The organism is Luteimonas sp. MJ250 (assembly GCF_039548455.1).
Taxonomy (GTDB): domain Bacteria; phylum Pseudomonadota; class Gammaproteobacteria; order Xanthomonadales; family Xanthomonadaceae; genus Luteimonas.
The window spans coordinates 449,941-505,643 of record NZ_JBCLVB010000011.1 but is presented as its reverse complement, the minus strand read 5'-3'; the positions used below and the strand labels follow the sequence as shown (position 1 = coordinate 505,643).

Genomic DNA, 55,703 nt, shown 5'->3' with positions numbered 1-55,703 from the left:
TATTCCATGCCCCGCCCGCGAAGTGCCGAAGGCGCCTGGGCGCGCAGGCCCGCAGCCCCGCGACGCGCTGCGCCCCGCGCCTGGGCCAGGCCGCGCAGGGCGATCAGCTCGGGAAGGGTTGGAGCGATGCCATCACCCTCGCGTATTGAGTGCCCTACTGGTGCTGGAGTCTCCGGCGGCGTTCCGGCGCGGGTCCGCAATCGCCCGCGCACGGCGTCGACCACGGCGCCGCCAATCACGGCAGCGGCACCTGCGCCAGCAGGGCCTGCACCAGGCGTTCTCCGTCCCAGCCCTCGGCGGTGGCCTCGTAGCTGGGCAGGATGCGGTGGCGGAGGACATCGGGCGCGACCGCACGCACGTCGTCCGGGGTTACGAAGTCACGCCCCGCAAGCCAGGCGTGGGCGCGCGCACAGCGCTCCAGCGCGATCGAGCCGCGGGGACTGGCCCCCCATGCAATGCGCTGCGCGAGCGCCTGGTCATAGCGCGCGGCGTCGCGCGAGGCGAGCACGATTTCGATGAGGTAGCGCTCGACTGCGGGCGCCATGTGCAGCGCCAGCACGGTGGAGCGCGCGGCCAACACGTCGGCCTGCGAGATGCGGTCGGCGGGAACCGACGGCGCCTCCAGCATCGCGATCGCGCGATCGCGCGCCAGGCGCAGGATCGCGGCCTCGGCCTCCGCTTCCGGATAGCCGACGCGGACGTGCATCAGGAAACGGTCGAGCTGGGCTTCAGGCAGCGGAAACGTGCCCTCCTGCTCGATCGGGTTCTGGGTCGCCATGACCAGGAACAGCGCCGGCAGCGCATAGGTCTGCCGACCCACGGTCACCTGCCGCTCGCCCATCGCCTCGAGCAGCGCCGACTGCACCTTCGCCGGAGCGCGGTTGACCTCGTCGGCCAGCAGCAGCGAGTGGAAGACGGGGCCGGGAAGGAACTCGAAGCGGCCGTCCTGCGGGCGCCAGACCTCGGTCCCGGTCAGGTCCCCGGGCAGCAGGTCGGGGGTGAACTGGACGCGGGCGAAGTCGGCTTCGATCCGCGCGGCCAGCGCACGGATGGCGCTGGTCTTGGCCAGCCCGGGCGCACCCTCCACCAGCAGGTGGCCGTCGGCCAGCAGCGCCACCAGCAGGCGCTCCACAAGCGCCGCCTGGCCGATGATTTCTTCCGCGAGCGCGTCGCGGAGGCTGGTGAACAGGCCGTGGAGCCGGGCACCCTCGTCGCTGGTCGTTTCCATTGCAAGCCGATCTGCGGCGCGGGCTGCGCCGGGACCAGTTTGACCCCAAGCGGGCCCGATGGTTCAAGCACCGCTGGTCACTGGAACGACGACGGGGCCACAAGGGCCCCGTCGCGGGTCATGCCTGGCCTTGCGGAATCAGTAGCCGCGCGGCGCCACGCGCAGCACGCGCGGGGTGACGAAGATCAGCAGTTCGGCCTTGGCCTTGCTGCGGCCCTTGGTCTTGAACAGGTTGCCCAGGATCGGCAGGTCGCCGAGGAATGGCACCTTGGACACCGAGTTGCGGTCGCTGAACTCGTAGACGCCGCCGATGACCACGGTCTGCCCGTCCTCGATCAGCACCGCGGTGGTGACCTCGCGCTTGGCCAGGTTGGGAACCGAACCGAAGCCGGTGATCTCGGTGAAGTCCTCGATCTCGTCCTTCTTGACCGCGAGAGTCAGGAACACGCGTCCATCCGCGGTGATGGTCGGGGTGACCTTCAGCTCGAGCAAGGCCTCCTTGAACTGGACCGTCGGCACGTTGTTGCTCTGACCGCCAGTCACCGTCAGGTAGCCGACCTCGCGACCCTGGCGGATGATCGCCTCGCGCTGGTTGCTGGTCACGACCCGCGGATTGGAAACGATCTCGCCTCGCTGCTCCTGCTGCAGCGCCTGGAGCTCCAGGTCCCAGTCAATGGTGTTGCCCAGGATCGTGAAGGCGATCGAACCCGGATTGAGGTTGCGGATGCTGAAGTCGTTGTTGAGCACGCCCTCACTGCCCCAGCTCAGCAGATCGCCGGGCTCGGCATCCGCCGCGGACTCGATCAGCTTGTGGTTCGCGTCCAGCGACCCCGAGCCGATCACGCGATCCTTGACCCCGCGGACACCGAAGCGCGCGCCCAGGTCACGTGCAAACGATTCGTTCGCGATCACAATCCGCGACTCGATCACCACCTGGTCAACCGGCTTGTCCAGCTCGTCGACGAGGTTCTGGATTTCCTGCACGCGATCCGGGATGTCGATCACCAGCAGCGTATTGGTCCGGCGATCGAAGCTCAGGCTGCCGCGCGGGGACAGGAAGCCCCGGCTGGAGTTGGCTTGCCCACCGCCACCACCCTGGCTGCTCTTGCTCTCGTCGGTCAGCAGCTTGGCGATGTCCTCGGCGCTGCCGTAGGAGATCGGGATGTACTTGGTAATCATTTCCGCGCTGTTCTCCAGCGCGATGCGGGCATTGGCGATGTCCTGCTCGAACTTCGCGATCTCCGACTGCGGTGCCACCCAGACCACGTTGCCGTTGCGGCGCTTGTCCAGCGACTTGGCCTGCAGCACGATGTCCAGCGCCTGGTCCCACGGCACGTTGATCAGGCGCAGGGTGACGTTGCCGGTGACGTTGTCGCTGGCGACGATGTTGAGGTCGGACAGCTCGGCGATCAGCTGCAGCACGGTGCGCACCGGAACGTCCTGGAAGTTGAACGTGACCGGACGGCCGCGATACGCGCGGGTCTCGCCCTGCGCGGCCTGGCCAGCGACGACCTGGCCGGTGGCCGCCACGGTATTGGCGGCGGCTGAGCCCACGGCGCGGTTCGGCGCTTCGGCGCGCGGCACGATCTCGACGATGTAGTCGCGGCCGGTCTGGTAGGCCAGCGGCTCGAACGCCCCCTGCGTGCTGAGCACGATCTGGGTGCCCTTGGCGCCCTGGTTGGCATCGATCCGCTGCACCGGAGTCGCGAAGTCGGTGACGTTCAGCGGCCGCTGCAGCGAGGCCGGCAGCGACGCGTTGCCGACGTTGATGATCACGGCACCGCCTTCGGTACGCAGGTCCGGCGCCGCACCTTCGCCGTCGAAGCGGAGCACGAGCCGCCCCGCGCCGCCGTCGCCCCGCTTGAAGTCGATGTCGGCCACGGCCACTTCGGCCGGGACCTGCTTCGCCGGATCCGTCGCCACCACAGACGACTGGGCGAAGCTGGCCACGGGCACGCCCGGGTTCGGAGCGGCGCTGACCGTTCCGAAAGCGCCAAGCAGGCCGGCGAGGAGTCCGCAGGCGCCTGCCCGGAGCGGAAGTGCCCGCTGGGTGGGCGAACGGCGTTGCGCGTTGGTGAACGTCATCTGGCTTCCCCTAATCAATTGTCTTCGAGCGCAATCGAGGCCGGCCGTTCCAGCCAGCCACCCGAGCCATCAGGCACGAGTTCCACGAGTTCGATGCGGTCATCGGTAACGCTGGTGACGCGGCCGTCGTTCTGGCCCATGTACACACCCGGGCCCACCTGGTAGGTGACCTTGTCCGGCGCCATCACGAGCGCCTTCAAACTGTTGCCCGCGCCAAGCGACCCGACCATGTCCAGGCTGTCGAGCGGGAACTGCTCGAGCGTCTGCTTGCGGCGATTGGAGTCGGGCCGCGGCCCGCTGCCACCACCTTCGTTGCTGAAGGCGGCGCTGAACGGATCGCGCATGCCCTGTGCCGCGTATTCGAAGGTCTCGAACTGCTGCATCACCGGCAACGGGTCAAGCGGTGGCGCAGGACGGGCGCGGACGTTGGCGGCCCACTCCTCCAGGTTCGGCGCGCCGCCGGGCTCGCTGGTGATGCCGCGGCCGCAGCCGGCCACTGCCGCGATGGCCGCGACCAGGGCCAGCCCGCGGATGGCGTTTGATGTCATGCGCATGTCAGCGGCTCCCCCCGGCTGCAGCGGCCGCGGCTTCCTGGGCAGCGGCTTCTTCCTCGTCCAGGTAGCGATAGGTCTTCACCGTGCCGGCCAGTTCGAGCGGCGAGTTGGCGCGGATGCCGGCACGCGGATCCTTGTCGGCACCGCGCGGACGCAGCTGGATGTCGTGCATGGTCATGATCACCACGCGCGGCAGCGAGGCCACGCCGCTGACAAAGGCGCCGAACTGGTGGTAGCTGCCGACCATGCGCAGCGCGATCGGCTTCTCGGCGTAGAACTCCTTGGGGGTTTCCGGACCGGGCTGGAAAAGCTCGTTCTGGATGCCGGTGGCCAGCGCGGTCTGCGAGATGTCGACGATGAGGTCGGGCATCTCGGTGCGGCTGGGCAGCTGGCGCAGCATCTGCTGCAGCTGCTGTTCCATCTGCGCCAGCTGGAGCTTGAGCGGCTCCAGGTTGGCGGCGCGGCCCTGCTTGGTCTCGAATTCGGCGCGCAGGTCGGACTCGGTGCGCTCCAGGCCTTCGAGCTGGTCGCCCTTTTCACGGGTGAACACCCACCACGCCAGGCCGAAGATCAGCAGGCCGACGATCGTGCAGAAACCGATCTTGTACTCGCGCGGCCAGGAACCGATGTTGTTGAAATCAAGTTCCTTGAGCGACATCTTGCGCTTGCTCACGATGCGGCTCCTTCTTCAGCGGCCGGCACGGCTTCTTCGGCGTCCACGGGGGCCTCGACGGCGGGTTCGGCGTTGGCGGCAGGCGCGGCATCGGCAGCTCCAGCGGCCTCCGGCGACGCATCGGGGGCGATGCCGGCAGGCGTTGCGGCGTCCGCGGAATCAACCGGCGGAACCGCGTCCGGAATGCCGTCGCCGTCCTCGTCCTTTGGCGCGTTGGGGTTGGCAAGCTCGACGGCCAGGGTGAAGGCGTAGGGCAGGCCTGCCACGCCGTCGCGGGCTTCGATGATCGAGAGGTCCGGCTTGGTCATCCAGCCCGAGCCCTCGAGGTTGCGCATGTAGGTGCTGACGCGCGCATTGGACTGCGAGCGGCCCTCGAGCGTCAGCTTCTCGCCGACCTGTTTGATATTGGTGAGCACCACGCCATCGGGAATGGTCCGCACCAGCGAGTCGAACAGATGGACCATCTGCGAGCGGTTGGCCTGCAGCTGCTCGATCACTTCCTTGCGCGCCAGCAGGCGCGCCTTCTGGCGGTCGAGTTCGTCGATCTCGGTGATGCGCGCCTCGACCTGCTGGATCTGGTCCTTGAGATAGGTGTTGCGCGTGTTCTGGCCGTCGATCTGCGCGTTGTAGTAGCCGTTGACCAGGAACCAGAGCAGCACGCCGGCCAGCGCGGCGAAGGCCAGCATGACGCCGAATTCCTTCTGTCGCTGCTTGCGGCGTTCGGCGCGCCACGGCAGGAGGTTGATGCGGGCCATCAGTCGAAGCTCCTCAGGGCCAGTCCGCAGGCAATCATCAGGGCGGGCGCATCCTGAGCCAGCGCATGGGCCTGCACGCGCGGACCCAGGGTCATCTGCGCAAGCGGATTGGCGACCACGGTCTGCACGCCAAGCTGCTCCTCGACCATCTCCGAGATGCCCGCGATGGAGGCGCAGCCCCCGGCCAGCACCACCTGGTCGACGCGATTGAACTCGCTGCCAGCGTAGAAGAACTGCAGCAGGCGACTGATCTGCTGGACCAGCGCCTCCTTGAACGGCTCCAGCACCTCGACCTCGTAGCTTTCCGGCAGTCCGCCCTGGCGCTTGGCCAGCCCGGCTTCCTCGTAGGACAGCCCGTAGCGGCGCATGACTTCGTCGGTGAGCTGCTTGCCGCCGAAGACCTGCTCGCGGGTGTACAGGCTGCGGTCGTTGCGCAGGATGCTGAGCGTGGTCATGGTCGCGCCGACGTCAACCAGGGCCACGATGCCGTCGCGCGGCACGCTGAGCGTGTTCGCCAGCAGCGAGAACGCGTTTTCGATCGCGAAGGCCTCGACGTCCATGACCCTGGCGGCAAGGCCGCCGAGTTCGAGGGCGGAGGCGCGCATCTCGACGCTTTCAGAGCGCGACGCGGCCAGCATCACCTGCACCATCTCGGTGTTGCCCGGCATCGGACCGAGCACCTCGAAATCAAGGTTCACTTCTTCGATCGGGTACGGAATGTAGTTGACCGCCTCGAGCTCGACCTGGGACTCCATTTCCTCTTCGTCGAGGTCGGCCGGCATCGGGATCAGCTTGATGATGACCGCGGAGCCCGCAACGGCCGCGGCCGCATGCTTGGCCTTGCTGCCCGAACGCGCCATCGCGCGGCGGATCGCCTCGCCGACGGCCTCTACCTCGACGATGCCCTTTTCGACCACCGCATTGGGTGGCAGCGGCTCGACGGCGTAGTGCTCGACCCGATAGCGGTCACCCGACCGCGACAGCTGCAACAGCTTGACCGCTGTCGAGCTGATATCGACCCCGACCAGCGGTGCCTGGCTTTTTGTGATGAGCCCCACGCTTTTCTCCCCATGTCACGGGCGCTTACGTGCGCTTCGTGCCCCGGTGCATTAAATAACGGAGTTTTTACCGAATGGCAACAAGCGGCACGCCAAAGCGTGTCGCATTGCGCGTTTGGTCACGTCTTGACGTAGAACGTCACCCCTCTGGACCGAGCGCCCCGCGGCCGCCCGGCCGATCCCTATATATACTGCGCGACTCTCCACGGCGCGCCAAGCCCCGAAACGGCCAGGATCAATCCGATGTCACGCTTTCGTCGTCTGTTTCGCTGGCTGCTGCTGCTGGCCGCACTTGCCACCGTCCTCGGCCTGCTTGCTGCGGGCACACTCTACTACGTCGTGTCCTCGCGCCTGCCGGAGGTCGAGAGCCTGCGCACCATCGAACTGCAGGAACCGATGTACGTCTACGCCAACGACGGCCGGCTGATGGCGCTGTTCGGCGAAATGCGACGCTACCCGGTGGACATCGCCGAGGTTCCTGACGCGGTCAAGCAGGCCTTCGTCGCGATCGAGGACAACCGCTTCTACGAGCACGGGGGCGTCGACTACAAGGGCGTGGCGCGCGCGATCTGGCTGCTGGCCACGACCAGCGACGAGCGCGTTCCAGGCGGTTCCACGATCACCCAGCAGGTGGCGCGGCAGTTCTACCTGAGCTCGGAATACAGCTTCAGCCGCAAGTTCGAGGAAATGCTGCTGGCGATGAAGATGGAGCGCGAGCTGAGCAAGGACGAGATCTTCGAGCTTTACCTCAACAAGAGTTTTTTCGGCAACCGCGCCTACGGCATCGCCGCCGCCGCCGAGTTCTACTACGGCAAGAAGCTGGCCGAGCTCGACCTCGACGAGGTCGCCGCGTTGGCGGCGATCCCCAAGTTCCCATCGAGCGGCAACCCGATCTCCAATCCCGAGCGCGCGCAGATCCGTCGCGACTACGTGCTCGAGCGCATGGCCGACCTGGGCTTCATCACCCGCGAGCGGGCGACCGCGGCGCAGGCGGTGGAAATGCACGCGCGTCCGCACGAGCGTCCGGTCGAGGTCTACGCGCCCTACGTTGCCGAGATGGTCCGCCAGGAAATGATCGCGCGCTACGGCGGCGACGTGCTGACACGTGGTTACCACGTCACCACGACCATCGACCCGGTGATGCAGGCCGCCGCCGACCAGTCGGTGCGCAGCGGGCTTTCGACCTACGACCATCGCCATGGCTGGTCCAAGGTCGAGCAGAGCTTCGAACTGGCCGACGATGAGGATGCCGCGACTGCCGCCGCACGCCTGCGCGGGATCTTCGCGCAGGGCGGGCTCCTGCCGGCGGTGGTGCTGCGCGCCGACGGCGGCACCGCCGACGTGGTGCTGGCCGACGCCACCGTGATCACGCTGGACGCCGCTTCGAGCCGTTGGACCGGGCGCAACCCGGCCGCGCTCCTCAAGCGCGGCGACCTCACGCGCGTGCGCCGCATCGAGCCCAAGGGCAAGGACGGCGAGCCACCAGCGGCAGACGCCAGGCCGACGTGGCAGCTGGACCAGCTGCCGCGCGCGCAGGCGACGCTGGTCTCGCTGGAGCCCGACAACGGCGCGCTGCGGGCGCTGGTCGGCGGCTTCAGCTTCGCCGGGCAGAAGTTCAACCGCGCGACGCAGGCGCGCCGCCAGCCGGGCTCGAGCTTCAAGCCCTTCATCTACGCCGCCGCCTTCGAACGCGGCTTCAATCCGGCATCCATCGTGCCCGACGCCCCGGTGGTGTTCCGCATGCGCCGCGGCCAGGACTGGAGGCCGCAGAACGACGACGGCAGGTTCGTCGGCCCGATGCGCCTGCGCGAAGCACTGGTGCGATCGCGCAATCTGGTTTCGGTGCGGCTGCTCGATGCCATCGGCGTGGATTACGCGCGCCGCTACATCAGCCACATGGGCTTCGACGAATCCGAGCTGCCACCGAACCTGTCGATCTCGCTGGGCACGCCGTCACTCGCACCGCTGGATATCGCACGCGGCTACAGCGTATTCGCCAACGGCGGCTTCCTGGTCACGCCCTGGTACATCGACGAAGTCCGCGACCGCGACGGCCAGGTGATCTTCAAGGAGAATCCGGCTGTGGCGTGCCGCAGCTGTGGCGCCGGCGGCAAGCCGGGCGTGCCGTCCACCGTCGTCGACGGCTTCAACCTCGGCCCGTCGCTGCCCGCACCGGAAGTGATTGCGGACACCAGCGCCGAAGAGCCCGCGCAGCAACCCGGTCCGGATGCCGTGATCGCGCCGCGCGCGATCGACCCGCGCGTTGCCTACCAGCTGGTGTCGATGATGCGCGACGTGGTCCAGCGCGGCACCGGCACCCAGGCCAAGGTATTGGGACGTGAGGACGTTGGCGGCAAGACCGGCTCCACCAACGACCATCGCGACGCCTGGTTCTCCGGCTTCGGCGGCAACCTGGTCACCGTGGTCTGGGTGGGCCGCGACGACAACCGCTCGCTTGGCAGGCGCGAGTACGGCGGCCGGTCGGCGCTGCCGATCTGGATCGACTACATGCGCTCGGCGCTGGACGGCGTGCCGATCGCGGCCAACGAGCCTCCGGAGGGCATGGTCAAGGTTTCGGTCAGCGCCAGTGGCCGCCTGCTGCCGGCCGGCGAGGGCGGGATCACCGAATGGGTGAAGGCCGAGGACCTCGAGCGAATGGAGGCCACGTTTGACGACTTCGACGACGAGATGCCGGCCGAAGAGGCCTTCGACATTTTCTGACGCGCGCATCGGCTAGGCTTGCGGGGTCAGCATGGAGACCCTGCATGCGCCGCGCCCGACAGCACGCCGAGCGAAACACCCGTGAACGCCGCCATCGGCTCGCACAGGAAGCCGCCAGGCTGATGGCCGAAGGCGGCATCGGCGACTACCACCAGGCCAAGCTCAAGGCCGCCGACCGCCTGGGCATCCGCGACGACGCATCGCTGCCGCGCAACCGCGAAGTCGAGGATGCGCTGCGAGAATACCAGCGCCTGTTCGTGGGCGACGCGCAGGCCGACACCCTGCGCATGCGCCGCGAAGCGGCGCTGCAGGCACTCGCCTTCTTCGAGCCTTTCCAGCCACGCCTGGTCGGCCGCGTGCTCGACGGCACCGCAGACGGACACACCGCAGTGTCGCTGCACCTGCACGCCGACGACGCCGACGAGGTCACGCGCGTCCTGGCCGACGCCGGCATTCCGGCCGAGGCAAGCTCGCGTCGCATGCGCCTGGACCGGACGCGAGACTACGACGCGCCGGTCTGGACCTTCAGCGCCGACGGCCTGGCCTTCGACCTGACCGTGTTGCCGCTGGACACACTGCGCCAGGCGCCGCTGTCGGGCACTGATGAACGGCCGATGCGGCGCGCCTCACATGCCCAGCTGCAGGAACTGCTCGCCGCGGACGGAGTCGCCGGCTTCGGATCCAGCGCCCCGCAGCGATAAGGCAAGGGGCTATTCGGCGAGCAGCGTGACCGAGTCTCCCGTACCGACCACCTTCACCCGACTGCCAACCCGGATGCGGGCGAGCTGCTCGCCGCGTCGCGTGAATGCCGACTCCGAAGCGTCATCGAAGCGCACCGTGAGCAGGTAGTTGCCGCGCCCTGCCGCCCCCGCATCGCTGGACGCGATGTCGGCGCCGAGGCTCCCCGCCGCCAGGGTCAGCTCATAGGCCTGCCCACCGCGTCCACCGACCGCCTGGCCGAGTGCACGGCCCAGCATTCCGCCAAGTTGCCGCTTGGTCGACGTGCTGACGACCGGTGCCTGCACGTCGGTGGGCTGCATCGCCGTGACGACGCCTTTGCGCACCTCCAGTTCCTGCGCCGGGACGGCAAATGCCGCGGACGCCAGCAGTGCCGCCGCCATGACGGCTGTGAATTGCGTTTTGATGCGCATGGTGTGCTCCTTCCCTGGAGAGTGATCCGCGTTGGCGGGGTGCCGGGTGCGCGGCTGCAGCTCATCTTCAGCGCCGGCGCAACGACGCACCATCCGTGCAGGACCGGCGTCCATGTCGGAATTTCCTGCACGGGAACGCAAAACGCCCCGCGGATGCGGGGCGTTTTGCGTGCAGCGCGTCGAGGACAGGTGTCAGCGCTTGTCAGTGGCCACGTAGTCGCGCGAAGCCGCACCGGTGTAGATCTGCCGCGGGCGGCCGATCTTGAACTCGGGATCGGTCTGCTGTTCCAGCCAGTGCGAGACCCAGCCGGCGGTGCGCGCGATCGCGAACATCACCGTGAACATCTCGGTCGGGATCTTCAGCGCCTTGTAGATGATGCCGCTGTAGAAATCGACGTTCGGGTACAGCTTGCGCTGCACGAAGTAGTCGTCTTTCAGCGCGGCCTCTTCCAGGCGCATCGCGACCTCGAGCATCGGGTCGTCGACGCCGAGCTCGCCCAGCACCTTGTGGGTCATCTCGCGGATGATCTTCGCGCGCGGGTCGAAGTTCTTGTAGACACGGTGGCCGAAGCCCATCAGGCGGAAGCCCGACTCCTTGTCCTTGGCGCGATCGACCGCGGACTGCACGTTCTTCACGTCGCCGATGTCGCCCAGCATCTTGAGCACGGCTTCGTTGGCGCCGCCGTGTGCCGGACCCCACAGCGCGGCCACGCCCGCGGCGATGCACGCATACGGGTTTGCACCGGTGGAACCGACCAGGCGCACGGTCGAGGTCGACGCGTTCTGCTCGTGGTCGGCGTGCAGGATGAACAGCAGGTCGAGCGCCTTGGCGGCGACCGGCGGCAGCTCAAGCGGGCCGCTGGGCAACTCGAACATCATGTGCAGGAAGCGTTCGACGTAGCCGAGGTCGTTGCGCGGGTAGCTCAGCGGCCAGCCCATCGAGTAGCGGTGGCAGGCGGCGGCTATGGTCGGCAGCTTGGCGATCAGCCGGATCCCGGCCAGGCGGCGCTGCTGCGGGTCGTCGTAGTCGAGGTCGTTGTGGTAGAAGCTCGCCATCGAGCCGAGCATGCCGACCAGCATCGCCATCGGATGGGCGTCGTGGCGGAAGCCGCCGATGAAGCTCTTGAACGCCTCGTGCATCATCGTGTGATGGGTGACGTCGTGGTCGAACGCGGCCATTTCGGCCTGGTTCGGCAGCTCGCCGTTCATCAGCAGATAGGCGACCTCGAGGAAGTTCGAGTGCTCGGCCAGCTGCTCGATCGGGTAGCCGCGGTACAGCAGCACGCCCTCGTCGCCGTCGATATAGGTGATGGCGGACTTGCAGCTGGCAGTCGCGGTGAAGCCGGAATCGTAAGTGAAGCGCCCGGTGGCCTTGGGCAGCTTCGCGATGTCGATGCACTCGTTGCCGAGGGTGGGCTTGATGACCGGCAGCTCGACGGACGTGCCGTCGACCTGGACGGTGGCGATGGACGGCTCGCTGCCGGCCGTGTTCTGGTTGGCGGACACTCTCGCACTCCTTCTTGGCGTCCCGCGCCGGCGCGGTGGGCGCGGGCGGTCGGGGAATCAGGCGGATCGCGGCTTTGCCGCGATGCGGCAATTATCGCATAGCGGCGTGCGCCGGAAACGACGACGGCCACCTTGCGGTGGCCGTCGGGGCGTGCGCTCTTGCCCGCGCTTACTTGGCGTAGCGCTTGCGGAACTTGTCGACGCGACCGCTGGTGTCCATCAGCTTGTTCTGGCCGGTGTAGAACGGATGCGAAGCCGAGGAGACTTCGATCTTGACAAGCGGATATTCATTGCCGTCCTCCCACTTCACGGTCTCTTTGCTGGAGAGCGTGGAACGCGTGAGGATCTTGAAGTCCGAGGTCACGTCCTGGAAGACGACGTCGCGGTATTCGGGATGGATGTCGGCCTTCATGGCGGGCACCAGAGTGATCGAGGGAAGAGCGGCATTATAGCCGGCAGCAGAACGGCCCGCAAGCCTTCAGGCGAGACAATCGCGCACCTGCGCTTCGTAGGCCGCCTGGTCGTAGCGAAGCAGGATCCGCGCCCGGTCCGGACGCCCCAGCTGGCGCTGCCAGTCCACCAGCGTCGCGCCACGGGCGGCTGAATGCCCCAGCACGACTTCGAACGGGCGCTCCTCCGCCTCAAGCACGCCGTCGGGACACAGCGCCATGGCCATGGCCAGTGAATCGGCGGAATGCCAGCGCTCGCCGCGGGCGTCGGCCGACCAGAGCCGCGTATGCCGCGACACAGCCTCGTAGAACGCGGCGACCGGACCCGGCGCCGCCAGCCAGCGCTCGACGTCGGCGTGGAGGAAGCCATGGGCGATGGTCGCCTCCCAGTCGCAGAGATCGAAGCGCTCGAAGGCCTCGAACACGATGTGCGCCGCTTCGGGATCAAAGAACACGTTGAATTCGGCCGATGGCGTGATGTTGCCGCGTCCGGTGACCGCGCCGCCCATCACCACCAGCCGCGCCACGCGCGAGGGCAGCGTCGGGTCCAGGCGCAGCGCGAGCGCGACGTTGGTCAGCGGTCCCAGCGCCACCAGCAGCAGGCGGCCGTCGTACCGGTGCGAGAGTTCGATGATGGCTTCGGCGGCGTGGCGTGGCTCCGCGCCGCGCGTGGCCGGCGCCAGGCCGACGTCTCCGAAACCGTCGCGGCCGTGCACGTTGGCGGCGTCCGGCGCGGGGTGCAGCAGCGGGCGGTCGCAGCCGGCGAACACCGGGACGTCGTCGCGACCCAGCACCTCGCACAGTTTCAGGGCATTGGCGACGGTGTGCTGCAAGCCGACGTTGCCGGCGGCGATGGTCAGTCCCACGACCTCGTGCCGCGGATCGGCGAAGGCCATCAGCAGGGCCAGTGCGTCATCGACGCCCGGGTCGGTATCGATCAACAGCGGAATGCGTTCGTCCATCGCCCGATTATCCCCGATCAGGCCGAAGCGTACCGGGCCGCCCCGCCGACCCAGCGCGCGACCAGGCCTGCGGCCACCGCCGGATGATCCTGCAACAGCCCTTCGCCGAGCTCGTGCACCAGCGGCAGCATTCCCGCGTCGCGCGCAAGGTCGGCCACGCGGAACGCGGCCAGGCCGGTCTGGCGCGTGCCCAGCAGTTCGCCTGGACCACGCAGCTCGAGGTCCTTTTCGGCGATGACGAAGCCGTCGCCGGTTTCGCGCATCGTCGCCAGGCGCTCGCGCGCGGTGCGCGACAATGGTGCCTGGTAGAGCAGCACGCAGCTGGAGGCCTCGCTGCCCCGCCCCACCCGCCCGCGCAGCTGGTGCAGCTGCGCAAGCCCCAGCCGTTCGGCGTTCTCGATCACCATCAGCGAGGCATTGGGCACGTCGACACCGACCTCGATCACGGTGGTCGCCACCAGCAGGCCGGAGTCGCCGTCCTTGAATGCGCGCATCGCGGCCTGCTTCTCCGCGGCCTTCATGCGTCCGTGCACGAGGCCCACGCGCAGCCCGGGAAGCGCGGCCGACAAGCCTTCGAACGTCGCCTGCGCGGCCTGCGCGACCACTTCGTCGGACTCGTCGATGATCGTGCAGACCCAGTACGCCTGGCGGCCTTCGGCGCAGGCGGCACGGATGCGTTCGATCAGCTCCGGGCGGCGGCCCTCGGCCATGACCACGGTCTGTACCGGCGTGCGCCCGGGCGGAAGTTCGTCGATGGCGGACACGTCGAGATCGGCATAAGCGGCCATGGCAAGCGTCCGCGGGATCGGCGTCGCGGTCATCACCAGCTGGTGCGGCACGCGGCCGCCCTCGCCGCCCTTGTCGCGCAGGGCCAGGCGCTGGTGGACGCCGAAGCGGTGCTGCTCGTCGACGATCGCAAGCGCAAGGTCGTGGAAGGCCACCGCCTGCTGCATCAGGGCATGGGTACCGACCACCACCTGCGCGCGGCCGTCGGCGACCTCGGCCAGCGCGCGGCTGCGTGCGCGGCCGGTGACCTTGCCCGCCAGCCAGGTGACCTCGACGCCCAGCGGCTCGAGCCAGCCGCGCAGGTTGGCCAGATGCTGTTCGGCGAGCAGCTCGGTGGGCGCCATCAGCGCCGCCTGGCGGCCATCGGCCACCGCCATCAGCGCCGCCATCGCCGCGACCACGGTCTTGCCCGAACCAACATCGCCCTGCACCAGGCGCAGCATCGGCACCGGCCGCGCCACGTCCGCGCGCACCTCGGCAAACACCCGCTCCTGCGCCTTGGTGAGCGCGAACGGCAGCCTGGCGCGCAGGCGTTCGGCAAGGCTGGCGTCGGCAAGCGGCGTGGCGTCATGGGCCTGGCGGGCCAGGCGCTGGCTGCGCATGCTGATGTGGTGCGCGAGCAATTCCTCGAACGCCAGCCGTCGCTGCGCCGGATGGGTGCCGGCAAGCAGCGCGTCGACGTCGGTATCGCGCGGCGGCCGGTGCACGGTGAGCAGCGCCTCGCGCAGGCCCGGCAGGCCGTGCGCACGCAGCAGTCCGGGCGGCAGCAGTTCGAGCACCTCGTCTCCCGGGAGCCGGTCAAGCGCCTGTGCGATCAGGCGCTTCATCGCTGCCGGACCGATGCCCTCCACCGCGGGATAAACAGGGTCGAGGCGGTCGCCGAGTCCGGGCTCGTCGGCGTCATCGAGCAGGCTGTAGCTGGGATGCACGATTTCCAGGCCGCGCTGTCCCGGTCGCGGCGTGCCATAGGCGCGCACGCGCACACCGGGCTGGAACTGCGCGGCCTGCACGGCACGGAAGTGGAAGAAGCGCAGTACCAGCGTCGCCTGCGAATCGTCGCCGAGCGCAACGCGCAGCAGCGGCCGGTAGCGGAATCCCCGCTCAACGGCCTCGATCCGGCCTTCGACCTGCGCCGCTACGCCCGGCTGCAGCAAGCGGATCGGCGTCAGCGCGGTGCGGTCCTCGTAGCCACGCGGAAGCTGCAGCCAGAGGTCCTGCAGGGTGTCCAGGCCGCGCGCGGCGAGCTTTTCAGCGATCTTCGGGCCCACGCCGGCAAGCGTGGACAGCGCGGTCGCACCGGCCGGCGCCAGTCCGGGTGCCGGCGTACCCGGCGTGCGCCGCGCGGCCACGCCTCAGTCGAGGACCATCACCGCGTCGACCTCGAACTGCGCGCCCTTGGGCAGCGCCGACACTTCGATGGTCGAACGCGCGGGATACGGTTCGCTGAAGTACTCGGCCATCACGGCGTTGACCACCGCGAACTGCGACAGGTCGGTCAGGTACAGGCCAACGCGGGCAACGTCGTCGAGCGAGCCACCGCCGGCCTGGCAGACCGCGCGCAGGTTGTCGAAGGCGCGACGCGCCTGGGCGGCGAGATCGCCGGGGACCAGCTCGCCGGTGGCTGGATCCAGCGGGATCTGGCCCGAAAGAAAGACGGTATTGCCGGCGCGCGTGGCCTGCGAGTACGGGCCGATCGCGGCGGGTGCATCGCCGGTGCGGACGGGTTGCCTGGGCATGCGCGACATCCTTGCGACTCAAGTGGCCGCCGATTATGACCGCCCGGCGCCCCCGCCGCCATGGAGCGCAGGCCTACTGGCGCTGCACGCCATGGACCACGCCCAGCCTGCGCACCTTGCGGATCACGTCGGCCAGGTGGGTGCGATCGCGCACTTCGATGGCGAACTGGATCACCGAGACGTTGGTATCGCGCTCCAGGTACTCCACCGCATCGATGTTGGAGTCGGCCTTGGCGACTGCCGCCGCCACCTGCGCCAGCACGCCCGGGCGGTTCTCGACCTGGAAGCGCAGCGCAACGTTGTAGTCGCCGCTGACCTCGCGGTCCCAGCCGATGTCGACCCAGCGTTCGGGCGACTTGCGGTACTCGGCCACGTTCGGGCACTCGATCCGATGCACCATCACGCCACGCCCGGCGGTGTGGTAACCCATGATGTCGTCGCCCGGGATCGGCATGCAGCAGTTGGCGAAGGTCAACACGCCACGTTCGGCGCCGGTGATCAGGATGCGGTCCTCGCGGTGCGCGCGCGCGCCTGCGGGATCCTTGCGGCTGAGCGACTGCGCCACGTGCGCCGGCATCCGGTTGCCAAGCGCGACATCGGCCAGCAGGGCCTCCAGCCGCGGGTAGCGGTGCTCGGCCAGGTAGGCCTCGAGCTGGGCCGCGGGCAGGCGCTCGAGCGAGCTGTCGAGGTCCTCCAGGGCGCTGTCGAGCATGCGGTGGCCGAGCTGCACGGCGTCCTCGTGCTCGAGCTGCTTGAGCTGCTGCCGGATCGCCGTGCGCGCCTTGCCGGTGACCACGAACTCCAGCCACTGCGGCCGCGGCAGCGACGACTTCGCGGTCACGACCTCGACCGTCTGCCCGCTGGCCAGACGCGTGCGCAGCGGCACCAGCTTGCGATCCACCCGCGCGGCCACGGCCTGGTTGCCGACATCGGTGTGCACGGCATAGGCGAAGTCCACGGCGGTGGCGTTGCGCGGCAGGGACATGATCTCGCCCTTGGGCGTGAACAGGTAGACCTCGTCGGGGAACAGGTCGACCTTGACGTTTTCAAGGAACTCCAGCGACGAACCGGTGCCGCTTTGCGACTCCAGCAGCCCGGAAATCCACGTATGCGCACGCTGCTGGGCGCTGTTGGGCCCGCTGCCACCATGCTTGTAGGCCCAGTGCGCGGCGATGCCGCGCTCGGCGATCAGATCCATCTCCTCGGTCCGGATCTGGACCTCGATCGGTGAACCGTAGGGTCCGAACAGGACCGTATGCAGCGACTGGTAGCCGTTGGCCTTGGGGATGGCGATGAAGTCGCGGAAGCGGCCGTCGACCGGCTTGTACACCGAGTGCGCCACGCCGAGCGCGTGGTAGCAGTCGGCAACCGTGCCCACGATCAGCCGGAAGCCGAAGACGTCGATCACCTGGGCGAAGGACTTGGCCTCGGCGCGCATCTTGTTGTAGATGCTCCAGGGCGACTTCACCCGGCTCACCAGCCGGTAGTTCAACCCTTCCTTGGTCAGCCGCTGCGCCAGCTGGGCTTCGATCTTGGCCATCGCCTCGCGGCGCAGCTGCGGCTGGGTGCGGATGCGCTTGTCGAGTATCCGGTGCCGCATGGGATACAGCGCGCGGAAGCCCAGGTCCTGCAGCTCGGACTTGATCAGGTTCATGCCCAGGCGCTGGGCGATCGGTGCGTAGACCTCCAGCGTCTCGCGGGCGATGCGTGCCCGCGCCTCGCCCGACTGCGCGCCGAGCGTGCGCATGTTGTGCAGGCGATCGGCGAGCTTGATCAGGATCACCCGCAGGTCCCGCGCCATCGCCAGCATCATCTTGCGGAAGCTTTCGGCGTCGGCCTCGCGGCGGCTGGCGAAATGCAGCTTGTCGAGCTTGGTCACGCCTTCGACCAGCTCCGCCACCGATTCGCCGAACTCGCTGGCAAGCGCGGCCCGCGTCAGCGGCGTGTCTTCGATGGTGTCGTGCAGGATCGCCGCGACCAGGGTCTCGAGATCGACCTTCTGTTCGGCCAGCACGCCGGCGACCGCCACCGGATGGGTGATGTAGGGTTCGCCGGACTTCCGCACCTGGCCGGCGTGCGCCGCGGCGCCCACCGCCCAGGCGCGGCGCAGCAGCCGCATCTGCTCGGCGGGGAGATAGGCGGCGGCGGCCTCGAGCGCGCGCATGTATCCCGGGATCTCTTCATCCCCCGGGATCGGCACGGTGACCAGCGCAAGCTCGGCTGCGTTCATGCAGCGAGCGTACGCGGGCGCCCGCAGGGCGGCAATGGAGCGACCGGGTTGCCGAGCAGGCGACTTCGCTCGCCAGAACGCGAACGGCCCCGCCAGGGCGGGGCCGTCGATGCGACAGCGCGGGTGCTGCGACGGCGCGCCAGCTGGCGCGCGTGCGGGTGGCTCAGGCGTCGTCGCCCTTGCCGAGCTCGTCGTCGGCAACCACCTCGGCGGCAGCCCATTCCAGCGCTTCGCGTTCGCGACGCTCGCGCTCGGACTTCTCGACCGCTTCGACGTAGTCGGCATCGATGCGGCGGGCGGCGATTTCGCGCAGCGCCAGCACGGTCGGCTTGTCGTCGTTCTCGCTGTTGTCGATCTGCGAATCGACGCCATTGGCAAGCTGGCGGGCGCGCTTGGCGGCCATCATGACCAGCTCGAAGCGGTTGTCGATGACCTGGAGGCAATCCTCAACGGTGATGCGGGCCATAAATCTCCGGGCGGCCGGCGGGCCGTCGATGCGGTGTAAGGAACCGGAAATGATACCCCACGCGCCGTCTGGAAACAAGTAACCCGCAATGAAAATCAGTGACTTGCAGGACGGGCCGCGTCATTCCCCCGCCAGCAGGGCGCGGATGAGCGCCTGGTGGCGCCGCGCCTGCGCCTCGCGCCGCAGGCGGCTGGCGCTGAACACCGCGCACATCTCGGCCACCGCGGTATCGAAGTCCTCGTTGACGATGACGAAATCGAACTCGCCGTAGTGCGACATTTCCTCGCGCGCGGCTGCCAGGCGCCGGGCCATGACCTCCTCGCTGTCCTGGCCGCGCTTGCGCATGCGCTGGTCGAGCGCGGCGCGCGAAGGCGGCAGGATGAACACGCCCACCGAGTCCGGAACCGCGGCGCGGACCTGGCGCGCGCCTTGCCAGTCGATCTCGAGCAGCACGTCGCGGCCCGCCGCCAGCTGCGGATCGACCGACTGCCGCGCAGTGCCCTTCCAGTCGCCGTGGACGCGGGCATGCTCGAAGAAATCGCCGGCATCGATCATGCGCTGGAATTCCGCGTCGTCGACGAAGTGGTAATGCTCGCCGTGGCGCTCGCCCGGACGCGGTGCGCGCGAGGTGAACGAGACCGAGAGGCTGATGTTGGGGTCGCGCGCAAGGCAGGCGTTGACGACGCTCGACTTCCCGGCGCCCGACGGCGCCGCGACCATGAACAGGGTCCCGCGCATCGGGGCGTCGCCGCTACTCAATGTTCTGCACCTGCTCGCGGACCTGGTCGATCAGCACCTTCAGCTCCACCGCGATATTGGTGGTGCGGGCGTCGACCGACTTCGAACCCAGGGTGTTGGCCTCGCGGTTGAACTCCTGCAGCAGGAAGTCGAGGCGGCGGCCGGCGGGTTCGGGCTGGCCGAGCACGCGACGGATCTCGGCGACGTGGCTGTCGAGGCGGTCAAGCTCCTCGTCGACGTCCAGTTTCTGCAGCGCCAGCACCAGCTCCTGCTCGACGCGACCCGGATCCGCCGCCTGGGCAAGATCAGCCAGCCGCGCCTCGAGCTTGGTGCGCTGCCCTGCGCGGATCAGCGGCACCAGCGTCCGGACCTCCGCCGCACGCGCTTCGATGCCGTCGACGCGCTCGAGCATGTTTGCCACCAGCTTGCCGCCCTCGCGCTCGCGCGCGGCGATGAACTCGCCAAGCACCTGGTCGAGCAGCGCCAGCAGCTCGGCCTGCAGCGCGTCCGGCTCCGGCGCGGCCGAGCGCAGCACGCCCGGGAACTGGAGGAGGTCGATGAACTGTGTGCGCAGCCCCGGGAAGCGCGCGCCAGCGTCCTGCGCGATCACGGACAGCTGGCCGAGCAACGACTCGTCGACGTGCAGCGATGCCGCGCCCTCGGCAGGGCGCAGGCGCAGCGACAGATCGAGCTTGCCGCGCGAGACCCGGGCCGAGATCCGCTCGCGCAGCTGCGGCTCCAGCGCGCGCAGTTCGTCGGGCGCGCGCATGCCGATCTCGAGGAAGCGGTGGTTGACCGCACGCAGCTCGCAGGCAAGCGTGCCCCACGGGGTCGTGCGCTCGCCAGAAGCGTAGGCGGTCATGCTGCGGATCATGCCGGCATCCAGTGGATCGGGGTGCCGATGGTAAACTCGCGCGCCATTCCAGCGGTAATCGACATGTCCCAGACCCCACGCCCCAGCGGCCGCGCGGCCGGCCAGATGCGCGAAGTGCGCATCCAGCGCGGCTATACCCGCCACGCCGAGGGTTCGGTCCTGGTCGCCTTTGGCGAAACCCGGGTGCTGTGCACGGCCAGCGTCGAGAACCGCGTGCCGGGCTTCCTGCGCGGCAAGGGCGCCGGCTGGGTCACCGCCGAATACGGCATGCTTCCGCGCGCCACCCACACCCGCAACGACCGCGAGGCCTCGCGCGGCAAGCAGGGCGGGCGCACCCTGGAAATCCAGCGCCTGATCGGGCGCAGCCTGCGCGCCTGCGTGAACCGCGACGCCCTGGGCGAGCGCACCATCACCCTGGACTGCGACGTGCTGCAGGCCGATGGCGGCACCCGCACCGCCGCGATCACCGGCGCCTACGTGGCCCTGGTCGACGCGACGCGCTGGCTGCAGGCGCGCGGCGACATCAAGCGCGACCCGGTCCACGGCGCGGTGGCCGCGGTTTCGGTCGGCGTCCACGGCGGCGTGCCGGTGCTCGACCTCGACTACGCCGAGGACAGCGACTGCGACACCGACATGAACGTGGTGATGAACGACGGCGGCGGGTTCATCGAGCTCCAGGGCACGGCCGAAGGCCACGCCTTCCGCCGCGACGAGCTCGACGCGATGCTGGAGCTCGCGGCCAAGGGCTGCAGCGAACTGTTCGCGGCCCAGCAGGCCGCGCTGGCCGCGGGCTGAGCCATGGACCTGGTGCTGGCCAGCGGCAACGCCGGCAAGCTGGTCGAACTGCGCGAGCTGCTCGGCGAGGCGGGCTTCAGGCTGCGCGCGCAGTCGGAGCTCGGCGTCGGGGATATCGACGAGACCGGGCTCAGCTTCGTCGAGAACGCCCTGCTGAAGGCCCGCAACGCGGCGCAGGCCACCGGCCTGCCGGCGCTGGGCGACGATTCGGGCCTGTGCGTGGACGCCCTCGACGGCGCGCCCGGCCTGTATTCCGCACGCTATGCCGGACCCGGCGGCGACGCCGCGCGCAACATCGAGCGCCTGCTGCATGAGCTCGACGGCGTGGCCGACGACGCCCGCGGCGCCAGCTTCCACTGCTGCATCGTGCTGCTGCGCCATGCCACCGATCCGCGGCCGCTGGTGGTCGAGGGCAGCTGGCGCGGCCGCATCCTGCACGCCCCGCGCGGTGACGGCGGCTTCGGCTACGACCCGCTGTTCCTGGATCCCGACAGCGGCCAGACCGCCGCCGAACTGCCGGCCACGCGCAAGAACGCGATCAGCCACCGCGGCCGGGCCCTGGCCCTGTTGCGCGCCCGCCTGCACGAACTGGCCTAGGCCATGCTGGTGCCGCCGCCGTTGTCGCTGTACGTGCACCTGCCCTGGTGCGTGCGCAAATGTCCCTATTGCGACTTCAATTCGCACGAACAGCGCGGCGCCCTGCCCTTCGCCGGCTACGTGCAGGCGCTGATCGCCGACCTCGAGCACGACCTGCCGCTGGCCTGGGGCCGCACCGTGCACAGCGTGTTCTTCGGCGGCGGTACGCCGTCGCTGTTCCCGGCCGATGCCATCGACGACTTCCTGCAGCAGGCCAGCGCGCGGCTGCGCTTCGCGCCCGGCTGCGAGATCACGCTGGAGACCAACCCGGGCACCGCCGAGCACGGGCGCTTCGAGGGCTACCTCGCCGCCGGCGTGAACCGGCTCAGTTTCGGCATCCAGAGCTTCGACGACGGCTGCCTGCGGCGCCTCGGGCGCATCCACGACAGTCGCGAAGCCGAGGCCGCGGTGAAGCTTGCCCAGGACGCCGGCTACGACAACATCAACATCGACCTGATGTACGCGCTGCCGGGCCAGGACCTGGCCGGCGCCGCGCGCGACCTCGAGCGCGCCTTCGCACTGCAGCCCACGCACGTCTCGCACTACCAGCTCACGCTGGAACCCAACACCCTGTTCGCCGCGCGCCCGCCGGAGGCGATTCCTGACGAGGACGCCGCCTGGGACATGCAGGAGCACTGCCAGGCGATGCTGGCTGAAGCCGGTTTCGACCACTACGAGGTCAGCGCCTATGCGCGCCCCGGCCGACAGTGCGCGCACAACCTCAATTACTGGCGCTTCGGCGACTACCTGGGCATTGGCGCCGGCGCGCACGGCAAGATCAGCCTCGGCGCCACGCAGACCGTGCGCCGGCGCTGGAAGCTCAAGCATCCGACGGCGTGGATGTCTGTCGCCGGCACCGCGGCCGCAATGGGCGGCGACGAGGACGTCGAGCGCGGTCGCCTGCCATTCGAATACATGCTCAATGCGCTGCGCCTGCACGAAGGTTTCGCCTTGGCAGACTTCGAGGCCCGCACCGGCCTGCCGCGCACGGCGATCGCCTCCGAGCTTGCCGACGCCGTGGCTCGCGACTGGCTCCGCATCGACGGCGATCACGTGGTTCCGACCCTCCTCGGGCGGCGCTTGGGCAACGATGTGGTCTCGCTCTTCCTGGCCTGAGGCCGGGCTGCATCCGAGTGGCCGTGCGGAGGCGCGATTTCCGTGCTGGCCGTCACGCCACACCCGTGATATGAAACCCACAGGGGAACCAGCGAACACTCATGCCATTGACGACACATTCCAACGATGGCCCGGGTCGGCGCGGCCTTGCGGCCGTCGACCTCCCCAGGCGCGTACGCAAGGCCTTGGACGCGGCCTTGACGCTCGTGTCGATGGAGCTCGATCCGTACCTGGCATTGATGCTGGACGAGTACGAGCAGGAGCTGTTCCGCCTGGCCGAGCGCTCCACGCACCCGGGCAGCGAGTCCGCCTACGTGCAGGCGCTGCGCAGCTTCCGCGTGAACCGCTCCGACCTGGTGCCGCAGTTCATGCTCGAGCTGGAAATCGGCCTGGCCACGCTGCGCGCGGTGCAGGTGGCCGAAGCGAAGCCGCCTCCGGCAGCGCCCGCCGCCGGACGGATCCTGAGCCTGGTCGACGATTCGATGGTCGACGAGGACACGCTGCTGCGCGAGATCGCGATCCGGCAGGAAGGCCGCGCCAGCCTGCCGATGCACCTGCTTGGCCAGCGCTTCGGCGTACTGGCCGGGACCCCGGCGCCTGACGCCGAACGCCTGCCGCTTGGCCCGCAGGCGGTGTGTCGCGCCCTGCGCAGCGCCTGCCACGCCCTCCAGCTCGGAGCCGAGGCGCGCGAACTGCTGTACCGGCTGTTCGACCGCATGGTCATGGCCCACTACGCACCGGTGCTCGAGAAGCTCGACGCCACCCTCGACCAGGCGGGTGTCCTCAAGGGACTGACCTATGTGCCCGCGCGGCTGCGCGCTTCGCCACGCGGCCAGGCCGAGGACGCCGCCGAGAGCGCGGCCCCTGGACGGTCCAGCCACCGCGGTGCCCGCGGCGCGCAGGACGGGCGCAGCGGCTCCGGGCGCGAGGGCGGGGTTGAACAGCGCAGTGCGGACAACGCGTCGCGGAACGCCGGGCAAGGTGATGCGGCAGTGGGCGCGGGGGCGCGCAATGGCGCTGGCGACAATGGCGGCATCGGTGGCGGCACCCAGCGCCGCTCGAAGCCGTCGGCGGCAGGCCCGGGGCCTGCGGGCGCCGGGCGCCCGCACACCGGATGGATGGCGGAAACCACCACCGCATTCGCCGGCAGCGACGAGCAGGCGTCTTACGGTGCCCTGCAGCAGCTGCTGGCCGGACGCCGCGCACTGATCGGCAAGCTGCGTGCCACCAGACCCGCGGGCCCGATGGCAACGCTGGGAACCAGCGAGCTGATGGACGCGCTGGGATCGATACAGCGCCAGCCGGACGCTCCCGGTGGTGCCAAGCCGAGCCTGATGGACGTGCGCCAGATGCTGCTGGCGCAGGCGCGCCAGCGCCACGGCAAGGGCGCCAACCTGTCGCAGCGCGACAACGACACCTTCGAGCTCCTGCACCTGCTGTACGGCCAGCTTGAAGGCGAGATCCGGACCGACGCCCCGGCTGCCGCCCTGATCCGCAGGCTGCAGCTGCCGCTGCTGCGCGTCGCGCTCCAGGACCAGGCCTTCTTCGTCCAGGCGACGCATCCGGCGCGCGAGCTGCTCAACACCGTCGCCGAGACCGCCGCAAGCTGGCTCGACAAGGACGACGTCGATCCACAGCTGCTGCTGCCGCTGCAGCAGGCGGTCAGCCAGGTCGTCGAGAAGTACGACGGCGACAACAAGGTGTTCGAGGCCAGCAACGAGCAGTTGCAGGCACACCTGCAGGCGCAGGTACGCAAGGCCGAAATGCTCGAGCGCCGGCACGTCGAAGCCGCCCGCGGCAAGGAAAAGCTCGAGGTCGCCAAGCTCCGCTCGGCGGCCGTGCTCGAAAAGCTCCTCGGCGACCAGCGGATCCCCAAATTCTCCCGGGCGCTGCTCAACCAGGCCTGGACCGATGTCCTGACCCTCAGCCTGCTTCGCCAGGGCGAGGATTCGCCCGAGTGGCAGGCCCAGCTGGATGCCACCCGGCGCATCATCAGCGCCTGCGCGCGCGGTGAAGAACTCGCCGATCCGGCGCTGACGACCCACGTCGAAGCCGCCCTGTCGCAGGTCGGCTACCACGCCGACGAAGCCGGCATCATCGCCGCGCGCCTGACCAGCAGCCGCAGCGACGAGGACGACCCGGCATCGCGCACCGAGCTGGCGATGAAGCTCAAGGCGCGCACCCGGCTCGGCGAGGATGCCGAACGGGCGCGACGCCCGGACCTGCCGCCGCGCACGCCCGAGGAGCAGGCGCGCTACGAGCAGCTCCGGGTGATGCCCTTCGGCGCCTGGATCGAATTCACCACCAACCAGCAGGGCGACGTCGTCCGCCGCCGAATGTCGTGGTTCAGCCCGGTCACCGACAACGCACTGTTCGTGAACCAGCGCGGACAGCGCATCGGCGAGCATTCGCTGGATTCGCTGGCACGGATGATCGCGGCCGGGCAGGCGCGCATCGTCACCGCGGAGCGCGGCCGCCTGGTCGACCGCGCCTGGCAGGCTGCGCTGCGTACCCTGCGCAGCTTCGCCGGGCGCAGCGACGCCCTGGCCATCGACGCGGATTCGCACGCATGATCAACGAGTTCCGGCGCGCCCGGCGACGCAAGGCCCCCGCGACCATCCTGGTGATCGACGCCATGACCGAACGCGTGGTCGGGCGGATCGGCAACCTCTCCGAAACCGGCATGCTGCTGATGGCCGGGACGCCGCTGGTCGACGACGCCCTGTACCAGTTCCGCTTCAGCCTGCCGACGGAAGGCGGCGATGAGTCCAACGTCGAGATCGGCGCCCACCTGCTGTGGATGGACCAGGCCAGCGCCCCGGGCCAGACCTGGGCCGGTTTCCGGTTCCTCGGCATCACCGAACTGCAGGCGCGGCCGCTGCGCGCATGGATCGACGCGCCCGGAAGCCGCTACGAATAGCGGATCCCGGCGACGCACCGGACGATGCGGCAAAATGGGACCACTCCCGCCTGCGTATCCGCCATGACCACCCAGACCACCGCATCCCTGTACGCCGCCCACATCGAGACGCTGATCGCGCGCACCGCCATCGCGCTGGAGCGCGGCGGCTTCGACCATCTGGTCGTTCCCAGCGGCACCCTGCATTACCAGCTCTTCGACGACCGCGACTATCCGTATGCGGTGAACCCCCAGTTCAAGGCCTGGGTGCCGCTGCTGGCCAACCCGGGCAGCTGGCTGGTGGCCACGCCCGGCGCGCGCCCGAAGCTGGTCTACCTGCAGCCGCGCGATTACTGGCACGTGGTGCCCGAGGCGCCGTCCGGCGATTGGGTCGAACATTTCGACATCACCGTGGTGCGCACGCCCGACGAGGCCCTGCAGCACCTGCCGCGGGACGCCACCCGCTGCGCGATCCTCGGCGAGGCGCAGAGCGCGCTCGGCCGCTACGGTGCATTCGCGCCCAACAATCCGCAGCCGGTGCTCGACTACCTCGACTACCACCGCGCCTACAAGACACCCTACGAACTGGCCATGCTGCGCGAGGCCAACCGGCGTGCGGTCCGCGGCCATCGCGCCGCCGAGCGCGCCTTCCGCGCCGGTGCCAGCGAGTTCGGCATCCACCTGGCCTATTGCCAGGCGGTGGGCCAGGACGCCAACGACCTGCCGTACAGCAGCATCGTCGCCCTCAACGGCCATGGTGCGGTGCTGCACTACACCGAGCGCGACCACCTGCCGCCGAAGCCGGTGCTGAGCTTCCTGCTCGATGCCGGCGCCGGCCACGCCGGCTACGCCGCCGACATCACCCGCACCCACGCGCTGGATCGTGAAAGCGAGTTCCAGGCCTTCGTCGACGCCGTTGATCGCGCCGAGCTGGCCATGTGCGACCAGGTCCGCGCCGGCATCGACTACCGGCAGCTGCACCTCGACGCGCACCTCGCCCTGTCGGGCGTGCTGAAGGAATTCGGCGTGATCACCTGCGGCGCCGAGGAGGCCGTGGCGACGGGCCTCAGCGCGAGCTTCTTCCCCCACGGCATCGGCCACGGCCTGGGCCTGCAGGTGCACGATGTCGCCGGCTTCGCCGCCTCCGACGCCGGCGGCAGCATCGACAAGCCCGAGGGCCATCCCTATCTGCGACTGACGCGCGAGCTGGCGCCGGGCATGGTGGTGACGATCGAGCCCGGCCTGTACTTCGGCGACATGCTGCTCGAGGACCTCAAGGCCAGCGACAACGCCGGCCTGGTGGACTGGGACCGCGTGGATGCCTTCCGTCCTTTCGGCGGCGTGCGCATCGAGGACAACGTGGTGTGCACGGACGGCGAGCCGGTGAACCTGACCCGCGAAGAGTTCGCCGCCCTGGGCTGAGCGCCGCCCGCGCCGAACGAAGCAGCGCCGGCATGGGCGGTCGCCCGTGCCGGCAGTCAGCCCGCCATGAACTCTTCGATCTCGTCGGCGCTGCGCGCCAGCCCGGCGGTCAGCACCTCGTGGCCGTCACGGGTGATGGCCACGTCGTCCTCGGTGCGGATGCCGATGCCGCGCCACTTGGCTGCAACGCCGGTGTCGCCGGGCGGGATGTAGATGCCGGGCTCGATGGTGTAAACCATGCCCGGCTCGAGCAGGCGCGATTCGCCGTCGATGCGGTAGTCGCCCACGTCGTGCACGTCCAGGCCGATCCAGTGGCCGGTCTTGTGCGGGTAGTAGCGCTTGTAGGCCTCGTCCGCCAGCGCCTTGCGCAGCGTTCCCTTCAGCAGGCCCAGTGACAGCATGCCCTCGGTGAGCACCTCCACCGCGGCCAGGTGGCCGGCCTCGTAGGGCACGCCGGGCCGCGCCTGCGCGAGCGCCGCGGCGTAGGCGGCATCGACCAGGTCGTGCAGCGTCCGTTGCTCGCGGCTGAACCGGCCGTCGACCGGGAAGGTGCGGGTGATGTCGGCGGCATAGCCGCGATGCTCGGCCCCGGCGTCGACCAGCACCAGTTCGCCGCGCCGCACCGTGGCGCGGTTGTCGCGGTAGTGGAGGACGCAGGCATTGGCGCCCGCGCCGATGATGCTGGAATAGGCCGGCTCGGCACCGGCGGCGCGGAATACGCGCTCGAGTTCGGCCTGCAGTTCGTATTCGCGCATGCCGGCGCGCGCCGCGCGCATCACCGCTTCGTGCGCCTGCACGCTGATCGCCGCGGCGCGGCGCATCAGCCGCAGCTCGTCGGCGCCCTTGAACAGGCGCATCTCGTCGAGCAGGTGGCCGAGTTCGAGGAACTCGTGCGGCGGCTGCGCACCATGGCGCACCTGGGCGCGGACGCTGTTGACCCAGCCGATCAGCTTGAGGTCGAAGTCGGTGTCGCGGCCGAAGTGGTAGTAGACGCGGCGGCGGCCTTCGATCAGCCCGGGCAGGATGTCGTCGATGTCGTCGATGGCGTAGGCGTCGTCGATGCCAAGTGCGTCCGGGGCGCCTTCGGGGCCGACGCGGCGGCCGTCCCAGGCCTCGCGCGCGGCGTCGCGTTCGCGACAGAACAGCAGGCTTTCGCCGTGCTTGCGGCCGGGCACGAGCACCAGGACCGCTTCGGGCTCGTCGAACCCGCTGAGGTACAGGACGTCGGAGTCCGGCCGGTAGGGATGGAAGGTGTCGCGGCTGCGCACGCGCTCGGGCGCGGCGGGAAGGATGATGATCGCGTCATCACCGGCCATCCGCATGAGCTGGCGGCGGCGACGCTTGCAGCTGCTGGTCGGTACGGCAAAGGCCATGCAGCGGCTCTCAGTTGAGGCTGTTGCGGTGGCGAGCGGCCAGCGCGCAATCTCCGTGCAGGAGCAGTGCGGCGACGCGGACGAACTCTTCGATCTCGGCCAGCGCGGCTTCGTCTTCCTCGTCACCGTCATCCTGGGCCGTGGCGCGCGCAAGGCGTGCGAGGTCGGCAAGGGCTTCCTCGCCCTCCTCGGAAAGCTTCGCCCCGCCACCGGCGGCGAGGCCGAACGCGCCAACGAAACCGCGGCACCAGTCGAACAGGGCGCCGCTGCGCGCGGCCAGGGAGGCGTCGTCGTCGGGGCCGAGCAGGACCAGCCCGAATTCGCGGTCTTCGAACTGGCTTCGCGTTGCCGACTGCAGGCGCGCCAGCACCGAGCCTTCGGCCGGGGCCGGGAGGCTGTCGTCCACCATCACCCGGGCCAGCGAGTTGCCCGCGGCGTCGCCGCCACCGGCCAGCCAGCCGCAAAGGCTTCCGTGCAGTTCGGGCGCGGGCGTGGCGAGGCCGGACTCGCGGCAGGCCTGTTCGACTTCGGACAGGGTAGGCAATGATTTTTCGGACATGGCGCGGAGTCTGCGATGGACCACGGCAGTGTACCGCCGGGCGCGGCTTGTTGCCGGCGCGCGCGCGCGCATACACTGCGATGTCCGCCAGGGGAGGCGGTGGGGAGAGCCGCCTTGCCCGTGGCCGGTGGAGCTGGACCTGTGATCATCGCGGCGATGCTGCTGGCTGTAGCCTGCGGCGTTCTTGCCATGCGTGCGCGAAAGGCGCGCAGCCTGGTGGCATCGCTGCAGGCGCGCGAGCAGAGCTTTCGCATGGCCCTGTGGGCGAGCGGCCAGCGCTATTGGGACTTCCATGTCCCGAGCGCGCGCCTGCAATACCTGGTCGCCCGCCACGAGGGCGATGGCCGCAGGCACGATTTCAGCTCCGAGCAGGCGGAGCCGGCCGCCGTGATCCATCCCGACGACCTGCCGGGCGTTGTCGACGCCATGCATCGTTACGCCGCCGGCGAGACCGCGGAGTTTTCGTCCGAACACCGGGTCCGCGCCGACAGCCCGGCGTCGACCCAGGGCCAGTGGACCTGGATCAGGGCCCGCGGCCGCGCGGTCGAGCGCCAGGCCGACGGCGCCATCCTGCGGGTGGCCGGAACCTCGCTCGACATCAGTACCACCCGCGCGGTGGAGCGCGAGAACCGCATCGCCAGCGAAGTGCTGCGCAGCATGAACGAGGCGGTTGCGGTCCTTGACGACCGCTTCCGGTTCCTTTCGGTGAATCCCGCGTTCACGCGCATCACCGGCCACGGCGCGGCCGACGTCATCGGGCGCGGCGTGGAGGTCCTCGACAGTGTCCGGCACGATCACACCCGCGGACGCAGCATGCGCGAGCACCTCCGGCGCGACGGCCGCTGGTCGGGCGAAATGTGGCAGCGGGAAAGCAACGGCGAGGAACTCCTCTGCGCCGTGGAGGCCGCCACCGTGCGTGATGGCGACGCCGGCGGCGAACGCATGCACGTGCTGATGCTCAGCGACATCACGCTGCAGAAGCGCGCCGAGGAAGAGCTGCGCTACGTGGCCAACTTCGACTCGCTGACCAACCTGCCCAACCGTTCGCTGCTTGCAGAGCGTCTGTCGCGCGCGATCGTCCACGCCCGGCGCGATGGCTCCCGGGTCGCTGTGCTGTTCCTCGACCTCGACCGCTTCAAGGACATCAACGATTCACTTGGCCACGCCGCCGGCGACCGCATCCTGCGCGCGGCGGCGGCCCGCCTGCAGCAGGCCGTCGGCCCGGGGCAGACCGTGGCCCGGCTGGCGGGCGACGAGTTCACGGTGATCCTCGAGGGGTTGGCCGTACCCGAGGACGCCGAGCGCGTGGCGCGGGAGATCATCATGGCGTTCGAGGCGCCACTGGTTCCCGAAGACGGCCAGGAGGTTTCGGTATCGGCCTCGATCGGCGTCAGCCTGTATCCAGACCACGCCCAGGTGCCCACCGAGCTCCTCAAGCGCGCCGATGCCGCCATGTACCAAGCCAAGGCCGCCGGCCGCCGCACCTGGATGCGCTACGACGACAGCATGGAAGCCGCGATCCGCCGGCGCGCGATCCTCGCCGGCGCGCTGCACAAGGCGCTCGACCGCGGTGAGCTGCGGGTGGTCTACCAGCCACGGCAGGCGCTGGCGTCTTCACGCATCACCGGCGCCGAAGCGCTGCTGCGCTGGACCAGTCCCGAGCACGGCGAGATCCCGCCGGCCGACTTCATCCCGCTTGCCGAAGAGAACGGCATGATCCTCGAGATCGGCGAATGGGTCCTGCGCGAGGCCTGCCTGGCGGCCCGCCGCTGGCGCGACCATGGCCTGTCCGATGTCCGGGTATCGGTGAACATGTCGGTGCTGCAGCTGTTGCGCGGTGACTTCGCCGACGTCGTGCGCGGCGTACTGGACGATACCGGCATACCGGCGCAGGCCCTGGAACTGGAGCTCACCGAAAGCATGCTCATGGCCAACGCCGCGCAGACCGCGCACAAGCTGCAGGCCTTCCGCGAGCTGGGCGTTTCGCTGGCGATCGACGATTTCGGCACCGGCTACTCGTCGCTTGCCTACCTCAAGCGACTGCCGATCACCACGATCAAGATCGACAAGACATTCATCGCCGACGTCTGCAACGACCGCGAAGGCGCGTCGATCACGACCACGGTGATCGCGATGGCGCACGGACTCGGCCTGACCGTGGTGGCCGAAGGGGTGGAGACCGCGGACCAGGCGCGGTTCCTGGCCCGCAACGACTGCGACGAGATCCAGGGCTTCTGGGTGTCGCAGCCCCTGGACGCGGTGTCCTGCATGGCCTACTTCCACAACCGTCGGCAATCCGCGGCGCCCGCCACTGCCAGCACCATCGGCACGCCTTGACCACTCCCGCCCGCCTGCTATCGTGCCGCTGATGGACACTCCGGACGTACTTGCCCAGCTGCGGCGGCTTTCAGAACGCTTCGACGAGCTCGCGCTGCGCACGCGGCGGCTGGGCGAGGAAAACCGCAGCCTCCGTCAGCAGCATGAACAGGCCTCGGGGGAACGGTCCCAGCTGCTGACCAGGAACGAACAGGCGCGCAGCCGGGTCGAGGCGATGATCGCGCACCTCAAGTCACTGGAGCAGCACACGTGAGCAGCACCGAGGCGGTCAGCGTACGGGTGCTTGATCGCGAGTACACCGTTGGCGTGGGTGCCGGCGAAGTGGAGGGCCTCATGGCCGCGGCACGCGTGCTGGATGCGCGCATGCGCGAGGTGCGCGGTGCCAACCGCATGGCCGCGATCGATCGCGTCGCGGTGCTTGCCGCACTCAACCTGGCGCACGAACTCGAACAGCTGCGCAGGGATGCCGAGCGTCGCGACCGGGAACTGGCCGATGCGCTGTCGGCGCTGGAGCTGAAGCTCGACGCGCTGCTCGATGCGTGACGGCGAGCGCAGCGACCGAGCGGACAGGCCCAAGGTGAACGTCCACCGACGGATGGCCTTCGGGCCGCAGGACCAGGGGGTATACTGCACCTGCGTCCTCTGCCGTGACCGACGGCGTACACAAACATTCGCCTTGTCCCTTAATCACGACCACGGGGACGCGACGGTAGCCTGGCGTGCATGTCCGCCCCCGAGCGGAAAGCCCGACGGCAGCCAAGCGTCTCCACTTGAACCCCGGGTTCAAGGTCGTTTGGTATGCATCGACATGGTGGAGGACGTATCTCTTTTCCGACTCCCGGCGGCGAGCCTTGCGCCGCGCATGACGTGAGTCCACCGAATCGCGGCCATACGCGCCGCCTCATGCGCGAGCGCCGGCGTGGGGTTCCTCCTGCGGCACGCATCGGTTCGGCCGGCGCGCTTGCCGGACAGCTGCTTTCGCTGCCGCTTGCACCCGGCGCCGCTGTCGCCGGCTACTGGGCCGCCGACGGTGAAATCGCCCTCCATGTCTGGCAGCTGCGGCTTCCCGCCGACTGCATCTATTGCCTGCCGGTGCTGCAGGACGACGGCTGCCTGCGCTTCGGCCCGTGGCGCCCGGGCGAACCCGTTGTACCCAATCGCTACGGCATCCCGGAGCCCGCGCTTGCGCCCGGGGCACTCCTGGAGCCGGCGGCGCTGGACCTTGTGGTCGTGCCCCTGGTCGCGTTCGACACCCGCTGCCACCGGCTTGGCATGGGCGGCGGCTGGTACGATCGCAGCTTCGCCTTCCGGCATCGGCAATCCGCGCCACCGCGGCTGGTCGGCGCTGCGTTTGAATTCCAGCGCGTCGACGAAGACCTTCCCAGCGAAGAGTGGGACGTCCAGCTCGACGCGGTCTGCACCGATCAATCCACCCATTTCCGACCGACATGACCACCCGCACGCGCAAACGATACTGGCTGATGAAGTCCGAGCCCGAGGACTTCTCGATCGACGACCTTGAACGGGTCGGCACCGAGCCATGGACCGGCGTGCGCAACTACCAGGCGCGCAATTTCATGCGCGACGGCATGCAGATCGGTGACGGCGTGTTGTTCTACCACTCCAACTGCAAGGTGCCCGGCATCTACGGAATTGCCGAGGTCGCGAGCGCGCCCTATCCGGATCCGACCCAGTTCGACCGCCAGTCGAAATACTTCGATCCCAAGGCGAGCCCGCAGGAGCCGCGCTGGATGCTGGTCGACGTCGGCTTCGTACGCAGGCTCGCCGCACCCGTCACGCTTGAAGCCATCCGCGGTCGCTCGGAATCGCTGGGCGAGGACTTCGCGCTGATCCGCAAGGGCACCCGCCTGTCGGTGCTGCCGGTAGGCGCCGCGCAGTGGAAGATCCTGCTGGCGATGGAGCCGAAATGAGCGAAGCCAAGCGCCTGGCCGGCGAAAAGGCCCTGGACTACGTCGAAGACGGCATGGTGGTGGGCGTGGGCACCGGATCGACCGTCGCGTTCTTCATCGACGCGCTTGCCGGCATCCGCGACCGCATCGCCGGCGCGGTGTCGAGCTCGGACCAGAGCACGGAACGACTGCGCGGGCATGGCATCGAGGTCCTGGACCTGAATGCCTGCGGCCCGGTCCCGCTTTACGTTGACGGCGCCGACGAATGCGATCCGGGCAAGTGTCTCATCAAGGGTGGCGGCGCTGCGCTCACGCGCGAAAAGATCATCGCCGAAGCGGCGAAAACCTTTGTCTGCATCATCGACCCCTCGAAAGAGGTTGCCGTATTGGGCCGCTTTCCGCTGCCGGTTGAAGTGATCCCGATGGCGCGGAGCCTGGTCGGACGCGAGATCGTGGCGCTGACCGGCGGCCAACCGGTCTGGCGCCAGGGCACGGTGACCGACAACGGCAACTGGGTGATCGACATCCATGGCCTGTCGATCACCGACCCGATGGCGCTGGAGCGAATGCTCAACCAGGTGCCGGGCGTGGTCAGCGTCGGACTGTTCGCGCGTCGCCCTGCCGACGTGGTGATCGTCGGCGGAACGCCGCCGCGGGTACGCTGAGCGCGGAATTACCGCGCGTTACGGTCCGGGCGGGACCCCTCAGCTACCGACGTCTTCGTCGTAGGTCACGCTGAGGTAGTGCAACGCAATCCCTGGGCTGAGCATGCACTGCACGGCCGGCCGGAAGATGTGCTCGGGTGCACCGGCGATCTCGACCGGCTGCCAGGTCAGCGTAACGCCGCGGCTTCCGGCCGCGACACTGGCGGATTTTGTGCGATACACCGCGTCGACCACATTGCCGTGCTGGGTGCCGTCGACGAATGTGCAGGACACGATGCCGTTCCTGCCGACGGGAGCCCCGGTTTCAACCAGGACCTTCATCGCGCCACGGCCACCAGGGCGCGGATCACCGCGCAGCGCGCAGGTCACGAAGGTGTTGCTGGTGCCTTCGTTGACCACGGCCAATGGACGCGAGCGCACGGACTGCCCGTAGGCGGCGGTCGCGGGCTGGCAGATCGCGGCCGCCCCCTGGAAATCATAGCGGGAGACTTCCGCACTGCGTGCGTCGAGCGAAAAGGCCGGCGCAGCGACCACGAGCGCCGCGAACAGTGCGGTTGCCGCCAGCGGCGCGCCCGCGCGCACCTCAGGCGCCGACATTTTCGTTGTACTCGCGGGTGGTGTGCATCATCGCCGCCTGCGGCGGAAGCAGGCAGCTCACCGACGGCCTGTCGATGCCGGAAGGCTTGGAATTCGCGACGTCGCCCGGAAGCCACGCAAGCTCGGCCGAAGCACCCGCGGCAATGGCCACCGTCTTGGGTGTGTAGCTCGCATAGACAAGGGCACCCGTCTGGTGGCCGTTGACCAGGGTGCAGCTCACCTCGACCGGCACGACACCGAAATTGCTGATGGTGACCGCGAGCCGCTTGGCCGCGCGCACGGTCTGGGGGCTGTCGTCGCCCTGCCAGCTGCAGGCGACGCGGGCAATTCCACTGGACTCGTTGGCCAGCGCCAGGGGCCTGTAGCGAATGCCGGCCGCGTCGGCCTGGGTAATCGCCCTGCACATGCCTACCGCACCCTGGACATCCACGCGCCCCAGCTCGGCGGCATCAGAACTTGGCGACAGCGCCAGGAGGCAACTGGCGGCAAACAACAAACTGGCGGCACGACGCATTGGATTCACCGGTCTTGAAAGGTCGCCCACGTTATCGGAGGTGGCCCGTCTAGGCAAGGCCGCACGGATGATGCACAAAGAAAAACCCCGCAGCCGTGGCTGCGGGGTTTTGGGGTAAAACCCTGGCGATGACCTACTCTCGCATGCTAGATGCACACTACCATCGGCGCATGCGCGTTTCACTTCCGAGTTCGGAATGGGATCGGGTGGTTCCACGCAGCTATTGTCACCAGGGAGAGGGTGGAGGGTCGCGGGCCGTTACCGGCTTGACGCGCACACGCTCTCGTTGGTTTGCCTCGGAACAGAGCCTGAAATCAGCTCCGCCGTTGGCGAATAAATAGGGACGTAGCGAACTTTTGGGTCGAACATCGACGCGTCGTCGAGTCCAAGGCCACTTGAGGTTATATGGTCAAGCCACACGGATCATTAGTACTGGTTAGCTCAACACATTGCTGTGCTTACACACCCAGCCTATCAACCACCTAGTCTTGATGGTTCCTTTAGGGGACTTGTGTCCCGGGAGATCTCATCTTGAGGCGCGCTTCCCGCTTAGATGCTTTCAGCGGTTATCGCTTCCGAACGTAGCTACCCGGCAATGCCACTGGCGTGACAACCGGAACACCAGAGGTTCGTCCACTCCGGTCCTCTCGTACTAGGAGCAGCCCCTCTCAAATCTCCAACGCCCATGGCAGATAGGGACCGAACTGTCTCACGACGTTCTGAACCCAGCTCGCGTACCACTTTAAATGGCGAACAGCCATACCCTTGGGACCGGCTACAGCCCCAGGATGTGATGAGCCGACATCGAGGTGCCAAACACCGCCGTCGATATGAACTCTTGGGCGGTATCAGCCTGTTATCCCCGGAGTACCTTTTATCCGTTGAGCGATGGCCCTTCCATACAGAACCACCGGATCACTAAGTCCTACTTTCGTACCTGCTTGATCCGTCGATCTTGCAGTCAAGCACGCTTATGCCTTTGCACACAGTGCGCGATGTCCGACCGCGCTGAGCGTACCTTCGAGCTCCTCCGTTACTCTTTGGGAGGAGACCGCCCCAGTCAAACTACCCACCATACACGGTCCCCGATCCGGATAACGGACCTAGGTTAGAACGTCAAGCACGACAGGGTGGTATTTCAAGGTTGGCTCCACCCCAGCTAGCGCCAGGGTTTCACAGCCTCCCACCTATCCTACACAGACGAACTCAACGTTCAGTGTAAAGCTATAGTAAAGGTTCACGGGGTCTTTCCGTCTTGCCACGGGAACGCTGCATCTTCACAGCGATTTCAATTTCACTGAGTCTCGGGTGGAGACAGTGCCGCCATCGTTACGCCATTCGTGCAGGTCGGAACTTACCCGACAAGGAATTTCGCTACCTTAGGACCGTTATAGTTACGGCCGCCGTTTACCGGGGCTTCGATCAAGAGCTTCGCCTTGCGGCTGACCCCATCAATTAACCTTCCGGCACCGGGCAGGCGTCAGACCCTATACGTCCACTTTCGTGTTTGCAGAGTCCTGTGTTTTTGATAAACAGTCGCAGCGGCCTGGTATCTGCGGCCCTCCTCAGCTCAGCCACGCATGTGGCCACCAAAGAGGGCGTACCTTCTCCCGAAGTTACGGTACCATTTTGCCTAGTTCCTTCACCCGAGTTCTCTCAAGCGCCTGAGAATTCTCATCCTACCCACCTGTGTCGGTTTACGGTACGGTCTGCACAAGCTGAAGCTTAGGAGCTTTTCCTGGAAGCGTGGTATCAGTCACTTCGCTCTAATGAGCTCGTCTCGGTGCTCGGTCTTGAAGGGTCCCGGATTTGCCAAAGACCCAAACCTACCTCCTTTCCCCAGGACAACCAACGCCTGGTAGACCTAACCTTCTCCGTCCCTCCATCGCACTTGTGCGAGGTGCTGGAATATTAACCAGCTTCCCATCGACTACGCATTTCTGCCTCGCCTTAGGGGCCGACTCACCCTGCGTCGATTAACGTTGCGCAAGGAAACCTTGGGCTTTCGGCGTGGGGGCTTTTCACCCCCATTATCGTTACTCATGTCAGCATTCGCACTTCCGATACCTCCAGCAGACTTCTCAATCCACCTTCAACGGCTTACGGAACGCTCCTCTACCGCGCATCACAAAGTGATGCACCCCAAGCTTCGGTTCCATGCTTAGCCCCGTTAAATCTTCCCCGCAGACCGACTCGACCAGTGAGCTATTACGCTTTCTTTAAAGGATGGCTGCTTCTAAGCCAACCTCCTGGCTGTCTGTGCCTTTCCACATGGTTTTCCACTCAGCATGGAATTTGGGACCTTAGCTGTGGGTCTGGGTTGTTTCCCTTTTCACGACGAACGTTAGCACCCGCCGTGTGTCTCCCGCATATTCTGTCTTGGTATTCGGAGTTTGCAATGGTTTGGTAAGTCGCAATGACCCCCTAGCCATAACAGTGCTCTACCCCCAAGAAGATTCGTGCGAGGCGCTACCTAAATAGCTTTCGAGGAGAACCAGCTATCTCCGGGTTCGATTAGCTTTTCACTCCTAATCACACCTCATCCCCTACCTTTGCAACGGGAGTGGGTTCGGGCCTCCAGTACCTGTTACGGTACCTTCACCCTGGGCATGACTAGATCACCCGGTTTCGGGTCTACTGCCCGCGACTATGCGCCCTTATCAGACTCGGTTTCCCTTCGCCTCCCCTATACGGTTAAGCTCGCCACGAACAGTAAGTCGCTGACCCATTATACAAAAGGTACGCAGTCACTCCACGAAGGAGCTCCTACTGCTTGTACGCACACGGTTTCAGGGTCTATTTCACTCCCCTCACCGGGGTTCTTTTCGCCTTTCCCTCACGGTACTGGTTCACTATCGGTCGGTCAGGAGTATTTAGCCTTGGAGGATGGTCCCCCCATGTTCAGACAGGGTTTCTCGTGCCCCGCCCTACTCACTTATCATCATTCCGGCCCTTTCGCATACAGGGCTGTCACCTTCTATGGCCAGTCTTTCCAGACTGTTTTGCTAGAACCGGAACAACTTTTGGGCTGCTCCCCGTTCGCTCGTCGCTACTAGGGGAATCTCGGTTGATTTCTTTTCCTCCGGGTACTTAGATATTTCAGTTCCCCGGGTTCGCCTTGCATGGCTATGTATTCACCATGCAATACTCCTTGCGGAGTGGGTTTCCCCATTCGGACATTGCCGGATCAAAGCTTGTTGCCAGCTCCCCGACACTTTTCGCAGGCTACCACGTCCTTCATCGCCTCTGACCGCCAAGGCATCCACCGTGTGCGCTTATTCACTTGACCATATAACCCCAAGTCGCCTCGGAGCCATATGCAGCCCATGCGTACAAAGCATGGACGTGAATATAACCACTCAATTTATGTAGGGCCTCTAGGGCCCCGCCTTAGCCTCAACGACACGTTTGGATATTCGTCTCAAACGCTCGCTACGTCCCTGATTTTCAAAGAACGCGGATCGGCCACAATGCCGTCCCGCTTCTAAATCTTTAGTGTGTGCGCAGATCATCCAGGAATGGTGGGTCTGGGAGGACTCGAACCACCGGCCTCACCCTTATCAGGGGTGCGCTCTAACCACCTGAGCTACAGACCCAATGTCTTCCCCAGCGTGGTGGAGCCTGTCGGGATCGAACCGACGACCCCCTGCTTGCAAAGCAGGTGCTCTCCCAGCTGAGCTAAGGCCCCAAAAACGGGGTCGGTCCCCCGGCTTTCGCCGTGGAACTCCTGGATGCAGGTCACTTGTGCGGACGCCTGACAGGCAATTAGCTGTCTTTAGTCTCTAAAGGAGGTGATCCAGCCGCACCTTCCGATACGGCTACCTTGTTACGACTTCACCCCAGTCATCGGCCACACCGTGGCAAGCGCCCTCCCGAAGGTTAAGCTACCTGCTTCTGGTGCAACAGACTCCCGTGGTGTGACGGGCGGTGTGTACAAGGCCCGGGAACGTATTCACCGCAGCAATGCTGATCTGCGATTACTAGCGATTCCGACTTCACGGAGTCGAGTTGCAGACTCCGATCCGGACTGAGATCAGGTTTCTGGGATTGGCTTGCCCTCGCGGGTTTGCAGCCCTCTGTCCTGACCATTGTAGTACGTGTGTAGCCCTGGCCGTAAGGGCCATGATGACTTGACGTCATCCCCACCTTCCTCCGGTTTGTCACCGGCGGTCTCCTTAGAGTTCCCACCATTACGTGCTGGCAAATAAGGACAAGGGTTGCGCTCGTTGCGGGACTTAACCCAACATCTCACGACACGAGCTGACGACAGCCATGCAGCACCTGTGTTCGAGTTCCCGAAGGCACCAATCCATCTCTGGAAAGTTCTCGACATGTCAAGGCCAGGTAAGGTTCTTCGCGTTGCATCGAATTAAACCACATACTCCACCGCTTGTGCGGGCCCCCGTCAATTCCTTTGAGTTTCAGTCTTGCGACCGTACTCCCCAGGCGGCGAACTTAACGCGTTAGCTTCGATACTGAAGACTCAATTGTCCCCAACATCCAGTTCGCATCGTTTAGGGCGTGGACTACCAGGGTATCTAATCCTGTTTGCTCCCCACGCTTTCGTGCCTCAGTGTCAGTACTGGTCCAGGTGGCCGCCTTCGCCACGGATGTTCCTCCTGATATCTACGCATTTCACTGCTACACCAGGAATTCCGCCACCCTCTACCGTACTCTAGCCCGCCAGTATCCAATGCAATTCCCAGGTTGAGCCCGGGGCTTTCACATCAGACTTAACGAACCACCTACGCACGCTTTACGCCCAGTAATTCCGAGTAACGCTTGCACCCTTCGTATTACCGCGGCTGCTGGCACGAAGTTAGCCGGTGCTTATTCTTTGGGTACCGTCAGAACAACCGGGTATTAACCGATTGCTTTTCTTCCCCAACAAAAGAGCTTTACAACCCGAAGGCCTTCTTCACTCACGCGGCATGGCTGGATCAGGCTTTCGCCCATTGTCCAATATTCCCCACTGCTGCCTCCCGTAGGAGTCTGGGCCGTGTCTCAGTCCCAGTGTGGCTGATCATCCTCTCAGACCAGCTACGGATCGTCGCCTTGGTGGGCCATTACCCCTCCAACTAGCTAATCCGACATCGGCTCATCTATCTGCGCGAAGCCCGAAGGTCCTCCGCTTTCACCCGTAGGTCGTATGCGGTATTAGTCCCGGTTTCCCGAGGTTATCCCCCACAAATAGGCAGATTCCGATGTATTCCTCACCCGTCCGCCACTCGCCACCCGGAGAGCAAGCTCTCCTGTGCTGCCGTTCGACTTGCATGTGTTAGGCCTGCCGCCAGCGTTCACTCTGAGCCAGGATCAAACTCTTCACTTGAAATTGCATGGACCGAAGTCCAAACGCTTTGAGTGCAGTCGTCGTCCCGAGCTCGAATCACTCGCATGCATTTCTGCATTTGCTTGATTTGTTGCTCTTGTTACGAACGTCTGCAATATGGACAACCATCCACTTGCCAGACGCCCGCACAAGTCACCTGCGCACACTGTCAAAGATCATGGGGATCGGCCTCAGCGCCTTTCCCGTTGCCCCGTCGTTTCCTCCGAGGCGAGCCGCACATTGTAGCGCGGTTTTTGCTTCCGTCAACACCCTGTGGGGCATTTTCTTCAGCGTGCTTCGGAGGCTGCGGTCGGTGACCGTTTGTCCTAAGCGAGCCGCCCATTATAGCGCGACTTTTGCTTCCGTCAACACCCTGAGGGCGCCTCCTTCAGCGTGCTTCGGAGTTGGCGGCCAGTGACCGTTTGTCCGAAGCGAGCCGCCCATCTTAGCGCGACTTTCGCTTTCGTCAACACCCTGTGAGGGGTTGATTCCAGCCTCCCTTGTCGTCGTGGCCCGGAGGCCGTTTCCGTCAGGGGAGCCGCACATCTTAGCGCGGTTTTGAAGAACGTCAACACCCTGTGAAGCGGTTTTCGTTCTTCCCTGCTTCGCGGTTGCCGGCGGTGCCGGCCGCTGCTTGGCGGGGCGCGCATTGTGCAGCGCCCGAACGGATTTGGGAAGGGGCCGGGTGCAATTCATTCCGCTTGACCGCGCCGCGCCTCTCCCGGAGTGTTGGAGCACTCCCTATATATGCCGAGAGACCCCGCCCATGCGCACGTTCTTCTTTGCCTTGATGCTGTGCTGTACCACCATGCTTGCGTCGGCGTGCGCCAGTGACGGGCACTGGGTGGGACTTGCCGGCGAGCGCTATGTGGTCGAAGTGGCCGACGACGACCAGGCCCGGGCGCGTGGCCTGATGTTCCGGGACTCGCTGGCAGAGGGCCACGGCATGTTGTTCATCCATGAGCGCGAAGAGCGCCAGGCCTACTGGATGAAGAACACGCGGATCCCGCTGGACATCCTGTATTTCGACGCGTCGCTGCGCCTGGTGTCACAGCAGCGCGGAGTGCCACCGTGCTCGGCGGGAGACCGCTGCCCGCCATACCCGAGCCGGGCGCCGGCGCTCTACGTGCTTGAGCTCAACGCCGGCGAAGCCCGCCGGCTGGGGCTGGAGGACGGCGCCGCGCTGGAACTCGGCCCGGGCATCGCTCCCGGCCGCTGAATGCGGTCATCCGGGGCGGTTCAGAGCGCCATCATCTCGAAATCGTCCTTGGTCACGCCGCAGTCCGGGCAGGTCCAGGTGTCGGGGACATCCTCCCAGCGCGTTCCGGGGGCGATGCCTTCTTCGGGCAGGCCCAGGGCTTCGTCATAGACGAAGCCGCAGACGACGCACATCCAGGTGCGGTAGGCAGTGGTGTCATTCATCGGATAATGCGGTTCCGGTCGCGCACGGCGCGGGCCGCCATTGTCCCATCACGCCCATTGACAGGAAACCACGCCATGTCCGAGGCAACGCCTCCACGCCTGCAGGCCAGCGCGCGCGGTCTCTATCTGCTGACGCCGGACGAGCCCGACACGTCGCGCCTGCTGGCCCGGGTCTCGGCGGTGCTCTCGAAGGCGGCCCTGCTGCAGTACCGCAACAAGCTTGCCGACGCCACGCTGGCGCGCGCACAGATTGCAGCCCTGCTGCCGCTTTGCCGTGAGCGCGGCGTACCGCTCCTGATCAACGACGACTGGCGGCTTGCGCTTGCCTGCGGCGCCGATGGCGCGCACCTGGGCGAAGGCGACGGCGACATCCGCGCCGCGCGCAAAGCGCTTGGCGAAGGCGCGATCATCGGCGCCTCCTGCTATGACAGCCTGCGGCACGCGGAACGCGCAGCGGCCGCGGGCGCCGACTATCTGGCGTTCGGCGCGTTCTTTCCCTCACCGACCAAGCCGCTGGCCCGCCGTGCAACGCCCGGGCTGCTGCACAGCGCGGCGAAGTTCGGCCTGCCGCGGGTGGCCATTGGCGGGGTCACGCCGGACAATGCCCGTATCGTGGTCGATGCCGGCGCGGACCTGGTCGCGGTGATCAGCGGCGTCTTCGACGCGCCTGATCCGGTGGCCGCGGCGCAGTCCTACCTCCAGGCGTTCGAGGCACCTGTCGCCTAGAGCCGGTTGCACCGGGCGCGTCCCGCGCGGCGCCATGGCGTCCGCGACAATCACCATCACGCCATTCGCGCCTGCCGGCGCTACTACAGGAATCCATCGCGATGAAACACGACACGTCACACGCCCTGTTCTCCCGCGCCGTTGAGCTGATCCCGGGCGGGGTCAATTCGCCGGTACGCGCGTTCAAGTCGGTCGGCGGTGAGCCGTTTTTCGTCGAGCGCGCCGATGGCGCTTGCCTGCATGACGTCGACGGCAACCGCTACATAGACTATGTCGGCTCCTGGGGGCCGATGATCGTCGGCCACAACCACCCGAAGGTGCGCGAAGCTGTGCAGGCGGCGATCGGCAACGGCCTCTCGTTCGGCGCGCCCTGCCGGGCCGAAGTGACCATGGCCGAGACCATCACCCGCCTGGTGCCGTCCTGCGAAATGGTGCGCATGGTCAACTCCGGCACCGAGGCCACGCTGTCGGCGGTGCGCCTGGCGCGCGGCGCCACCGGCCGCCAGCGGATCGTCAAGTTCGAAGGCTGCTACCACGGCCACGGCGACTCCTTCCTGGTGAAGGCCGGCAGCGGCATGCTCACGCTCGGGGTGCCAACGTCGCCGGGCGTGCCGGCCGCGCTGGGCGAGCTGACCTCGACCATCAGCTACAACGATTTCGAGGCCGCGACGAAGCTGTTCGATGACATCGGCAGCGAGGTCGCGGCGGTGATCATCGAGCCGGTAGTCGGCAACGCCAACTGCCTGCCGCCGCGCGACGGCTATTTGCAGCACCTGCGCGAGCTGTGCACGAAGCACGGCGCGCTACTGATCTTCGACGAAGTGATGACCGGCTTCCGCGTGGCCCTCGGCGGCGCGCAGGCGCGCTATGGCGTCACGCCCGACCTGACCACCTTCGGCAAGATCATCGGCGGCGGCATGCCGGTGGGCGCCTACGGCGGACGCCGCGACCTGATGAAACAGATCGCACCCGCCGGGCCGATCTACCAGGCCGGCACGCTCAGCGGCAACCCGGTGGCGATGGCGGCAGGCCTTGCGATGCTCGGGCTGGTGCAGGAGCCCGGTTTCCACGACCGCCTGGAAGCCACGGCGAACATCCTGTGCGACGGCTTCGAGGCCGCCGCGCGCGCAGCCGGCGTGCCGCTGACCACCAACCGCGTCGGCGCGATGTTCGGGCTGTTCTTCACTGACCGGAAGGTCGACACCTACGCCGACGCCACCGCCTGCGACATCGGCGCCTTCAACCGCTTCTTCCACGCGATGCTCGAACGCGGCGTGTTCCTGGCGCCCTCCGCCTACGAGGCCGGCTTCATCTCCAGCGCGCACGACGAGACGGTGGTCGAGGCGACGCTGGCCGCTGCGCGCGAGGCGTTCGAGGTCGTCGCCGATGCCGCGCCCCGCTGAAACCGGGCCCAGCCTGTTCGAGAAGGAGTTCCAGCCGGCCTCCACCGTCGGCGCGCGCCACCTGTGGTACCGGCGCATCTTCCATCACGACGCTCCGGACGAACGCAACTTCGACCTGGTGCTGATCCTGGTGATCCTCGCCAGCGTGGCGGTGGTAATGCTCGACAGCGTTCCCGCGGTCAAGGCCCGCTGGCACGCCTGGCTGTACGCGCTGGAATGGATGTTCACGCTGGCATTCACTTTCGAGTATGCGGTCCGCCTGTGGACGGTCAGGCGACCGCTCCGCTACGCGACCAGTTTCTTCGGGGTGATCGACCTGCTGGCGATCCTGCCCACCTTCCTCTCGCTGCTGTTCCCGGCCAGTGCGTCGTTCGCCGTGATCCGTGCGCTGCGCCTGTTGCGGGTGTTCCGCGTGCTCAAGCTGGTCGAGTACTCGAGCGAGGCCGGGGTGCTGATCCAGGCACTGCTGCGGAGCCGGCGCAAGATCTTCGTGTTCATCGCCACGCTGCTGACCATCGTGGTCATCTTCGGCGCGCTGATGTACGTGGTCGAAGGCCCCGAGCGCGGCTTCACCAGCATCCCCACGGGCATGTACTGGGCGATCGTGACCGTCGGCACCGTGGGTTTCGGCGACGTTGCGCCAACCACCGGCTTCGGCCGCTTCATCACCTCGGTGCTGATCGTGATCGGCTACAGCATCATCGCCGTGCCGACGGGCATCTACACCGCCGAGCTCGCGCGCTCGCTGCAGCCGCGCAGGCGCCAGGTCCGCTGCGACGAATGCGGCCTGCCCGACCATGAAGCGGATGCCTGGCACTGTCGCAAGTGCGGCCGCGCGCTGCCGCCGCAGGAGGTCGACTGACCCCGCCGGGCCGGCTCAGGCAAGTGCGGCCTCGAGCCTCGCCAGACCCTCCGCCACCTCGGCGTCGCTGATGGTCAGCGCGGGCACGAAACGCAGCACGTCAGGCCCTGCCTGCAGCAGCAGCAGGCCGTGGGCGGCTGCACGATCGAGGATGCCGGCAGCCCGACCCGCATGTTCCGGACGCAACACCGCACCGAGCATGAGGCCGCGCCCACGGATCTCGCCGAACACATCGTGCCGGGCATCGATGGCCGCGAGCCCCGCGCGCAGCGCGGCTTCCTGGCGCGCGACGTTGGCCGCCACCTCCGGCGAAGCCAGCTTGCGCAGCGCCACCCGCGCCACCGCGGCCGCCAGCGGGTTGCCGCCAAAGGTCGTACCGTGGTCGCCGAACTGCATGGCGCCGGCCGCCTTGGGCCCGACCAGCATGGCGCCGACCGGGAAGCCGCCTCCCAGCGCCTTGGCCAGGGTGACGATGTCGGGGGTCACGCCATCGTGCCAGTGCGCGAACAGCGCACCGGTGCGCCCCATGCCGCTCTGGATCTCATCGAGGACCAGCAGCGCGCCGTGCCGGTCGCACAGCGCGCGCACCGCCTGCAGGAAGCCGGGCGCGGCCGCGACCACGCCACCCTCGCCCTGCACCGGCTCAAGCATGACTGCGGCGACGTCGCCTCCGGACATCGCCGCCTCGAGTTGCGCGACGTCGTTGAAATCGACGTAGCGGAATCCGCCTGGCAGCGGCTCATAGCCTTCCTGGTACTTGGGCTGCGCCGTCGCGGTGACCGTGGCCAGCGTCCGTCCATGGAAACTGCCGCGAAAGGTGAGAATCACCCGCCGCTGCGGTGCCCGCCCCTGCGCGGCCGCCCACTTCCGTACCAGCTTGATCGCCGCCTCGTTGGCCTCGGCACCGGAGTTGCAGAGAAACACACGCTCGGCAAAGCGAGAGGCCTGGACCAGTTCCTGCGCCAGGCGCAGCGGCGGCTCGCTGTGGAAGACGTTGCTGGTGTGCCAGAGCTTGCCGGCCTGCTCGACCAGGGCGGCGACGAGGTCGGGATCGGCGTGTCCCAGGCTGCAGACCGCGATCCCGGCCGCGAAGTCGATGTAGTCGCGGCCCTCGCTGTCCCAGACCCGGGCGCCTTCGCCGCGTTCGAGCACCACCCCGCGCTGGCGGTAGACCGGCAGGTAATGGTCGCGGCCGAGGGCAAGGAGGGAGGCGGTGTCGGACATCGGGCGGGGGCTCAGTCGAGGAACAGGTCCGGGAACAGCGGCTTCGACGGATCCATGGCGTAGCCCGCCAGGTCGGTGACGCCGGCCTCGGCCAGGACCTCGTCATCGATCAGGAAATTGCCGGCAAAGTCCGCCGCGGGGCGCACCAGCACGGCGTGGGCGGCGTCACCCATGATCTCCGGTGAACGGCCGTTGCCCGGCTCCACGCCGGGGATCATGTTCAGCGCATCGGTGCCGATGATCGTGCGCGGCCACAGCGCGTTGACCGCCACGCCCTGCGGCCCGAATTCGGCCGCAAGCCCGAGGGTCACGAAACTCATGCCCATCTTGGCCAGGGTGTAGCCGGTGTGCGGCGCCCACCATTTCGGATCCAGCGAGGGCGGCGGCGCGAGCGTCAGGATGTGCGGGTTCGGCGCCTCAAGCAGGTGCGGCAGGCAGGCCTGGGCACAGAGGAAGCTGCCGCGGGCGTTGACCTGCTGCATCAGGTCGAAGCGCTTCATCGGCGTGTCCAGCGTGCCGCGCAGCCAGATCGCGCTGGCGTTGTTGACCAGGATGTCGATGCCGCCGAAGGCGTCGACGGTGGCCGCGACCGCGGCGCGCACCTGGTCTTCTTCGCGGATGTCGCATTTCAGCGCCAGGGCCTGGCCGCCGGCTTCGGTGACCGCCTTCGCGGCGGTGTGGATGGTGCCCGGCAGCCTGGGGTTGGGAACGTCGGACTTGGCCGCGATGGCGACGTTGGCGCCGTCGCGCGCGGCACGCAGCGCGATCGCCAGGCCGATGCCGCGCGAGCCGCCGGTGATGAAGAGGGTCTTGCCGGAGAGCGTCGACGTCATGATCCGAACACCCGGTAGGAGCAGCCATGGCTGCGACCGGACCAATGATAGGACATGGCGCGCGCGGCTCTGGCAGCCCGTGACATTGGCGCTTCCACCGGCGGGGTCGCAGCCATGGCTGCTCCTGCTGTGGGGCGCGGGGCGGCGGATGCGCTCAGGGCTTCGGACCCCGGCCTTCGTTGTCTTCCCACTTCAGGACCTTGCGGGTCACGAAGCGGTAGACGGGCTTGCCGGTGGCGAACCAGGCGTCTCGCAGCCACGAGGTGCGCTTGAGCACGCGGCGCTCGACCGGAGTGATGCGGTCCGGGCAGTAAGTGCGCTTGTGCTTGAGTAGGTGGCGCAGGTCTTCGCGCGCCAGCAGGCGCATCCAGGGCGAGCGCGGACGGCCGCGCACCGCCAGCTGGAAATCGATGATCGCCGGGCGGCCGTCCTCGAGCACCAGCCAGTTGGCTTCCTTGGCCAGGTCGTTGTGGGCCAGCCCATGGTGGTGCAGCTGCCGCAGCAGCCGACGCGCGCGACGGAAGTACGCGAGGTCGCCGCGCGGCGGGCGCTGGTACATCGCATCGCCGGGCAGGTAGCTGCGATCGAGCGTGCAGCCGTCCCAGCGCAGCAGCTGCGGGACGTCGGCCATCCCCGCCACCGCTTCGAGTCCGCGCGCCTCGCGCCGCGCCAGCCACCAGGCGGGGAGCCGCAGCCACCACGGCACGTGGCGCAGGTCGCGGCGCACGAACAGGGTGGCGCCGGCGTTCCCGGCACCGGGCCGAGCGTCCTCGCCTTCGCGGCGCATCAGACCGATGCGGCCGAAGCTGTCGGCCTTCAGCGCGCGCACTTCCACTGAACCGGAATCATCCATTGCGACATTGTAGGCGGCGCTTGGCCACCTCCGGCTGCCATAATCGCGGTGGTGAGTGCCTGGTTCGACAGCCTCGTTACCTGGATCGGCGCCCACCCCGTGGCCGCCGGCGTCGCCATTTTCCTGATCGCCTTCTGCGACGCCGTCATCATCCTCGGCGCCGTCGTCCCCGCGCTGCCGCTGCTGTTCGCGATCGGCGTGCTGATCGGCTTCGGCGAGATCTCGGGGCCATACGCAATCGCCTGCGCAGCGCTTGGCGCGCTGGCCGGCGATGCCAGCAGCTACTGGATCGGCTACCGCTGGGGCCCGCAGCTGCGCGCCACCTGGCCTTTCAGGAAGTACCCGCAGCTGCTCGACCGCGCCGGAGTGCTGTTCCGGCGCAACGAGATCAAGGGCATCTTCATCGCCCGTTATGTCGGCCCGGTGCGTCCTTTCGTGCCCGCGATCGCCGGCATGTCGCGGATGCCACTGCGCCGCTACGTCCCCGCGAGCATCGTCGCCGCGATCTCCTGGGCGGTGCTGTTCCTCGGCCCGGGCTGGCTGCTTGGCGAGGCCTACGACGCGGTGGCCGCGGTCGCCGACCGCCTTGCGCTGGTGGTCGCCGCGCTGCTGGCGGCGATCGCGCTGGCCTGGTCGCTGGTCCTCTATACGTATCGCTGGTTCGCCAACCACGCCGACGCGCTGCTGGCGCGCGCCCTGCGCTGGACCCGCGACCACCCGCGCCTGGGCCGCTACGCCGCCGCGCTGATCTCGCCCAACCGCCCGGAATCCGCTTCGCTGGTCCTGCTGGCAGTCTGCCTGCTGGCCATTGGCGTGGCCTGGTTCACCCTGCTGGCGACGATGCTGGCGCGCGGCGAGCCGCTGGCGCTGGACCTGCGCATCCACGACGCCATGTACGCGCTGCGCAACCCGCTGGCCGACCGGCTGATGGCGGGACTGGCGTCGATCGGCGACCCGGTGGTCCTCGGCCTGCCGATCGCGTTGTCCACGCTGTGGCTGCTGTGGCGGCGGCGCTGGATGGCGGCGGCGCACTGGCTGGCGGCACTGGCCTTCGGCCTGGTGCTGACCGCGGCGCTGGAGGCGGCGATCGACATGCCGCGCCCGCCGACCGCGCTCAGCGGCTTCGGCTTCCCCTCGGTGGGCCTGACGATGACCACCATCACCTTCGGCTTCTTCGCCGTGCTGATCGCACGTGAACTCCCCGGGCGGCAGCGGGTCTGGCCCTATCTGGTCTCCGGCGCGGTGGTGGCGGTGCTGGGCTTCGCGCGGCTGTACCTGGGCGCGCACTGGCTGACCGACCTGGTCGGCGGCATGCTGCTGGGCGTCGCATGGCTGCTGGCGCTGGGCATCGCCTATCGCCGCCACGTCGCGCGCTCGTTCTGGATGCGGCCGCTTGCAGGCCTGTTCTACGGAGCCTTCCTGCTGGCCGCCCTGTGGCATGCGCCGCGGGCGGTGGACCCGTTGCTGGAGCGCTTCGCACCGCAGCCGGCACCGGCCAACATCGACCTCGACAGCTGGTGGCGGGACGGCTGGGCGGCCCTGCCCTCGCAGCGCAACGAGCGCGACGCCAGCCGTCGCTGGCCCCTGGATGTGCAAGTCGCCGGGCCGCTCAAGCCGCTGGAGACGCACCTCGGCCAGCGCGGCTGGACCATCCAGGCCCAGGCGGACTGGAGCGACACCCTGCTGCTGCTTGACGATGACACTCCGGCGCTGGAGCAGAAGGTGTTGCCGGCCACCCTGGGCGCCAGCGCCGAAACCCTGCTGGCGCGCCGCACGCTCGACGATGGCCGCATCCTGGTGCTCCGCCTGTGGCACGCACCGCGGCAGCCGCGCGACGGCACGCCGCTTTGGATCGGCACGGTCCAGACCCTCAGCCACGCGCGCCCCTTCGACCTGTTCGGACTGTGGTCGCCCGACGCGGACACCAGCAGCGCCTACGCCCTGCTGCGCAAGGACCTCGCCGGATCCGACCTGCGGGAAGACCCGCACCCGGCATCCGGCGAACAGGTGTTGCGCCTGCGGCTGCCGCCGGTGGCCGGAGCCCGGCCCTAGCCGATCAGCGCCAGCAGGCCCTCGAGCCGGGCATGGGGATCGTCGATGGCCAGCAGTTCGACCCGCCGCTCTTCGGGCATCGGCAGCAGTTCGAGCAGGCGCCAACCGATTCCCGCGGCATCCTGGGACCCCGGCTCGATGCCCGGTGGCCGGCCGACCTGGTCGAAGATGCGTTCCAGCAGGGTGCCGAGCAGCGCGTGCTCCGGGCGCAGCCGGGCATGGGCGGGTTCGTCCACGCGCCACTCCACTTCGGCTTCGACCAGGCCGCTGTCGCGCACCGCCGTGCGCGCCACGCGGAACCGCCGCGCGCCGCGCACGCGCAGGGTCAGCAGGCCGTCCTCGTCGGTGCCGAAGTCCTCGATCAGCGCTTCGGTGCCGAACTCCGCCGGAACCGCGGGTGAGCCGACCTCGCTGCCCTCGGTGATCAGGCAAACGCCGAAGCCGCTGCCGCGGCGACCGCATTCACCGACAAGGTCGAGGTAGCGCGGTTCGAACACGCGCAGGCCCAGCGTCGCGCCGGGCACCAGCACGGTCTGCAGCGGGAACAGCGGAAGCAGCGGTGGATCGGCCATCGCCCGCAGTTTACGCGCCGTGCGCGTCAAGGCCACGGCGAGGCGACGGCATGGTGCGGCCTCAGTCGCCGCGCAGCATGCCGAGGAAACGACGCGGCGCGCCGTCGAAGCCGCCATTGGACATGAACACCACATGGTCGCCTTCATGCACGAGGGCACGCAGGCTCGACAGCAACGCGTCCACATCGGATACCGCAACGCCCTCGCCGCGGAGTCCGCCGACCACCGCGCCCGCATCCCACTCCAGGCCGGCGCGATGGAGGAATACCACCGCATCGGCCAGCGCGAGCGAGGGCGCCAGCGCCTTCGCGTGCGCACCAAGGCGCATCGAGTTGCTGCGCGGCTCCATCGCCACCACGATCCGCCCCTCGCCGACCCGTGCCCGCAGGCCTTCCAGGGTGGTGGCGATGGCGGTGGGATGGTGGGCGAAGTCGTCATAGACGCTGATCCCGGCGGCCGCGCCGAGCAGCTCCATGCGCCGCTTGACGCTGCGGAAGGCTCCCAGCGCCGGCAGTACCGAGGCGACATCGACGCCCACCGCATCGCAGGCGGCCAGGGCACCGAGCGCATTCATCACGTTGTGCCGGCCGAGCAGCGGCCAGCGCACCACGCCGACTTCCTTGCCGGCGTGCAGCACGGCGAAGGCGCTGCCGTCGTCAGCCAGCAGCCGCGCGCTCCAGTCCAGCGCGCCCTGGCCGCCGTCGATGCCGAAGCGCACGACCGGCGTCCAGCAGCCCATGGCCAGCACTTCGGCCAGGTGCGGGTCCTCGCCGTTGACCACCAGGCGCCCACGGCCGGGAACCGTGCGCACGAAATGGTGGAACTGGCGCTGGATCGCGGCCAGGTCCGGGAAAATATCGGCGTGGTCGAACTCGAGGTTGTTGAGCACCGCAACCAGCGGCCGGTAGTGCACGAACTTGGAGCGCTTGTCGAAGAAGGCGGTGTCGTATTCGTCGGCTTCGACCACGAAGGGAGCGTGTTCAAGGCCCTGACGCCGAACACCGTCGTGCATGCCGCCAATCCGCGCAGACACCCCGAAATCCTCCGCCACGCCCCCGATCAGGAATCCGGGATGACGCCCCGCGGCCTCGAGCAGCCAGGCGAGGATCGTGGTGGTCGTGGTTTTCCCGTGCGTGCCGGCGACAGCGATGGTGTCGCGCCCCGGCAGCACCTCGTCGCGCAGCCACTCCGCGCCGGAGGTGTAGGCCAGGCCGTGGTCCAGCACATGCTCGACCGCGGCGTTGCCGCGCGACAGCGCGTTGCCGATCACCACCTGGTCGCAATCGTCCGAGATATTGGCGGGGTCGTAGCCCTGGCGCAGCTCGATGCCGAGGCGCTCGAGCTGGGTCGACATCGGTGGGTACACCGCCTGGTCGCTGCCCTCGACCGCATGGCCGAGCTCGCGCGCCAGTGCGGCCACGCCGCCCATGAAGGTGCCGGCGATGCCGAGGATATGCAGCTTCAAGGCGTCAGGACCGGTCGAGCGCCGCCCGGATGCGGTCGAAGACCTCGTCGAGCGTGCCGACGCCGTCCACCACGCCGAGCCTGCCCGCATCGCGGTAGTAGCCGATCACCGGCGCGGTCTGCTCGTCATAGACCTGCAGGCGCTTGCGGACCGACTCGGGATTGTCGTCGGAACGGCCCTCGGCCTGTGCGCGGCCGGCCAGGCGGTCGATCAGCAGCTCGTTGTCGACTTCCAGCTGGATCGCGGCGTCCATCGGCTGGCCGATGCGCTCGAGCAGCGCGTCGAGCGCGGCCGCCTGGGCCAGGTTGCGTGGATAGCCGTCGAGGATGAAGCCATTGGCCACGTCGTCGCGGGAGAGCCGGTCCTCGAGCATGCCGAGCAGGATCGCGTCGGACACCAGCTCGCCGCGGGCCATCACCTCTTTCGCCTGCAGGCCCAGCGCGCTGCCGGCCTTGACCTCCGCGCGCAGCAGGTCGCCGGTCGACACGTGCGGCACCTTCAGGTGCTCCTTCAGGCGCGAGGCCTGCGTCCCTTTGCCGGAACCCGGCGCACCAAGCAGTACCAGTCGCATTGAACGCTCCATGTGGTCTCGGGGCGTGGACGGTGCGGGGCGTAGAATCCACCGCCTGCGGCCACGACCGCGCCAGCTTACCGTAATCACCCCCCCGGCCCGAAGCCCCTTTCCCACGGACCCGAGATGCCCAAAGGTTGCCTGTTCTACGCCCAGTCCGGCGGCGTCACCGCCGTCATCAACGCCACCGCCTCGGCTGTCATCACCGAAGCGCGCGCCCGAAAAGTCCGCGTGCTGGCCGGCCGCAACGGCATCCTCGGCGCCCTGCGCGAGGAGCTGATCGACACCTCGAAGGAGCCCGTGGCCGCGATCCGCGCCCTGGCCCACACTCCCGGCGGGGCCTTCGGCTCGTGCCGCTACAAGCTGAAATCACTGGACGCCGACCGCGCGAAGTACGAGCGCCTGCTCGACGTGCTGCGCGCCCACGACGTGCGCTGGTTCCTCTACAACGGCGGCAATGATTCCGCCGACACCGCCAACAAGGTCTCGCAGCTGGCCGCGGAGTTCGACTACCCGCTGACCTGCATCGGCGTACCGAAGACGGTCGACAACGACCTGGTGGTGACCGACTGCTGCCCGGGCTTCGGTTCGGCGGCCAAGTACACCGCGGTCTCGGTGCGCGAGGCGGCGCTGGACGTCGCGGCGATGGCCGACACCTCCACGAAGGTGTTCGTCTACGAGGCCATGGGCCGCCACGCCGGCTGGCTGGCGGCCGCCGCGGGCCTGGCCGGCGACGGCCCCGATGCGGCGCCGCACCTGATCCTGTTCCCGGAGCGCGCCTACGACGAGGAGGACTTCCTGGCCCGGGTACGCAAGGTCGTCGATCGCGTCGGCTACTGCGTGGTCGTGGCCAGCGAGGGCATCCGCACCGCGGACGGCAGCTTCGTGGCGGACGCAGGCGGCGGCAAGGACTCGTTCGGCCACACCCAGCTTGGCGGAGTCGCCTCCTATCTGGCGGGGCGGGTGAAGGACCGCCTCGACCTGAAAGTGCACTGGACCCTGCCCGACTACCTGCAGCGCTCGGCGCGCCACATCGCCTCGAAGACCGACCTCGACCACGCCATGGCCGTGGGCAAGGCCGCCGTGCGCCTTGCCCTGGAGGGCCGCAACGCGACCATGCCGGCGATCGTCCGCACATCCGACGCGCCCTATCGCTGGAAGATCGAGCCGGCGCCGCTGGCCCGGATCGCCAACCGCGAAAAGACCATGCCCAGGGGCTTCATCCGCCGCGACGGCTACGGCATCACGGCCGCGGCGAGAACCTATCTCGAACCACTCATCCGCGGCGAGGCCTACCCGCCCTACGGTCGCGACGGCCTGCCCAAGTACGTCACCCTGAAGAATGTCGCCGTGGCGAAAAAACTGCCGGCCTGGGAACGCTGAGCTCTCCTCGCAGGAGCAGCTATGGCTGCTCCTGCAGGAAACCCGTCAGCGGGAGCGGTGTCGGCAGCCACCGCATCAGCAACGCGCGTCGCGTCACTCGGCGGCGCAGGCCTTGCCTTCCACGCCCATCTCGGCGGCGTACATCGGGGTCGCCGCGATCCTGCCGGCGGCCGCGGCCTGCTTCGACTCTTCGATGTAGATCCGCGACTGGCCCTGGCCGTCCAGCGCCATCGTCTGGTCTACCGGCTTGCGCCACACGCGCACCACTGCCTGTCGCGATGCGCACTCTGCGCTCGGCACCCTGAGCACATCGTTGAACACCCAGCCTGACGCCACCGAGGGCCTGGCCTTGGCCGCGTCCACGAAGCGGGCGCGCGGCTGGCAGTTGGCGCTGGTGCGGACCACGGCGAAGCGGTAGGGATCGGCGGCATCGCCGGTGAACGCGCCTTCGATGCGCGCGCAGGCCTCCGGGATCTGGCGCAGCGTGTGAACCACGCCCACCGCCTGTGCCGATGCCGCCGGGCGGGTGATTTCAGGCTTCGGGTCGTTGGCCAGCGCGGGCGCGGCGGCGAGGGCAAGCAGGCAGAAGGCAGTGGCGGATCGCATCGCGGGGATTCCTCGGACCGGGGCGATGGTCAGGCTGGCATGCGGCGCCTGAATCCGCCCTCCACGCTGTGATGCGCGCCTTCGTTTCCAAGAGCGCCCTCCCGCGGGGCACGGTCCGCACGCGCTGCAGCGCGGCAATACCGCGTCGGGAGCCTATGCCATAGTCGGGCGGTTCCAGCTCCAATCCGATGCCACCGACCACACCCTGGGGAGGGTTTCATGCTCGAGCAACAAGCTTTGTGGCTGGCACTTGCCTGTGCCGGCCTGGCGATCATCTACGGCATTGTTTCAGCGCGCTGGATCCTGGCGCAACCCGCGGGCAACGAGCGCATGCAGCAGATTGCCGCAGCGATCCAGGAAGGCGCGGGCGCGTACCTGCGGCGGCAATACATCACCATCGCCATCGTCGGCGTGGTGCTGTTCCTGGTCATCGGCTTCGTGCCGGCACTCGGCTGGCGGACCGCGATCGGCTTCCTGATCGGCGCGGTGCTTTCGGGCGTGGCCGGCTTCATCGGCATGTTCGTCTCGGTGCGCGCCAACGTGCGCACCACGCAGGCGGCGACCGTGGGCCTGAACGAGGCGCTGGCGGTCAGCTTCCGCGGCGGCGCGGTCACCGGCATGCTTGTCGTCGGCCTGGGCCTGCTGGGCGTGGCCGGCTACTTCATGTTCGTCATCGGCGACGGCCGCGACGCGATGGCGGTCGAGGCCGCGCTGCAGCCGATGATCGGCCTCGCCTTCGGCTCCTCGCTGATCTCGATCTTCGCGCGGCTTGGCGGCGGCATCTTCACCAAGGGCGCCGACGTCGGCGCGGACCTCGTGGGCAAGGTCGAAGCCGGCATCCCCGAGGACGACCCGCGCAACCCGGCGGTGATCGCCGACAACGTCGGCGACAACGTCGGCGACTGCGCCGGCATGGCGGCCGACCTGTTCGAGACCTATGCGGTGACCATCATCGCCTCGATGCTGGTCGCCGGCATCTTCTTCGCGACCTACGGCTGGGCGGGCGTGGTCTATCCGCTGGTGCTGGGCGCGGCGTCGATCATCGCCTCGATCATCGGCACCTTCTTCGTCAAAGCGCGGCCGGGCGGCAAGATCATGAACGCGCTGTATCGCGGCCTGGGCGTGTCCGGCGTACTGGCGGCGATCGCCTTCTGGTTCATTACCAACAGCATGTTCGAGACCACGCTGGCGCTGCCGCTGTTCTGGTGCGCGATCGTGGGCCTGGTGCTGACCGGCATGCTGGTGGTGATCACCGAGTACTACACCGCGACCGAGTACGCGCCGGTGCAGCAGGTGGCAAAGGCTTCGGAAACCGGCCACGGCACCAACGTGATTGCCGGCTTGGCGGTGTCGATGAGGTCGACCGCGGCGCCGGTGATCGTGGTCGCCGCGGCGATCTGGTGCTGCTACGAGATCGCAGGGCTCTACGGCCTGGCGATCGCCGCCACCGCGATGCTGTCGATGGCCGGCATGATCGTGGCGCTCGACGCCTACGGCCCGATCACCGACAACGCCGGCGGCATCGCCGAGATGAGCGGCCTGCCGCCGGAGATCCGCGAGACCACCGACGCGCTCGACGCCGTGGGCAATACCACCAAGGCGGTGAC

At 68.0% G+C, this 55,703-nt stretch carries 50 protein-coding genes, 2 tRNA genes, 3 rRNA genes and 1 other RNA gene (2 of these 56 only partly in view); 22 read left to right on the top strand and 34 right to left on the bottom strand.

The window, feature by feature from the left end; all coding sequences use genetic code 11:
• From WCE37_RS09025 to WCE37_RS08995, 7 genes are all read right to left on the bottom strand, one after another.
• Window positions 1-146, bottom strand: partial view of a DUF58 domain-containing protein gene (locus WCE37_RS09025; protein ID WP_343279182.1) — the start only. It extends 766 nt beyond the left edge of the window; the window shows 146 of its 912 coding nt (coding positions 1-146); the start codon lies at window positions 144-146; its stop codon lies off the left edge, out of view.
• An 89-nt stretch (window positions 147-235) separates the two neighbouring features.
• On the bottom strand, window positions 236-1,228 hold the full coding sequence (locus tag WCE37_RS09020) for a MoxR family ATPase (protein ID WP_343279055.1): 993 nt from the start codon (window positions 1,226-1,228) through the stop codon (window positions 236-238).
• A 138-nt stretch (window positions 1,229-1,366) separates the two neighbouring features.
• Window positions 1,367-3,313: a type IV pilus secretin PilQ gene (gene pilQ, locus WCE37_RS09015; RefSeq protein ID WP_343279054.1), complete on the bottom strand. Its 1,947-nt coding sequence runs from the start codon at window positions 3,311-3,313 to the stop codon at window positions 1,367-1,369.
• Window positions 3,314-3,327: 14 nt separating this feature from the next.
• Window positions 3,328-3,861, bottom strand: a complete 534-nt coding sequence (locus WCE37_RS09010; RefSeq protein WP_343279181.1) for a pilus assembly protein PilP — start codon at window positions 3,859-3,861, stop codon at window positions 3,328-3,330.
• A 7-nt stretch (window positions 3,862-3,868) separates the two neighbouring features.
• A complete protein-coding gene (gene pilO, locus WCE37_RS09005) occupies window positions 3,869-4,540 on the bottom strand; it encodes a type 4a pilus biogenesis protein PilO (protein ID WP_343279053.1) in 672 nt (223 codons plus the stop codon).
• Window positions 4,537-5,295, bottom strand: a complete 759-nt coding sequence (locus WCE37_RS09000; RefSeq protein WP_343279052.1) for a PilN domain-containing protein — start codon at window positions 5,293-5,295, stop codon at window positions 4,537-4,539. The genes pilO and WCE37_RS09000 overlap by 4 nt, the downstream gene beginning before the upstream one ends.
• The gene (locus WCE37_RS08995; protein ID WP_343279051.1) at window positions 5,295-6,353 is read right to left on the bottom strand and encodes a pilus assembly protein PilM; all 1,059 of its coding nucleotides are present in this window, start codon (window positions 6,351-6,353) and stop codon (window positions 5,295-5,297) included. Before WCE37_RS08995 ends, WCE37_RS09000 begins: the two co-directional genes overlap by 1 nt.
• Before the next feature lie 243 nt (window positions 6,354-6,596).
• Between WCE37_RS08995 and WCE37_RS08990 the strand changes: the two genes are divergently transcribed.
• Together WCE37_RS08990 and WCE37_RS08985 are read left to right on the top strand one after the other, a co-directional pair.
• Window positions 6,597-9,074: a penicillin-binding protein 1A gene (locus tag WCE37_RS08990; protein WP_343279050.1), complete on the top strand. Its 2,478-nt coding sequence runs from the start codon at window positions 6,597-6,599 to the stop codon at window positions 9,072-9,074.
• Window positions 9,075-9,118: 44 nt separating this feature from the next.
• A complete protein-coding gene (locus WCE37_RS08985; RefSeq protein WP_343279049.1) occupies window positions 9,119-9,775 on the top strand; it encodes a hypothetical protein in 657 nt (218 codons plus the stop codon).
• Window positions 9,776-9,784: 9 nt separating this feature from the next.
• On the opposite strand, the gene WCE37_RS08980 is transcribed toward WCE37_RS08985, so the two are convergent.
• The 10 genes from WCE37_RS08980 to WCE37_RS08935 all read right to left on the bottom strand — a co-directional run bounded on the left by WCE37_RS08980 (window position 9,785) and on the right by WCE37_RS08935 (window position 19,972).
• Window positions 9,785-10,225, bottom strand: a complete 441-nt coding sequence (locus WCE37_RS08980) for a hypothetical protein (RefSeq protein WP_343279048.1) — start codon at window positions 10,223-10,225, stop codon at window positions 9,785-9,787.
• Between the two features lie 192 nt (window positions 10,226-10,417).
• Window positions 10,418-11,692 carry a citrate synthase gene (locus tag WCE37_RS08975; protein WP_343279180.1) on the bottom strand — a complete coding sequence of 425 codons (1,275 nt, stop codon included), beginning with the start codon at window positions 11,690-11,692 and terminating at the stop codon, window positions 10,418-10,420.
• Window positions 11,693-11,900: 208 nt separating this feature from the next.
• Entirely contained in the window at window positions 11,901-12,143 is a 243-nt protein-coding gene (locus WCE37_RS08970) for a type B 50S ribosomal protein L31 (protein ID WP_343254709.1), read from the bottom strand.
• A 66-nt stretch (window positions 12,144-12,209) separates the two neighbouring features.
• On the bottom strand, window positions 12,210-13,142 hold the full coding sequence (locus WCE37_RS08965) for a nucleoside hydrolase (RefSeq protein WP_343279047.1): 933 nt from the start codon (window positions 13,140-13,142) through the stop codon (window positions 12,210-12,212).
• 17 nt (window positions 13,143-13,159) lie between these two features.
• Complete coding sequence (recG, locus tag WCE37_RS08960) at window positions 13,160-15,277, bottom strand: ATP-dependent DNA helicase RecG (RefSeq protein ID WP_343279046.1); 2,118 nt, start codon at window positions 15,275-15,277, stop codon at window positions 13,160-13,162.
• A gap of 3 nt (window positions 15,278-15,280) precedes the next feature.
• Window positions 15,281-15,664 (bottom strand): RidA family protein, encoded by a 384-nt coding sequence (locus WCE37_RS08955; protein ID WP_343279045.1) that lies wholly within the window; start codon window positions 15,662-15,664, stop codon window positions 15,281-15,283.
• 73 nt (window positions 15,665-15,737) lie between these two features.
• Entirely contained in the window at window positions 15,738-17,894 is a 2,157-nt protein-coding gene (locus WCE37_RS08950; RefSeq protein WP_343279044.1) for a bifunctional (p)ppGpp synthetase/guanosine-3',5'-bis(diphosphate) 3'-pyrophosphohydrolase, read from the bottom strand.
• A gap of 163 nt (window positions 17,895-18,057) precedes the next feature.
• Window positions 18,058-18,360 (bottom strand): DNA-directed RNA polymerase subunit omega, encoded by a 303-nt coding sequence (rpoZ, locus tag WCE37_RS08945; RefSeq protein WP_343254714.1) that lies wholly within the window; start codon window positions 18,358-18,360, stop codon window positions 18,058-18,060.
• A gap of 120 nt (window positions 18,361-18,480) precedes the next feature.
• On the bottom strand, window positions 18,481-19,098 hold the full coding sequence (gene gmk / locus WCE37_RS08940; RefSeq protein ID WP_343279043.1) for a guanylate kinase: 618 nt from the start codon (window positions 19,096-19,098) through the stop codon (window positions 18,481-18,483).
• Window positions 19,099-19,111: 13 nt separating this feature from the next.
• A complete protein-coding gene (locus tag WCE37_RS08935) occupies window positions 19,112-19,972 on the bottom strand; it encodes a YicC/YloC family endoribonuclease (RefSeq protein ID WP_343279042.1) in 861 nt (286 codons plus the stop codon).
• A 63-nt stretch (window positions 19,973-20,035) separates the two neighbouring features.
• Here WCE37_RS08935 and rph point away from each other — a divergent pair, with 63 nt between their 5' ends.
• The 6 genes from rph (at window position 20,036) to pepQ (ending at window position 26,840) form a co-directional block, all read left to right on the top strand.
• Window positions 20,036-20,767, top strand: coding sequence for a ribonuclease PH (rph, locus tag WCE37_RS08930; protein ID WP_343279041.1), 732 nt, complete (start codon window positions 20,036-20,038; stop codon window positions 20,765-20,767).
• A gap of 3 nt (window positions 20,768-20,770) precedes the next feature.
• A complete protein-coding gene (gene rdgB, locus WCE37_RS08925; RefSeq protein ID WP_343279040.1) occupies window positions 20,771-21,364 on the top strand; it encodes an RdgB/HAM1 family non-canonical purine NTP pyrophosphatase in 594 nt (197 codons plus the stop codon).
• Window positions 21,365-21,367: 3 nt separating this feature from the next.
• Window positions 21,368-22,519: a radical SAM family heme chaperone HemW gene (hemW, locus tag WCE37_RS08920; RefSeq protein ID WP_343279039.1), complete on the top strand. Its 1,152-nt coding sequence runs from the start codon at window positions 21,368-21,370 to the stop codon at window positions 22,517-22,519.
• A gap of 101 nt (window positions 22,520-22,620) precedes the next feature.
• The gene (locus WCE37_RS08915) at window positions 22,621-25,092 is read left to right on the top strand and encodes a DUF1631 family protein (protein WP_343279038.1); all 2,472 of its coding nucleotides are present in this window, start codon (window positions 22,621-22,623) and stop codon (window positions 25,090-25,092) included.
• Complete coding sequence (locus tag WCE37_RS08910) at window positions 25,089-25,439, top strand: PilZ domain-containing protein (RefSeq protein WP_343279037.1); 351 nt, start codon at window positions 25,089-25,091, stop codon at window positions 25,437-25,439. The genes WCE37_RS08915 and WCE37_RS08910 overlap by 4 nt, the downstream gene beginning before the upstream one ends.
• Before the next feature lie 63 nt (window positions 25,440-25,502).
• The gene (gene pepQ, locus WCE37_RS08905) at window positions 25,503-26,840 is read left to right on the top strand and encodes a Xaa-Pro dipeptidase (protein WP_343279036.1); all 1,338 of its coding nucleotides are present in this window, start codon (window positions 25,503-25,505) and stop codon (window positions 26,838-26,840) included.
• Between the two features lie 56 nt (window positions 26,841-26,896).
• Here the strand turns inward: pepQ and WCE37_RS08900 are convergent, their stop codons facing one another.
• Together WCE37_RS08900 and WCE37_RS08895 are read right to left on the bottom strand one after the other, a co-directional pair.
• Window positions 26,897-28,213 (bottom strand): aminopeptidase P N-terminal domain-containing protein, encoded by a 1,317-nt coding sequence (locus tag WCE37_RS08900; RefSeq protein ID WP_343279035.1) that lies wholly within the window; start codon window positions 28,211-28,213, stop codon window positions 26,897-26,899.
• Between the two features lie 10 nt (window positions 28,214-28,223).
• Window positions 28,224-28,772 (bottom strand): UPF0149 family protein, encoded by a 549-nt coding sequence (locus tag WCE37_RS08895; protein WP_343279034.1) that lies wholly within the window; start codon window positions 28,770-28,772, stop codon window positions 28,224-28,226.
• Window positions 28,773-28,961: 189 nt separating this feature from the next.
• On the opposite strand from WCE37_RS08895, the gene WCE37_RS08890 reads away from it, so the two are divergent.
• The 7 genes from WCE37_RS08890 (at window position 28,962) to rpiA (ending at window position 33,684) form a co-directional block, all read left to right on the top strand.
• Window positions 28,962-31,109: an EAL domain-containing protein gene (locus WCE37_RS08890; protein WP_343279033.1), complete on the top strand. Its 2,148-nt coding sequence runs from the start codon at window positions 28,962-28,964 to the stop codon at window positions 31,107-31,109.
• Between the two features lie 31 nt (window positions 31,110-31,140).
• Window positions 31,141-31,362 carry a TIGR02449 family protein gene (locus WCE37_RS08885; RefSeq protein ID WP_343254726.1) on the top strand — a complete coding sequence of 74 codons (222 nt, stop codon included), beginning with the start codon at window positions 31,141-31,143 and terminating at the stop codon, window positions 31,360-31,362.
• The gene (locus WCE37_RS08880) at window positions 31,359-31,652 is read left to right on the top strand and encodes a cell division protein ZapA (RefSeq protein ID WP_343279032.1); all 294 of its coding nucleotides are present in this window, start codon (window positions 31,359-31,361) and stop codon (window positions 31,650-31,652) included. Before WCE37_RS08885 ends, WCE37_RS08880 begins: the two co-directional genes overlap by 4 nt.
• Window positions 31,653-31,745: 93 nt before the next feature.
• A non-coding RNA gene (gene ssrS, locus WCE37_RS08875) (6S RNA) lies at window positions 31,746-31,931 on the top strand.
• A gap of 81 nt (window positions 31,932-32,012) precedes the next feature.
• On the top strand, window positions 32,013-32,561 hold the full coding sequence (locus tag WCE37_RS08870; protein WP_343279179.1) for a 5-formyltetrahydrofolate cyclo-ligase: 549 nt from the start codon (window positions 32,013-32,015) through the stop codon (window positions 32,559-32,561).
• Entirely contained in the window at window positions 32,558-33,040 is a 483-nt protein-coding gene (locus tag WCE37_RS08865) for an EVE domain-containing protein (RefSeq protein ID WP_343279031.1), read from the top strand. The genes WCE37_RS08870 and WCE37_RS08865 overlap by 4 nt, the downstream gene beginning before the upstream one ends.
• Window positions 33,037-33,684 carry a ribose-5-phosphate isomerase RpiA gene (gene rpiA, locus WCE37_RS08860; protein WP_343279030.1) on the top strand — a complete coding sequence of 216 codons (648 nt, stop codon included), beginning with the start codon at window positions 33,037-33,039 and terminating at the stop codon, window positions 33,682-33,684. Before WCE37_RS08865 ends, rpiA begins: the two co-directional genes overlap by 4 nt.
• A gap of 39 nt (window positions 33,685-33,723) precedes the next feature.
• Here the strand turns inward: rpiA and WCE37_RS08855 are convergent, their stop codons facing one another.
• The 7 genes from WCE37_RS08855 to WCE37_RS08825 form a co-directional block, all read right to left on the bottom strand.
• Entirely contained in the window at window positions 33,724-34,266 is a 543-nt protein-coding gene (locus WCE37_RS08855; protein WP_343279029.1) for a hypothetical protein, read from the bottom strand.
• Between the two features lies 1 nt (window position 34,267).
• Window positions 34,268-34,795, bottom strand: coding sequence for a hypothetical protein (locus tag WCE37_RS08850; RefSeq protein WP_343279028.1), 528 nt, complete (start codon window positions 34,793-34,795; stop codon window positions 34,268-34,270).
• A 120-nt stretch (window positions 34,796-34,915) separates the two neighbouring features.
• Window positions 34,916-35,029: ribosomal RNA gene (gene rrf, locus WCE37_RS08845) — 5S ribosomal RNA — on the bottom strand.
• 171 nt (window positions 35,030-35,200) lie between these two features.
• Window positions 35,201-38,084: ribosomal RNA gene (locus tag WCE37_RS08840) — 23S ribosomal RNA — on the bottom strand.
• Between the two features lie 230 nt (window positions 38,085-38,314).
• A tRNA-Ile gene (locus tag WCE37_RS08835) sits at window positions 38,315-38,391 on the bottom strand.
• 16 nt (window positions 38,392-38,407) lie between these two features.
• Window positions 38,408-38,483: transfer RNA gene (locus WCE37_RS08830), tRNA-Ala, on the bottom strand.
• A gap of 96 nt (window positions 38,484-38,579) precedes the next feature.
• Window positions 38,580-40,124 (bottom strand): 16S ribosomal RNA (locus WCE37_RS08825).
• The 16S, 23S and 5S rRNA genes sit together here with 2 tRNA genes alongside, the layout of an rRNA operon.
• A gap of 766 nt (window positions 40,125-40,890) precedes the next feature.
• On the opposite strand from WCE37_RS08825, the gene WCE37_RS08820 reads away from it, so the two are divergent.
• Complete coding sequence (locus WCE37_RS08820; protein ID WP_343279027.1) at window positions 40,891-41,343, top strand: DUF192 domain-containing protein; 453 nt, start codon at window positions 40,891-40,893, stop codon at window positions 41,341-41,343.
• Window positions 41,344-41,363: 20 nt separating this feature from the next.
• On the opposite strand, the gene WCE37_RS08815 is transcribed toward WCE37_RS08820, so the two are convergent.
• Complete coding sequence (locus WCE37_RS08815) at window positions 41,364-41,546, bottom strand: rubredoxin (RefSeq protein ID WP_343279026.1); 183 nt, start codon at window positions 41,544-41,546, stop codon at window positions 41,364-41,366.
• A 75-nt stretch (window positions 41,547-41,621) separates the two neighbouring features.
• On the opposite strand from WCE37_RS08815, the gene thiE reads away from it, so the two are divergent.
• The 3 genes from thiE to WCE37_RS08800 all read left to right on the top strand — a co-directional run bounded on the left by thiE (window position 41,622) and on the right by WCE37_RS08800 (window position 44,537).
• Complete coding sequence (gene thiE, locus WCE37_RS08810; RefSeq protein ID WP_343279025.1) at window positions 41,622-42,272, top strand: thiamine phosphate synthase; 651 nt, start codon at window positions 41,622-41,624, stop codon at window positions 42,270-42,272.
• A gap of 101 nt (window positions 42,273-42,373) precedes the next feature.
• On the top strand, window positions 42,374-43,675 hold the full coding sequence (hemL, locus tag WCE37_RS08805) for a glutamate-1-semialdehyde 2,1-aminomutase (protein ID WP_343279024.1): 1,302 nt from the start codon (window positions 42,374-42,376) through the stop codon (window positions 43,673-43,675).
• Complete coding sequence (locus WCE37_RS08800) at window positions 43,659-44,537, top strand: ion transporter (protein ID WP_343279023.1); 879 nt, start codon at window positions 43,659-43,661, stop codon at window positions 44,535-44,537. The genes hemL and WCE37_RS08800 overlap by 17 nt, the downstream gene beginning before the upstream one ends.
• A gap of 15 nt (window positions 44,538-44,552) precedes the next feature.
• Here the strand turns inward: WCE37_RS08800 and WCE37_RS08795 are convergent, their stop codons facing one another.
• The 3 genes from WCE37_RS08795 to WCE37_RS08785 all read right to left on the bottom strand — a co-directional run bounded on the left by WCE37_RS08795 (window position 44,553) and on the right by WCE37_RS08785 (window position 47,447).
• Window positions 44,553-45,761 carry an acetylornithine transaminase gene (locus WCE37_RS08795; RefSeq protein WP_343279022.1) on the bottom strand — a complete coding sequence of 403 codons (1,209 nt, stop codon included), beginning with the start codon at window positions 45,759-45,761 and terminating at the stop codon, window positions 44,553-44,555.
• A gap of 11 nt (window positions 45,762-45,772) precedes the next feature.
• The gene (locus WCE37_RS08790) at window positions 45,773-46,594 is read right to left on the bottom strand and encodes an NAD(P)-dependent oxidoreductase (protein ID WP_343279021.1); all 822 of its coding nucleotides are present in this window, start codon (window positions 46,592-46,594) and stop codon (window positions 45,773-45,775) included.
• 154 nt (window positions 46,595-46,748) lie between these two features.
• Window positions 46,749-47,447, bottom strand: a complete 699-nt coding sequence (locus WCE37_RS08785) for a serine/threonine protein kinase (RefSeq protein WP_343279019.1) — start codon at window positions 47,445-47,447, stop codon at window positions 46,749-46,751.
• Window positions 47,448-47,495: 48 nt separating this feature from the next.
• Here WCE37_RS08785 and WCE37_RS08780 point away from each other — a divergent pair, with 48 nt between their 5' ends.
• Complete coding sequence (locus WCE37_RS08780) at window positions 47,496-49,499, top strand: bifunctional DedA family/phosphatase PAP2 family protein (protein WP_343279018.1); 2,004 nt, start codon at window positions 47,496-47,498, stop codon at window positions 49,497-49,499.
• On the opposite strand, the gene WCE37_RS08775 is transcribed toward WCE37_RS08780, so the two are convergent.
• The 3 genes from WCE37_RS08775 to WCE37_RS08765 all read right to left on the bottom strand — a co-directional run bounded on the left by WCE37_RS08775 (window position 49,496) and on the right by WCE37_RS08765 (window position 52,107).
• Window positions 49,496-50,071 carry an LON peptidase substrate-binding domain-containing protein gene (locus tag WCE37_RS08775; protein WP_343254741.1) on the bottom strand — a complete coding sequence of 192 codons (576 nt, stop codon included), beginning with the start codon at window positions 50,069-50,071 and terminating at the stop codon, window positions 49,496-49,498. The two genes, WCE37_RS08780 and WCE37_RS08775, sit on opposite strands and share 4 nt — an antisense overlap.
• 61 nt (window positions 50,072-50,132) lie before the next feature.
• Complete coding sequence (gene mpl / locus WCE37_RS08770; RefSeq protein ID WP_343279017.1) at window positions 50,133-51,536, bottom strand: UDP-N-acetylmuramate:L-alanyl-gamma-D-glutamyl-meso-diaminopimelate ligase; 1,404 nt, start codon at window positions 51,534-51,536, stop codon at window positions 50,133-50,135.
• Between the two features lie 4 nt (window positions 51,537-51,540).
• Window positions 51,541-52,107 (bottom strand): adenylate kinase, encoded by a 567-nt coding sequence (locus WCE37_RS08765; protein ID WP_343254743.1) that lies wholly within the window; start codon window positions 52,105-52,107, stop codon window positions 51,541-51,543.
• Between the two features lie 126 nt (window positions 52,108-52,233).
• Here WCE37_RS08765 and WCE37_RS08760 point away from each other — a divergent pair, with 126 nt between their 5' ends.
• The gene (locus WCE37_RS08760; protein ID WP_343279016.1) at window positions 52,234-53,490 is read left to right on the top strand and encodes a 6-phosphofructokinase; all 1,257 of its coding nucleotides are present in this window, start codon (window positions 52,234-52,236) and stop codon (window positions 53,488-53,490) included.
• Window positions 53,491-53,583: 93 nt separating this feature from the next.
• Here WCE37_RS08760 and WCE37_RS08755 read toward each other — a convergent pair whose 3' ends face one another.
• Window positions 53,584-54,096, bottom strand: a complete 513-nt coding sequence (locus WCE37_RS08755) for a hypothetical protein (protein ID WP_343279015.1) — start codon at window positions 54,094-54,096, stop codon at window positions 53,584-53,586.
• A 219-nt stretch (window positions 54,097-54,315) separates the two neighbouring features.
• Here WCE37_RS08755 and WCE37_RS08750 point away from each other — a divergent pair, with 219 nt between their 5' ends.
• On the top strand, window positions 54,316-55,703 hold the 5' portion of the coding sequence (locus WCE37_RS08750) for a sodium-translocating pyrophosphatase (RefSeq protein ID WP_343279014.1). It continues 643 nt past the right edge of the window; the window shows 1,388 of its 2,031 coding nt (coding positions 1-1,388); the start codon lies at window positions 54,316-54,318; its stop codon lies off the right edge, out of view.

What these genes read in the sequence shown, in the direction of transcription:
- WCE37_RS08885 (WP_343254726.1), top strand. Translation starts at nt 31,141, where the DNA reads ATGGACACTCCGGACGTACTTGCCCAGCTGCGGCGGCTTTCAGAACGC.
- WCE37_RS08990 (WP_343279050.1), top strand. Translation starts at nt 6,597, where the DNA reads ATGTCACGCTTTCGTCGTCTGTTTCGCTGGCTGCTGCTGCTGGCCGCA.
- WCE37_RS08895 (WP_343279034.1), bottom strand. Translation starts at nt 28,772, where the DNA reads ATGTCCGAAAAATCATTGCCTACCCTGTCCGAAGTCGAACAGGCCTGC.
- hemW (WP_343279039.1), top strand. Translation starts at nt 21,368, where the DNA reads ATGCTGGTGCCGCCGCCGTTGTCGCTGTACGTGCACCTGCCCTGGTGC.
- WCE37_RS08865 (WP_343279031.1), top strand. Translation starts at nt 32,558, where the DNA reads ATGACCACCCGCACGCGCAAACGATACTGGCTGATGAAGTCCGAGCCC.
- WCE37_RS08915 (WP_343279038.1), top strand. Translation starts at nt 22,621, where the DNA reads ATGCCATTGACGACACATTCCAACGATGGCCCGGGTCGGCGCGGCCTT.
- WCE37_RS08790 (WP_343279021.1), bottom strand. Translation starts at nt 46,594, where the DNA reads ATGACGTCGACGCTCTCCGGCAAGACCCTCTTCATCACCGGCGGCTCG.
- rpiA (WP_343279030.1), top strand. Translation starts at nt 33,037, where the DNA reads ATGAGCGAAGCCAAGCGCCTGGCCGGCGAAAAGGCCCTGGACTACGTC.
- WCE37_RS08800 (WP_343279023.1), top strand. Translation starts at nt 43,659, where the DNA reads ATGCCGCGCCCCGCTGAAACCGGGCCCAGCCTGTTCGAGAAGGAGTTC.
- WCE37_RS08955 (WP_343279045.1), bottom strand. Translation starts at nt 15,664, where the DNA reads ATGCCCAGGCAACCCGTCCGCACCGGCGATGCACCCGCCGCGATCGGC.
- WCE37_RS08910 (WP_343279037.1), top strand. Translation starts at nt 25,089, where the DNA reads ATGATCAACGAGTTCCGGCGCGCCCGGCGACGCAAGGCCCCCGCGACC.
- WCE37_RS08935 (WP_343279042.1), bottom strand. Translation starts at nt 19,972, where the DNA reads ATGATCCGCAGCATGACCGCCTACGCTTCTGGCGAGCGCACGACCCCG.
- WCE37_RS08850 (WP_343279028.1), bottom strand. Translation starts at nt 34,795, where the DNA reads ATGCGTCGTGCCGCCAGTTTGTTGTTTGCCGCCAGTTGCCTCCTGGCG.
- WCE37_RS08900 (WP_343279035.1), bottom strand. Translation starts at nt 28,213, where the DNA reads ATGGCCTTTGCCGTACCGACCAGCAGCTGCAAGCGTCGCCGCCGCCAG.
- WCE37_RS08760 (WP_343279016.1), top strand. Translation starts at nt 52,234, where the DNA reads ATGCCCAAAGGTTGCCTGTTCTACGCCCAGTCCGGCGGCGTCACCGCC.
- pilQ (WP_343279054.1), bottom strand. Translation starts at nt 3,313, where the DNA reads ATGACGTTCACCAACGCGCAACGCCGTTCGCCCACCCAGCGGGCACTT.
- gmk (WP_343279043.1), bottom strand. Translation starts at nt 19,098, where the DNA reads ATGCGCGGGACCCTGTTCATGGTCGCGGCGCCGTCGGGCGCCGGGAAG.
- WCE37_RS08820 (WP_343279027.1), top strand. Translation starts at nt 40,891, where the DNA reads ATGCGCACGTTCTTCTTTGCCTTGATGCTGTGCTGTACCACCATGCTT.
- WCE37_RS08775 (WP_343254741.1), bottom strand. Translation starts at nt 50,071, where the DNA reads ATGGCCGATCCACCGCTGCTTCCGCTGTTCCCGCTGCAGACCGTGCTG.
- WCE37_RS08965 (WP_343279047.1), bottom strand. Translation starts at nt 13,142, where the DNA reads ATGGACGAACGCATTCCGCTGTTGATCGATACCGACCCGGGCGTCGAT.
- rph (WP_343279041.1), top strand. Translation starts at nt 20,036, where the DNA reads ATGTCCCAGACCCCACGCCCCAGCGGCCGCGCGGCCGGCCAGATGCGC.
- WCE37_RS08985 (WP_343279049.1), top strand. Translation starts at nt 9,119, where the DNA reads ATGCGCCGCGCCCGACAGCACGCCGAGCGAAACACCCGTGAACGCCGC.
- thiE (WP_343279025.1), top strand. Translation starts at nt 41,622, where the DNA reads ATGTCCGAGGCAACGCCTCCACGCCTGCAGGCCAGCGCGCGCGGTCTC.
- WCE37_RS08785 (WP_343279019.1), bottom strand. Translation starts at nt 47,447, where the DNA reads ATGGATGATTCCGGTTCAGTGGAAGTGCGCGCGCTGAAGGCCGACAGC.
- WCE37_RS09010 (WP_343279181.1), bottom strand. Translation starts at nt 3,861, where the DNA reads ATGACATCAAACGCCATCCGCGGGCTGGCCCTGGTCGCGGCCATCGCG.
- WCE37_RS08970 (WP_343254709.1), bottom strand. Translation starts at nt 12,143, where the DNA reads ATGAAGGCCGACATCCATCCCGAATACCGCGACGTCGTCTTCCAGGAC.
- WCE37_RS08795 (WP_343279022.1), bottom strand. Translation starts at nt 45,761, where the DNA reads ATGTCCGACACCGCCTCCCTCCTTGCCCTCGGCCGCGACCATTACCTG.
- WCE37_RS08950 (WP_343279044.1), bottom strand. Translation starts at nt 17,894, where the DNA reads ATGAACGCAGCCGAGCTTGCGCTGGTCACCGTGCCGATCCCGGGGGAT.
- rdgB (WP_343279040.1), top strand. Translation starts at nt 20,771, where the DNA reads ATGGACCTGGTGCTGGCCAGCGGCAACGCCGGCAAGCTGGTCGAACTG.
- WCE37_RS09000 (WP_343279052.1), bottom strand. Translation starts at nt 5,295, where the DNA reads ATGGCCCGCATCAACCTCCTGCCGTGGCGCGCCGAACGCCGCAAGCAG.
- WCE37_RS08765 (WP_343254743.1), bottom strand. Translation starts at nt 52,107, where the DNA reads ATGCGACTGGTACTGCTTGGTGCGCCGGGTTCCGGCAAAGGGACGCAG.
- hemL (WP_343279024.1), top strand. Translation starts at nt 42,374, where the DNA reads ATGAAACACGACACGTCACACGCCCTGTTCTCCCGCGCCGTTGAGCTG.
- pepQ (WP_343279036.1), top strand. Translation starts at nt 25,503, where the DNA reads ATGACCACCCAGACCACCGCATCCCTGTACGCCGCCCACATCGAGACG.
- WCE37_RS08980 (WP_343279048.1), bottom strand. Translation starts at nt 10,225, where the DNA reads ATGCGCATCAAAACGCAATTCACAGCCGTCATGGCGGCGGCACTGCTG.
- WCE37_RS08755 (WP_343279015.1), bottom strand. Translation starts at nt 54,096, where the DNA reads ATGCGATCCGCCACTGCCTTCTGCCTGCTTGCCCTCGCCGCCGCGCCC.
- WCE37_RS09020 (WP_343279055.1), bottom strand. Translation starts at nt 1,228, where the DNA reads ATGGAAACGACCAGCGACGAGGGTGCCCGGCTCCACGGCCTGTTCACC.
- WCE37_RS08815 (WP_343279026.1), bottom strand. Translation starts at nt 41,546, where the DNA reads ATGAATGACACCACTGCCTACCGCACCTGGATGTGCGTCGTCTGCGGC.
- WCE37_RS08870 (WP_343279179.1), top strand. Translation starts at nt 32,013, where the DNA reads ATGCGCGAGCGCCGGCGTGGGGTTCCTCCTGCGGCACGCATCGGTTCG.
- rpoZ (WP_343254714.1), bottom strand. Translation starts at nt 18,360, where the DNA reads ATGGCCCGCATCACCGTTGAGGATTGCCTCCAGGTCATCGACAACCGC.
- WCE37_RS08890 (WP_343279033.1), top strand. Translation starts at nt 28,962, where the DNA reads ATGCGTGCGCGAAAGGCGCGCAGCCTGGTGGCATCGCTGCAGGCGCGC.